Source organism: Roseovarius lutimaris, assembly GCF_900115165.1.
Lineage (GTDB): Bacteria > Pseudomonadota > Alphaproteobacteria > Rhodobacterales > Rhodobacteraceae > Roseovarius > Roseovarius lutimaris.
The window spans coordinates 86895-144565 of sequence record NZ_FOVP01000006.1 but is presented as its reverse complement, the minus strand read 5'-3'; the positions used below and the strand labels follow the sequence as shown (position 1 = coordinate 144565).

Below are 57671 nucleotides of genomic sequence, written 5' to 3'. Positions count from 1 at the left end.
GGCGCGCGCCACTGCCGCTTGCGGGGTGACGCCACAGGCCCAGAAGACCGGGATCTTGCCGACCTCATCCGGTACCGGATCGCCCCAATCGGGCGCGCCGATATCGACGATGCCAATCTCGGCGGGGTCGCCGCAATGCACCGGCGCGCCATGGGCCAGCGGGTAACGGCGGCAGATCGTTTGCACCTCTTCAAGGCGCGCGGGGTCGATCATCCGCATGCTCACCACCATCGGGCCACAGAACGGCCCGGCGGGCGTGGTTTCGATATTGGTGCGATACATCGGCACGGTGGTATTGTTCTGGATATGCCAGAGGCTGATGCCGACCTGTTCAAGCGCATTTTCAAAGGTGAACGAACAGCCAAGCGCGAAGACCACGAAATCATCCTGCCAGAGGGCGGCGATGTCGGTCATGCTCTCGGTGAGCAGGCCGTCGCGGTAGATATTATAGGCGGGCACGTCGTGGCGGATATCAATGTCGCGGCCAAGCGTGACCATCATCGGATTGCCGGTATCGGACACACCTGTCAGCGGGCAAGGCTTGGGGTTTCTCTGGCAAAAGCGCATGAAATCGAGCGCATGGCGTTCTGGCATGATCGCAAGGTTGGCCTGCAACAGGCCCGCGCCAAGCCCGGCGGTATGCGAGGTATAATCCCCGGCGCGGATGGTGGCGCGCAGGGCCTCAATGGGCATGGCCCGCAAGGATTGATAGTTAGCGTTCAAATCTGGTTCTCCTCGTTGGGAACAGGCTGACGGGTTGTGGGCATAAACGCAAATCGAAAAAACTTGCCCATATGCATCATCTATTTTTATGCATGCGGATAAGCCCGCGCCACGCCAAGCGCGATTTTAGCGGCGGATTCAACGACATGGCTTTTGGGATCACCGAGATAAGACAGCGAAAAGCGCAGCGGTCCGGGGGTCCAGCCGGGATCGAACTCGCGCAGGGTGCCGCCTTTGAGATAGGGCGCGCCGAGGGCACGCGGCAGGGCGGCCACGCCAAGCCCGGCCTCAACAAGCCGGAAACCGGCCGATAGGGACGACGAGGGAAATAGCGACACGCCGGGGCCAACGCGTTCAAACAAAACGGTTTTCAGCTCGCGGTAGGGGCGGGTGTTGCGGGCATAGGTTATGATCGGCTTATCTGCCAGAAGCGTGGCGTCGTCGCCATCCACCCCCCGCATATCGGCGGCGGCGTACCAGGCGAGGTCAAAGCCCGGCAGCTCGATATTATTGACCGAATATTCCGAGACCGGCCCAAGAAGAATGGCGAGATCAATCTCGCGGTTGAGCAACCCGTCGCGCAGATTGGTCGAGATATCGACGTTGATCTCAATCTCGACCTTGGGAAATTCGCGGTGCAGCGCCGAGACAAATTCGGGCAGCCAGCATTGCGCGATGGTTTCCGAAACACCAAGGCGCAGAATGAAATCAATGCCTTGCGGGTCGGTGATATTGGCCTCGACCAATTGCGTCAGGTGCTCGAACTGTTCGGCATAGCTGACCAGCCGTTCGCCACGCTTGGTCAGGCGCAGGCCGCTTGCGGTGCGATCAAACAGCGGGGCGGCCAGCGAGTGCTCAAGGTTCTTGATCCGCGCGGTTACGGCGGGTTGGGTGATATTGAGGCCAAGCGCGGCCTTGCGGACACTGCCAAGCCGGACGGTTGTCAGAAAAGTGCGAAGCTGTTCGATGTTGATTCTGGCCATCGCGCGATGATTGCCTGCGCCGTGGCAAAAGGAAAGGCCCGGTTCAGAGGCTGAGCGCGGCGGCGAACAGCGCGATATAGGTCAGTTGATGCGCGCCTTGATCGAGGCCCAGATAACGCCAGAAGGCGGGTTGGGTTTCATCAAGATGGTGCCGCCGAACCGTGCGCGCCTTGGACCAGTCGATGTGGTAATGTAGCACCGCCTCGGCGAGGGCGAGCATGAGGGTCGCGGCGATCGGCACCCCGGCCCAGATCAGGATCGGGGCACTTAGCGTGCCATGCAGCCCCGCATGCGCAAGCCCCCCCGGGTGGCCATAACGCCCGTTGTTGGCGAGCATCCAGCCGGTTTGCCAGAGGTAATCGCCGATGAAATGCTTGATCTGGAACAGGATCAGAACAGCGATCAGGTCAAGGTTCGTGGTCATGCCTCCCCCCCTTTCGGCGCCCCGGAAAGGCGTTGGTTGGCGGCGACAAGCTTGGCCCTGGTATCACGCGACATGGCGTTTTCCACCATCAGGCGCAGATCGCTGTCGTGCCGGATCAGTCAAAAACCCAAGGCGACAGGGTGGGTAACATCCTGGGAAAAATCCTTTAATCGCGGGGCAATCCCATCGAAACGAGGGTTTCAAGCTGCGGGGCGACACCCTCCACAAGCGCGGGCCATTTGGGAAAGTGAAAGGCGTGCTGAATGGTGTGCAGCGAGAGGTTCGGTCGCACCGTCAGAGCGTTTTCAAGCGCGCGCCGCGCGGCCACCTTATCGTCACGCTTGAGCGCGGTGACCGCGACGGCGATATACACAAAGGTTTCCGCCCCCGGCATGCGCGCGGCGGGATCGAGATAGTGACGCACGTTTTCGCCCAATTCCATATCGCGCAGCCAGATCGACATCACCAGCATCCAGTGAAACGACCAGGCCAGCGGATCCTGCGGGCTAAGGCGCACCGCCTCAAGGCCGGCGGCCTCCATCTCGTAGGTGTCGGGCTCTGGCTGAAACAGGTTGATATAGGTCTGGACGCTATAGGCGAGGGCGTCATTGTCGTTGAGCGCCTTGGCGCGGGCAAGGGCATCGCGGGCGTCGGCCTCGCGGCCCTGAATGGTCATAAGCTGGGCCAGGGTGGCATGGCCAAGTTCCAGCCGGTCATCGAGCTCCACCGCGAGGGTGGCGTGCTTCATGCCTGCGGCCACGTCTTTCTGAGGATCGGTGCTTCGGCCGGAATAAATCCGAACGGCATGAACCCGTCCCAAAAGCGCATGCGGCAGGGCATAGGTGGTATCGGCCTTGGCGGCGGCCTGAAACAGACCGGTGGCGTTGCGAACGCTGCCGGCGGTGCGCATGTCGATTTCGGCCAGCCCCTTTTGGCACAATTCCCAGGCCGAGAGGCTATCGGTGGGTTTGCCGCGCGAGATGATGCGTTCATGGGCGCCGATTTCAGGCGTCAGGCCGGTGACAAGACAACGGGTTATGTCATCCTGCAACTCAAAGATATCTTCGATGTCGCGGTCATATTTGTCCGACCAGATTTGATGGCCGGTGGCGGCCTCGATCAGTTGGGCCGAGACCCGCAGGCGTTGCCCGGCGCGCCGCACCGCCCCCTTGACCACATAGCGCGCGCCGGTGTCCTGCGCGATCTGGCGCACATCATGGGCGCGGTCCTTGTAGACAAAGCTTGATCCGCGCGCGATCACGAAGAGCGAGCGGAACCGCGACAGCGCGTTGATCACATCATCGGCAATCCCGTCGGCCAGAAACCCGTCCTCGATCGAGGGCGACATATTGTCGAACGGCAGCACGATCACCGAAGGGCGGTCGCTTCGGCGGTGTTCTTGGTCGGGGCTGTCGCCTTCGACGCCGGTATTGACCTGCCAGACCTCGACCGGGGTGGGGATGTTGCGGACGTATTGCATGCCCTGGCCGGTGATACTAAGCGTTTCGTCATTGGCCAGCATGTCGCGCACGCTGCGCGAGACACAGATGCCGCCGGGCGGTGACAGGGTTTCAAGGCGCGCGGCAATGTTGACGACATCGCCAAGCACATCATCGCCATCAATCAGAACGCTGCCGTGATTGATGCCGACGCGAAAGCGGATGCGGGTCTCTTCGGGGCGGTCGGCCTCATGGGCGGTGACGGCACGTTGCACTTTGGTCGAGGCGCGAATGGCGGCATCGGGTTGGGGAAATTCGACCAACAGGCCATCGCCCATGGTCTTGACCACGCGCCCGCCCTCGGCGGTGACAGCGGGATCAATGACGCTCTGGCGCAGATCATGTAGGCGGGTGAAGACCTCTTCTTCAGCCTGCGCAACCAGTCGCGAAAACCCCACCACATCGGCGGCCACGATTGTCGTCGCCTTTCGTTCCATCGTTTTCACAGGTCTCTCCCTTGCCTGTTTATGTCGGCGCGCGCCGCCCGCGACCCCCAAATCGCGGGCGGGCATCTTTATGTCACCCGGTCAATGGCCGAGACCTTGGCGTTGAGCGTAATATTCAGGGTTGGGGCCATCTGCGTCCAGATATCGAGCCAGCCTTTTGACAAGACGGTCACCGCCGGCTTGTCACTAAAGATCATGCCAAGGGTCAGCGGCAGCGAAATCCAGATCATGCCGTAATAGGCCGGAATCTGTTTCAACGGCCCGTAGCCCTGTACCGAATAGGCATATTCCAGCATGCCGGTCAGCAACAACAGATCGTTCTGCTTGAGGAAATCATAGAAGCTGTCGTATTGCAGCAATTCTGCCGGGGCCGTCAGCGGCATCGGCAGGGTCAGCCCGCGATAAAGCGCCAGAAGCGCGTCGTATTCCATGATCTTGAGCAGCATCTCGATCTTGAGTTCGTCGGCATCAAACCCATCCAGCCATTTCGCAGGTTCGGCAAAGGGTTGGTTGGCCTCGTAATAACCCTTGAGCAAGGTGTAATCGGTATAGTCGATCAGCGGCTCGGTCATCGGGACGCCTTCAAACTGACCGGCGGTGGTCATGCCGCGGATGGTTTCGCCCTTCGGATCCTTGTGATCAGGGGTAAGGTACATGCCCTCGCGGATATTGCCCTGCATGAAATCGCAGGCGGCAAAATGCTTGGCCATCGCGTCATAAGCGGGCGAAAGATAACAGGTGCCCAATTCACAGGCGGTCGTGTCGCCATTGGGCGAGGGCGTGTCATAGGTGACGGTATGGGTCTTGCCGCCAAAGCGATCGGTGCTTTCAAGGATTTCAACATTGCTATAGCCCAGCTCTTTCAGGCGATGCGCAAACATCATCCCCGACGGCCCGGCCCCCAGCACGATGATCGAGGCGGCCTTGTCATCTGGCAAAGACCAGCCAAGTCGCGCCTGATTTTCAATCAGCATGCCGCCATATTGCCAGCATTGCAGCACTGATTCAAAGCAGGTCGAGCCATGCACATAGATCGTGTTGTTCTGGCCCTGAAGGTCAAGATAGCTCCACGGCCCGCCGGCCCGAAGCCCGGCATTGTCGAAGTGGTCAAAATAGGGCGTGCGCAGATCGACCGGCAGGTTGGCGGTATCGGTGACGATCTCATAATCGGGATAGGGCCACCATGACAGGGTCGGCAGCGTGGCATTCAGGTTGTCCAGAAACTCCTGCTCGGTCATCGGCGTGGTTTCAGGGCCCTGAAGCTGATAGACGGTGACCAGATTTTCGGTCATGCCATTGGCGGTTTCCAGCGAGAACTGCTTGGCCGTTTCATTGCGATAGCCGCTGACGTGGCCTGCCATGTTTTCAATTTCCTGCGGCGACAGGACGATACCATATCTTGGCGCGGTGCTGGGCACCTTTACCTTCAGCAGAGTGGTATGAAAGGTGTAGTTCTTGAATTGTGAAAACACGTCAAGTTCGGCCTGCGTATAGTCGCATGTGCCGATCAGGTTGCGCGGCTCGCAGGCCACGACCAGAAGATCGCAGGTTTTGACAACTGGGGCGCCGCGGTCGATGGACACGGTGAGAGAAACGGGATTGCTCGTGGTTGGAATATTCAAATCAATGGTCCTTCAATATCTGTTGAAAACCGCGTGGCACATGCAAAAAATGAACAAAAGGGTTCTGTAGCTCCAAGGCTCTGGCAATGGATGGGTTATTTATAACACAGCCAGAGAGTGCGATCAGCAAATAACTGAAAGCTTTGATGTGATTACCCGCGCGTAAGCAACGCGTTTGTCTGGGTGACCTTGAGGGCAACAGAGCGCGCCAGAAGCCGCCATAAAAGCGCGGCCAAATCACGGTCGTCGCGTTCAAGCCGCGCGATTGTGTCGGCTGATAGCCGGTACACGCGCGCCGTGGTTTCGCAGATCACATTTGCATTGCGCGGGGTGTCAAGCAGGCTTGCCAATTCGCCCACAACCGCGCCAGGACCCATGGAGCGGACCCGGATCGCAGGGCCGGTGCCTTGCGGCAAAAGTACACCCAACCGGCCCGAGGACAGGAAATAGATATCCGCCTGGCTGTCATTGGCGGCAATCAGGGTGTCGCCGGGGCTCAGATCAAGCGCGGTCATCTGATCCATGAGATCGGGCAACCGGGGATGGTGTTGGCCCATCTGGCGCAGCAGGTCCGTAAAATCGGGGGTCTCGCCGGGGGCGTCAAGTGAGGCCAGAAGCACAGTTTCGCAGGCTTCAAGCGCGGCGTCAAGCGAGGGCCAGAGCCGAAACCCGCCAGGGATCGGATCATCCGCCGCAAGGCTGATCGGAAGACCCCATCGGGTGAAGGCCTCCTGCAATGCCGGGGATAGCCCGGTCAGATGGGTGGAGATGCCCTGTGCCTGCATCAGATATGCGAGCTTTTCAAGCGCCGCGCAGGCCGAGCTGTCAAAGGTGTTCACGGCGCTGAAATCGAGAATGACCGCACGCGGGCTCTGGGCCGGGTCGGGGGTATGGCGCAGGCTGTCGATAAGCTGCTCGACCGAGCCAAAGAACAAGGCACCCTGCAATTCCAACACGCGGATTGCAGCGCCGTTTTCGGCCAGATGAGCGTTTTCGGCGGCGTTGCGGTCAAGGGTGCTGCGGTGCGCACGCGCGTCAGAGCTTTGCCGGATCACCGGCAGGCGCATATAGCCAAAGGTAAAGCCAAGCACCGCAAGCCCAAGCCCGACCCCGACAGCCGGCAGGATGCCAAAGGCGGTAGTGACCGCGACGATCCCCAGAACGATCAGCCAATCCATCAGCAAGAGGCGACGGCGTGCCGCGATAAGCCAATCTTCGATCATCGTAAGGCCGATGAACATCAACAGGCCCGCCGCCACGAAGGTCGGCACCGCAGCCACGATCGCCTCGGCGAACACAGAGGCGACAAGCAGCACCGCCACATGCCCGAGCACCAGGCCACCGCTATGCACGCCAAGCCGCGCGGCAATGATCGAGGCGCCGCCCTGTAAATAGCTTGTGATTCCGCCGAGGGCGCCGATCACGATATTGCCAAGGCCGGTCACCCGCAATTCGCGGTTCTCATTGGCATCCTGTCGCGTGGCCAGTTCCACCCCCGAGGTATTGAGCAGCACGCCGATCAGGTTGAGCAGGATCACGGCGGCAAAGGTCGGCGCGATGCTCAGCAAAAGCGGCCAGTCGACCAGCCGGATCATCCATAATCCCGGCCCAAGCCCGCCGCCTTCGCCAAGATGCGGCAAAAGACCCATTTCGGCCGCCTCGGCCCGGCTTAACCCGAGCCAGAACAGAACCCCGTAAAATCCGGCCAGAAACAGCAGGATGATCACCAGAACCAGGGTTGATCCTTGCCAGATGCGCAGCGCGCCGACCAGCGCAAGCGCCATGGCAACGGCGGGCAGGACGCCCCAGAGAATTTGTGGTGTGGCAAGGCTTGCGACAATAGCGCCATAGCCCTGTGCGCCGGTCAGGATCGACAGGGCGGCCATGACAAGCAACACCCCCGACGAGGCCAGAAACCCCGCCGCCACCGGATAGGGGAACATCCGCAACAGCCGCCCCAACCCCAGTCGGCCGACAAGCCAGAACGCCAGCCCCGAAAGAAATGCCGAGGCCCCGATGGCCGCGATGGCGGTGGCAACCTGCGCCTCTGGCGGCCCGCTTGCGGCGGCGGCGACAAGCGCCACGGCGGGGGCGAGAATGGCCACGGTGGTATCCTGGGTGATGCCAAGCGCGACGCGAAATCCGCCAAAGCGTGACAGCACCAGAGTGATCAGGGCGGTCGAGAGCAAAAAGATCGCCGTTGCCAGCCCAAGCCCTGCCGCCAGCCCACCGGCGAAAAACACCGTCGCAAGCGCCAGGCAATGCCCCGCCGCATCAATGCCCAGAACAGCACCGACAAGCGCGGATTGCGCGGGGCCTGTCTGGGGTGCGGGCTTTACCCTGACCATCGGAAGAATCCTGTTTGGGCCGCACGGTGAATGGGGTCTGTAATGTCTTAAGGCCTAGTGCCAAATCGGCGATTTGACAAGCGGCGGGCTAGTTTCGGTCCGACATCCGGCTTGAGAGCAGATCGCCGGTTTCGGTCAGGATCGGATAGGCGACCATCGAAAACGAGGTATTGACCTGTTTGAGCGCGCGCAGGGTTTCCTGGTGGATATTGCTGGTCTCGATGCTTTCGGTCAGCCCCTCGCGCAGGCGACCCAGATGCAGGCGCTGGAGCTTTTGTTCAAGCGCGCGAATGCTGTCCTTTTCGGCGACAAGTTCGCGGGCGTCATCGGGGTTTTGCGTCATCATCACGCTGAGCGCCAGTTGCGCATTGGCCAGCACCCGGTCGTGAAAATCACAGATTTCACTCCAGCCGGGTTTTGAGAATTGCACGCCTTCGGTATGCAACCGCTTGGCCAGCGTGAGCATCTTGCGCGCGATCATGTCGCCTGCGGCCTCAAGATTGGCGGCAATTGTCGCAAGGTCCATCGAACGGCGGCTGTTGTCCTGATCAAGCCCGCTGCGGTTAAGCTGCGCCAGATAAAGCTTGGTTTCGAAATGGCGCTTACGCAGGGTCTTTTCATTGGCGGCAATGGCCTCGGCGCTTGCGTCATCCCAGGTGGCATAAAGCGTCGGGATCGGGCGCAGCATCGCCTCGACTGTCTCGCCGATACGCATCACTTCGCGCGCGGCGCACGATAGCGCGCGGTCAGCGTCACCAAGGGCCGCCGGATCAAGTGCCGTGAAATGCTCATGCGCGGCGGGGGTGGCCGGGGTCTTTAGCATCGCCGAGGCCATGCGCGCGGCCAGCCCGGTGAACGGCAGCACCACAATCACCACCGCGAGGTTGAAGACGATATGCAGATGGATCGCCTGTTGCGCAGGCGTGGCACCAAGCCAGTCAAGCGGCGGCTCGGACATGCGGAACGCAACCAGGGTCAGCGCCGCACCCCCGCCGCGCAGCACCAGATTGGCAATGATCATCCGGCGCGCCTCGATCGGGGCGGCGAGGGTCAGCACGAAGGCGATGAACGCCCCGCCAAGGTTGGCTCCAAGGATAAGCGCCACCGCCGCCGACAAGGGCAGCACGCCCTGCAAGACCAGCGTCACGAACAGCAGAACCGCCGCCACGCTTGAATGCACCACCCAAGCAAACAGCGCACCGATGACAAAGGCCGTCAGCGTGTCGCGGCCAAGGTATTGCATCGCCATGATCGCGCCGGTGCTATCGGTCAGCGGCGCCGTGGCCGCGCGCAGCATGTCGAGCGACACGAAGATAAGCGCCAGCCCGATCAGAATGCGCCCGCCCTGGCGCACACGTTTCTGATCGCCGCGCAGGAACATGGCGACGCCGACAAGAAGAAGGATCGGAATTAGCCACGTCTGGCGCACCAGCAAAAGCTTGGCCACCAGAGCCGAGCCAAGATCGGCCCCAAGCAGGATCGCAAGACCGGCCGCAACCGCAATCCCGCCGGCGGCGACAAAATTGGCCGCCAGGATCGCCACAGCGGTCGAGCTTTGCAAGGCCATCGCCGAGGCGGTGCCGGTCATCGCCGCCCAAAGCCGGCTCTTGCCGGAGCGGCGCAACCAGAGCCGCAACTGGACGGAAAACGCGCGCTCAACCCCGGTGCGCACCAGCCGCACCGCCCAGATCAACAGCGCGGCGGCGCCAGCGATGTGCAAAAAGAACAGGGTCAGGTTGGGTGTTTCCAAGGGGAGTGATCCAAATCTCTAGAACGGATGCGGCCCGGTGCCAGAGGCCAGCGACACGCAGGTGCTTTGAAATCCACCCCGCCAGTCATGCAGCATGTAGCCACCGGGGGCCGTAGAAAAGCCAACCGGGGCAGTCGGGCGAAAGTCGACGGGAAAGCTGCTTGATGTTGCCGCACTGGTAAGGGCGATGCAAGGGCCGACTTGACCGATAAAGGTATTGTGCACATGGCCCGCGATCAGCCGGACCTCGGAGGGTGCGGCATCAAGGATCGCGGCCAGTTGGGGGATACACTCAAGCCCGATCCTGTCCATGAAGCGGATGCCACAGGCGAACGGCGGGTGATGCAGGGCAACAAGGGCGGGCACATCCGCGCGCGCCTGCAACGCGTCTTGCAAAAAACCCAGCGTGTCAGCGTCAAGCGTGCCGCCGGCCTGTCCCTCGATCAGGGTATCAAGCCCGATCAGCCGCAGATCGGCAAAATCATGCACCCAGTTCAGCCGCCCCTCGGCGGGCAGGTATTCAAGGTCGGCAAGTGCGGCGCGCATCGGATCGCGCAGGTCGTGATTGCCGGGAATGGCAAACCATGGCAGGCCAAGCCGCTCGATCTGACGGCGCAACAGGCGATAGCTTTCGGCGTCACCCTGATCGGTCAGATCGCCGGTGACGACGACCGCATCAATCGGGCCAATCCGGTCGAGATCGGCCAATATCCGGGTGATCGCCGAGCCCAGAAGCGCGAAGGTATCGAGGACACCCGAGACGCGATGCGGCGGCACGGTGACATGGGTATCGGTGAGATGCAGAATGCGGGTCATTTGATACCTGCGCGCAGGAAGGCCTGAACGAACTGGCGCTGGAACACCAGAAAGGCGATCAAAAGCGGCGCAATCGACATCAGCGTGGCCGCCGAAATAACCGAAATATCGACGCCATTCTCTGGCGCGCCAAAGATCGACAGGCCGACGGTCAGGGGCCGGGTGTCGGGCGAATTGGTGACGATCAGCGGCCACAAAAAGTTGTTCCAATGGGTCGAGACCGACACAAGCGCATAGGCAAGATAGGTCGGCTTGGCCAAGGGCACATAGACCCGGATCAGGATGCCAAACCAGCTACAGCCCTCGATGCGCGCCGCCTCGTGCAATTCAATCGGCACCGATTTGAACGCTTGCCGCATCAGGAAAATGCCAAAGGCGCTTGCCATATAGGGCATGCCGATCCCAAGGATCGTATCGAAAAGCCCCAGCCGCGAGATCATGGCATAGTTTTCGACGATCAAGACCTCGGGCAGGATAAAGAGCTGTAGCAACACCAGGATGAACACGACATCCTTGCCGGGAAAATGCATTTGCGCAAAGGCAAACCCGGCCAGGGTGGTCAGGATGAACTGACCGATCAGGACCACGGTGACCAGCAGGAAGGTGTTGAGGAAATAGCGCATCCAGGGCGCCCCCTCCCATGCGGTGCGGAAATTATCAAGCGTCCAGGGCGCGGCGATGTTGAAATTCACCGCATCCGAGGTCGAATGAAACGCCGCCCAAAAGGCAAACAGCAGCGGAGATATCCAGATCACGGCCAGCAGAATGGCACCGGCGGCATCGAGCGTGGGCGTCAGGCGCTTCATTGGTAATGTGTCCTGCGGTCGATCAGGAAAAACTGGATGGCGGCGACGATCCCGAGCACCAGAAGCACCAGCATTGTCATCGCGGCGGCATGCGGCGCGTCAAAAAAGGCAAAGGCCATTTCCCAGATGTAATAGAGGATCAGCTTTGAGGCATCCGACGGCCCGCCCTTGGTCAGGATAAACAGGTGGTCGATCAGTTTGACCGAGTTGATCATCGCATTGACCATGATGAAAAGCGTGGTCGGCATCAACAGCGGCAGAACGATCCGGCGCGTATAGGTCCACCGGCTTGCCCCTTCGATATCGGCGGCCTCTTTCAGGTCTTCGGGGATGGTCTGAAGCGCGGCGAGGTAGAAGATCATGAAAAACCCGGCCTCCTTCCAGATCGTGACGATGATGATCGCCCAAAGCGCGGTTTCCGGCTGACCCAGCCAGTTGACCGACGGCAGATCAAAGAGCGCGCCGATTTGATCAAGAACGCCAAGGCCGGGGGTGTAGAAAAACAGCCACAGATTGGCGGCGGCGATCATCGGCAAAACGGTCGGCGTGAAATAGGCGGTGCGCACAAAGCCGCGCGCGGGGATCCTGGAATTGGCCCAAAGCGCCATCGACAGGGCGATGAAAATCGACACCGGGATGGTGACACCAGCGTAAAACAGGTTGTTGCGCACCACCAGCCAGAAGGTCGGATCGGCAAACAGATCGGCGTAGTTTTCAAGCCCGATATATTCCGACGGATTGCGCCGGTTGCCGCGTGAAAACGTGCTTGACCAGAACGTCGCAAGCGAAGGGTAAAAGGCAAAGACCGACAACAGCAACGCCGCCGGGCTAAGCAAAAGCCAGCCATAGATCGCCTGTCGGCGCCGTTCCAGATTGGCATGTGGGTTTGACACTTGCGCGGCCCTTTCAGGATCGAGAAACACCGGCCCTGCGGGTTGGGGCCGGTGTCTGGCGTTTGGTTACTGATAGTCTGCAAGCAGACGTTTGGCGCTTGCCTGGGCCTCGGCCAGGGCATCGGCCGGGGTCTTGGCACCGGTCAGGGCCGATTGGATCGCATTGTTGAGCCCGTCACGCACACGCGCGGTTTCGAACGTTGAAAACTCGGCGACCGCATGTTCAAGCTGATTGCGCGCCACAAGGGCAGGCGGGAAGTCAGCGGTGTAGGATTTCAGCGCCTCGGTCTCATAGGCCGCGGGCGATACCCCCATATAGCCGGTTGCGATTGACCAGGCGGCGGCCTGATCGGGCGAGGTCATGAACTGGATCAGCTTCATCGCCGCCTCGCGCTCGGCGTCGGTGGTGTCTTTGAACAGGTAAAAATTGCCGCCGCCGGTGGGCGAGCCAAGCCGTTTGTTGCCCGGAAGCATCGCGACGCCAAAGTCAAATTCCGCCGCGTTCTTGACCGCCGTTAGATTGCCGGTCGAGTGCCACATCATCGCGGTCTGGCCCTCAAGAAACGCCTGTCGCAGGGTGCCCCATTCGACCGTACCGGTGGGCATGATGCCATGCTCGGCCGAAAGCGATTTCCAGAATTCCAGCGTCTCGATGACCTCGGGATCGTCGAAATAGGTGGTCAGCCCGTCGCTTGCCATCAATTCCTTGCCGTTCTGGATCGCAAGCGCCTGGAACATCCAATAGGGATAACCGGTCGAGGGGATCATCACGCCGTAAGTATCATCCTTGGTCAGCGCCTTGCCCATGCTGACCATTTCATCCCAGGTGGCGGGGGCCTTTTCGGGGTCAAGTCCGGCGGCGCGGAACATATCCTTGTTGTAATAAGCAACGATGGTCGAACGCTGGAACGGAATGCCCCATGTCTTGCCCTCGATCTGGCCATTGGCCATCAGCGCCGGGTAAAACCCGTCGAGCCAGGCGCGATCCGCGTCGGTCTTGAGCACATCATCAAACGGCTGGATCAGATCCTGTTCGATCAGGTCATAGGCGTCGATCGAGAACATCACCGCCAGTTGCGCCGGTTCGCCGGAATTGAGCGCCGAGAGGGCGCGCACGCGGGTGTCATCATAATTGCCCGAATAGATCGCATTGACCTTGATATCGGGGTTTTCGGCCTCAAAATCGGCCACGATACCATCGACCACCTCGGTCAGGGCACCGCCCACGGCAATCGGGTAATACATGGTAAGTTCGGTTTGTGCCTGCGCCTGTGACGCCAGCGAAAGGGCCATGGCGCCGGAAAGCGCGAGGCCGAGGTGCTTGGTGAAATACATTGTATCCTCCTAAAGAATGTCTGTGTGCAGTCTTGGTTGGTGCGCCACTTGTTATGCTTGGTCGTGGCGTTTGGCGGGTGGGGTCAGGGGGCGCGCGCCACCCGTTTGCCCCCGGAATCAAACACGTGCAGGTCATCGTCGGCAAAGCCGATTTCAACAGTGTGCCCACTTGGGTGAAGCGCCATGCCCGGCGCCTTGAGCGTGAGACCGGTGGCATCATCATGCGCGAGGCCGATAAAGGTTTCGGCGCCAAGGAACTCGCATTCGGTCACCTCGCAGATCAGGCGGCCCTTGCCGGTCTCGGCTAGGGTGATGTGCTCGGCGCGCAACCCGATGGTTGTGTCATTGTCGAACCCGGCAAGCGCATGTCCCCTGATCAGGGCCATCGGCGGCGCGCCGACAAATTCGGCCACGAAGGTATTGACCGGCGCATTATATAGCTCTTGCGGCGTGCCGATCTGCTGAATGCGCCCGTCCTTCATCAGCACCACGATATCGGCCATGCTCATCGCCTCGGTCTGGTCATGGGTGACATAGACCACGGTGATGCCCAGATCCTGTTGCAGCTTCTTGATATCCTTGCGCACGGCATTGCGCAGCTTGGCATCAAGGTTTGAGAGCGGTTCATCCATCAGGCACAACCGCTGACCGGCGACAATGGCGCGGGCAAGGGCGACGCGCTGACGCTGACCGCCGGACAATTCGCCGGGTTTGCGATCCTCAAGCCCGGTAAGGCCGGTGATCTCAAGCGCGCGCTTGAGTTTCTCAAGCCGTTCGGCGCGCGGCACGCGGCGCACCTTGAGGCCGAACATGACGTTTTCGGCAACTGAAAGATGCGGGAAAAGCGCGTAGGATTGAAACACCATCGACAAGTTGCGCTCCGAGGCGGCACGTGTGGTGACATCGCGCCCGTCGATGATGATCTTGCCCTCGTCCGGGATCTCAAGCCCGGCCAAAAGCCGCAGCGTGGTCGACTTGCCACAGCCCGACGGCCCAAGCAGCGCCACGAACGCGCCCTCGGGGATATCGAGGCTGACATCTTCAACCCCAAGCTTGCCGTTCCAGCGCTTGCCGATCCCTTCAAGCGATACAAAGGGTTGCGCGGTCATAATGGACCTCTTTCAACAAGGGTAAGACGGTCGGCGACCCGCCCAAGCACCGGGGCAAAGCGGGCGTCGGGCGCGCGATCCATGATGATGCGGTCAACCTCGCCGAGATGGCCGCCCACCACCGGGGCGACGCGGCCGAATTTGGTGTGGTCAAGCACAAGGATCGAGGTCTCACAGGCGATGCGAATCTGTTCGCGCACGCGCACTTCGGAGGCGTGAAAATCCAACAGCGCGCCATCTTCGGCAACGCCGGCAACGCCGCAAATGCCAAAGTCCGCGCGGTAACCCTGAAAGAAACGGGGCACCTCATCGCCAAGGATATCAAGGTCGGGCAGGCGCACCTCGCCCCCCGGCACGATGAGCCGATTGGTCGGTTCGTTCGACAGCGCCATGACCACGTTGAGGTTGTTGGTCACCACCGTCAGGCGTTTGCGCGCGCGCAGCGCCTCGGCGACAAAGGCCGGTGTGGTGCCGATGGAAAAGAACACCGTCACATCGTCCGGGATAAGCGCGGCGGCGGCTTGGGCGATGGCCGCTTTGGCGTCTGAATTGGTGGTCTTGCGCTGTTGATAGGGCTGGTTGAGCTGTTTTTCAAAAAGATCGGCCCCGCCGTGGCGCCGCCGCAACAGGTTCTCCTGGCACAATTGGTTGATATCGCGGCGTACGGTCTGGGCCGAGACGCCAAAGGTGGTTGCAAGCTCATCCACCGAGACGCTTTTATGGGTCTGCATGAGATCCAGTATCCCATCCCTGCGCTTTCGTTTCTTGGATGACATTTTGGGCATATCTCCATTATTGCCATCAGAATGGGCATAACGCTCATAAAAGCAACATTTTTTAAACGGGGTCGCAGGTTTCTTATCGCCTGCTGATACGGGTGTTTTGTGACAGTTCCTTGAATGCTTTCGCGAAAACCGGCGGGAGAGGGGGCGGTTTATTGCAGCGCAGGCGAGCACTTTTTGGTCATTCGCGCTTTTTCGCCCGATCTACCGCGCATAGGGTGGCGAGGGTCGAATCAGGTATCGGCCATCAAGCTAGGGTGACAGATGAACGGCCTGCACGGAATTTTCGACAGATACGAGGCGATCCGCCCCCGGTTGCCCGCTGTTCATGCCCGGCCCGACACCGAAGCTCTCGCCAATCTTGGCGAGATCGCGGAGCGCATTGATGCCTTTGTGTTCGACGCCTTTGGGGTGCTCAATATTGGCGAAACGCCGATCCCCGGTGCGGCAGACCGGGTTGCCGATCTGCGGGCCCGCGGGTGTCAGATCAGGGTGCTGACCAATGCCGCAAGCTATGATCGCGCGGGGGCCGTGGCCAAGTTTGACAAGCTTGGCATCGCTCTTGATCCCGATGAGATCATCACCAGCCGCGACGCAGCCCTTTGCGGTCTGGACAACCGCCTCTGGGGGGTCATTGCCGCGACTGAAGATACCCTGACTGACTTGGATATGCCGGTGATCCGGCTGGGCGATGACCCGGTCGATTATGATCGCGCGGAAGGCTTTTTGTTCCTCTCCAGCGCCGATTGGAATAATGCGCGTCAGGGGATGCTTGAGGTATCATTGTTGAAACATCCACGCCGGGTGATCATCGCCAACGCCGATCTGGTTGCGCCGCGCGATCACGGTTTTTCCATCGAGCCGGGGTTTTACGGCCATCAGCTTGCCGATCTGACGGCGGCTGAGGTGCTGTTCTTTGGCAAGCCGTTTGCGGATGTGCATGCCATGGCCATGGCAAGCCTTGGCGGCATCGACAAGGGCCGGATCGCGATGGTGGGGGACACGCTTCACACCGATATTCTTGGTGGGGCCGCCGCGGGCTGGCGTACGGTTCTGGTCACGCAGGACGGGCTTTTTGCCGGGCATGATGTGGCGCCCTTCATGGCGCAAAGCGGCCTTTACCCCGACTGGCAGGTCGCGCGCATCTAGCGATAGGTGCGCTCTTCCATCGGGGTATCCTCGATGCGTTGCAACAGGCGATCCAACAGCCATTTTTCGGCCCGGTTCAGCACCGCGCGCGGGTTCCAGACGACATGCACGTCAATCGGTGCGGTCTGATCATAGGGCGGCAATTGCCAAAGCTGGCCATCACGCACATCGCGCGCCGCCACATGAAGCGGCAGCGGCCCGACCCCGAGCCCGGCGATGATCAGACGGCGGACTTCTTCAAGGTGGCTTGAGGTGGCGATGATCTGATCGCCAAGTTCGGCCTGTGCGCGCATCAGGGTCACAGGTTTCAGGGCGTCCTGAAGCCGGTCGGTGCCAAAGCTGACCGCCGAATGCCCGGCAAGATCGGCGCGGGTCAGGTTTTTGCGGCCAAACAACGGGTGCGGTGGGCCGCAGAACAGGCCGAAATATTCGCGGAACAGGCGTTTGTATTCCAGCTTGGAATTGCGCTGATGCACAAGGCAGATCGCAAACGAGGCCGAGCGCGCGGTGACCGTGTCAACCGCCAGGGCCGAGGTGAAAACATCAATAGACAGGGTCGCGCGGGGGTTCTCGTCGTGAAACTCGGCCAGCACCTGATTAAAAAGCGGGCAGATGACGTGGCTCGCCAGGGACAGGCGCACATGACCCGTGACCTCATCGGTCATGTCGCGCATCAGCGTCGAGAGGCGCAGGATAGAGCCCTGAATATCCACCGCCTCGCGGTAAAGAACTTCGCCTGCATCGGTCAGTTGAAAGTGCCCCGGACTGCGATCAATAAGCTTTTTGCCAACCCTGTTTTCCAGCCTTTTCAAGGCGGTGGAAACCGACGGCTGGGTCAGGCGAAGCCGGGTGGCGGCATCGGTCACCGAGCGCGCCTGTGCCAGTACGACAAAGGTGCGCAACAGGTTCCAATCCATTTCGCGCATGATGCGTTCGGGGCTGTTTTGATCAATCATTGATTTCATCTATTGTTATAATTCTCATTATCTATTGGATTTATGATTGCCCGGTTTGCATCCTGATCGCAACCCCACATTGGCGGGCCGTTTGGGTAGGGATGCCGTATGTCAGTCGAAGCCCGCGAGGCAAGACAACCCTGGATATTGCTGTCACCGGCGCTTGGCGCGGTGGTGCTGTTGCTGTTCGTGCCGCTGGTGTTCATCGTGGTCTATTCGTTCTGGCTTCGCACCGCGACAGGGGCGGATCAGGTCGGGTTTTACCTCAACAACTGGAAAGAGGTGCTAAGCGACGCGTTTTACCGCGACATCCTTTTCGGCACCCTCAAGATCGCCACGATCACCACGGTGATCTGCGCCCTGATGGGCTATCCGGCGGCCTATTTCATTGCCCGGTCCAGAGGCAACAAGGCGATCCTGCTTTTGCTTTTGATGCTGCCGTTCTGGATCAGCTACATCATCCGCACGATGAGCTGGATCAACATTCTCGGCGTCTCGGGGGCGTTCAACACCTTTCTGCTCTGGATTGGCATCATAGATGAGCCGATCCAGATGCTTTACAATCAGACCACGGTGATCCTCGGGCTGGTGCATTTCCTGTTGCCCTTCATGGTGCTGAATGTTTTCGTCAGCCTTGATGGCATCGACACCACCCTTGAGGATGCCGCGAATTCGCTTGGCGCCACCCGCTGGCAGGCGTTTGTGCAGGTGACCTTGCCGCTGTCGCTTCCGGGTCTGGCGGCGGGGGGATTGCTGTGTTTCGTGCTTGGCGCGGGCACCTATATCACGCCTCTGGTGCTTGGCGGTCCGAGGGATGCGATGTTTGCCAATCTGGTGTTCGAGGCGATCATCACCCAGCTCAACTGGCCGCTTGGCAGCGCGCTTAGCCTGATGCTTTTGGCGGTGCTCGGGGCGCTCGTTCTCATCTACAACCGCTATCTTGGCATGGCGCAGTTGATGAAGGGGCTTGGTTGATGGCGGGTAAGAGCAACCGCGGCTGGCACCTTATTCGCGGATGGGCGATGGCGGTTTACGTCTTCATGTTCCTGCCGGTCGCCGTGGTGGTCCTGCTTAGCTTTAACGCAAGCCAGTTCGGCAGTTTTCCGATGACCGGGTTTTCGTTTCGCTGGTTCGTCGAGCTGGCGCAGAACGAGGCGATCTTGCGCGCCTTTCGCACCTCGGTCATCCTTGGCGCGCTGACGGCGGTGTTTTCCACCACTCTGGGCGTTTTGGCCTCTTTGGCACTGGTGCGCTACGACGTGCCGGGGCGCAATATGATCACCACCATGCTGATCGCGCCGATTCTGGTGCCCGAGGTAGTGCTTGCGGTGGCCTTGCTGTTGTTTCTCAACTTTCTCGGCCTGCCGAAAAGCTTTCCGCTTTTGCTGGCCGGGCATGTGATCTTTACGCTGCCCTTCGTGATACTGGTTGTGCAGGCGCGCCTTGTCAGCATCAAGCGCGATATCGAAGAGGCCGCGCTTAGTCTCGGCGCAAGCCCGCGCCAGACGTTCTTTGAGATCACCCTGCCGCTGATGATGCCGGCGGTGCTGGCGGGGGGGCTGTTTGCCTTCACGATCAGCTTTGATGACATCACCGGTACGCTGTTCTGGAAGCCCGGCGGGGTGGAGACCGTACCGACACAGATTTTCGCCATGCTGCGCAATTCCATCAGCCCCGAGATCAATGCCCTCGGGACGGTTATGATTCTCATGACCGTGGGCCTGCCCCTTATCGGGTTGGCGATTGCGCGCAAGGTGGCAAGCAAGGGCGGCAGTTAGAACCGTCCGAACAGATAAAGAACCCAGTCAACAAGGAGATGAAAATGACCAGGAAAATGGACAACACCACCCGTTATGAGCGGATGCGCGAACGGTACATGAACGGCGATCTGGACCGGCGCAGCTTTCTCGGGCTGATCGGTGCGGCGGGCCTTGCTTACGGCGTGCAGACGCCCTTTGCCAAATACGCCAATGCCCAGAGTGTATCGCAGGTGCGCTTTGACGGCTGGGGCGGGGTTGTGTCCGAGGCGTTCCGCGAGCACGCCTTTGATCCCTATACCGCCGCGACCGGCATCAATGTGGTCGATGGGACCTTTGGCGGCCCCGATGAATATATCAGCCGCATCAAGGCAAGCCAGGAAGGCGAATACAACATCGCCCACCTGTCGGGCGTGTTCGATTATGCGCGTTATCACAACCTTGGCTTTTCCAGCGAGTTGAATGAGGACAACATCCCGAACCTGAAATATGTCATCCCCAAGCTGGTTGATGTGTTCCGCAAGGTGACGGATGGCAAGCTGTCCTGTGTGCCCTATGACTATGGCACCACCGGTCTTGCCTATAACCGCAAGTATATCTCGGATGATGAGATGAAGGAAAAGGGCGCCAAGATCCTGATCGACGAGACCCACAAGGGCAAGATTGCCGGCTGGGGCGACTGGCGCACGCGGATCTGGTTTGCTTCGCTGCAAACCGGGCAGGACCCGAACGGCGCGACGGATATGGAGGCGGTCTGGGATGCGATCCGCGCGCATCGTGACCTCTCGTTGAAATACTGGGGGTCGGGCGCCGAATTGATGAGCCTGCTTGCCGAAGAGGAAATCCATGTGACCGAGGCCTGGTCGGGCCGGATCTTCGCGCTTCAGGAACAAGGCCATGACATCGGTTATATGGACCCGCCGAATGGCTATGGCTGGCAGGAATGTCTGTTCGTGATCAAAGGCAGCCCGATGGAGGCCTGTGAAGAGCTGTTGAACTTCATGCTTGATCCGGCAACCTCGATCGCGGTGGCGGAAGGCCAGAACTATCCGCCTGCGCTTGACCCGACCAAGGTTGATCTTGGCGCCAAGATTCCGACCCTGCCGGCCTTTGATCCGACCGGCACATTGGAAAATCTGACCTTTGCCGATCCGGCCTACTGGAACAAGAACGAACAAGAATGGACCAAAACCTTTGGTCGCGTTCAAAAGGGCTACTAGACCCACCCAAGCCTTGCCTGTCCCGGTGATTGCCGGGGCGGGCAACCACTTTTCGCCCGCCCAAGGAGGCCGCCAATGAGCGCCGTCACCCTGAAAAATATTGTCAAACGGTTTGGCGGCTTTACGGCCGTTCATCAGACCTCGCTTGAGATACCCGAAGGCGCGTTCGTCACGCTTTTGGGGCCGTCGGGCTGTGGCAAGACCACGAATTTGCGGATGATCGCGGGGCTTCTCGACCCGACCGAGGGCGAAATCCTGATTGGCGACAAGCGGGTCAACGATGTGCCGATCCACAAGCGCAATCTTGGGCTGGTGTTTCAGAACTATGCTCTGTTTCCGCATAAAACCGTGGCCGAAAACGTCGCCTTTGGCCTAAAATACCGCGATGTGCCAAGCGCCGATATTCCGGCCAAGGTAAAGGCGGCGCTTGAATTGGTGCAGCTTCCGGATGTCGGGCACCGCTATCCCAAGGAATTGTCGGGCGGTCAGCAACAGCGCATCGCGCTTGCCCGTGCCATCGTGATCGAGCCGGATGTCTTGCTGCTCGACGAGCCGCTATCGGCGCTTGATGCCAACCTGCGCGAGGATATGCGCGTTGAACTCAAGCGCATTCAGGAACGCATCGGCGTGACCACCGTATTCGTGACCCATGACCAGTCCGAGGCGCTTGCAATGTCGGATTTCATCGTCGTGATGTCCGAGGGCCGGGTTGAACAGGTCGGCAAGCCGGAAGAGGTGTACAACACCCCGGCCTCTGAATTCGTCGCCAATTTCCTTGGCGCGTCGAACATTTTTGACGCGACATGCACCACCTATGGCGGTGCGTCGGTGGGGATCGAGGCGCCGGTGTTCGGCGGTATGGATATTCCGGCGCAAAAGGCGCCGAACCTGAAATCCAAGGGGCCTGCCAAGCTTGTGGTGCGGGCCGAAAAGGTGATCCTGTCCAAATCAGCCGCGCCCAAGGGGGTTGTTTCGGTGCCCGCAAAGGTCGAAACCGTCGATTATCAGGGGCAGGCCGTGCGCTATTTCGTGAGCGCAGGCGACACCCAGTTGCAGGCTATCAACATGATCGACGAGCGCCCCTTTGCCGTGGGCGATGAGGTAAATCTGCATCTTCGCCCGCAGGATTGCGCGGCGCTTCCGGGATAAGACCATGAGTGCAAAACCAAGCCACCTTTTTTATCAGGGCAGAGAGCGCAAGCCGGTTCTTGATCAGGCGCGTGGCGTTTACATGTGGGATGTCGATGGCAAGCGCTATCTTGATGGCTCATCCGGCGCGATGGTCTGTAACATCGGTCATTCGAATGAAAATGTGCTAGAGGCGATGCGCCGCCAGATGGAGAAATCGACCTTTGGCTATCGGCTTCATTTTGAGACCGAGGCGTCGGAAAAGCTGGCTTCGAAAGCAGCCGCGTTGACGCCAGAGGGGTTGAACCGGGTGTTTTTCGTCTCGGGCGGCTCCGAGGCGGTGGAAAGCGCGATCAAGCTGGCCCGGCAATATGCGTTGGCCGTCGGTGAGGGCAGCCGCTGGAAGGTGATTTCGCGCAGTCCAAGCTATCATGGCTGCACCCTTGGGGCATTGGCGATCACCGGCTATGCGCCGCTGACCAAACCGTTCGAGCCGATGATGCAGATGATGCCGAAAGTGCCCGCGCCGCGCGCCTATCTTGACGGGCTTGACCCTGACGCCATCGCGACCGGGCATCACTATGCCAATATGCTTGAGGCGCAGATCCTGGCCGAAGGGCCGGATTCTGTGCTTGCCTTTATCGTCGAGCCGGTCGGCGGTGCCTCGACCGGCGCGCTTGTGCCGCCGCGCGGATATATGGAGCGCGTGCAGGAGATTTGCCGTCAATACGGTGTGCTGTTGATCCTCGACGAGGTGATGACCGGCGCCGGGCGCACCGGCAAATTCCTGGCCTCGGAGCATTGGAATCTTGAGCCCGATATCATGGTCATGTCGAAAGGCTTTGCCGCCGGATACATGCCGCTTGGCGGGATGGTCGCGCATGAGCGTCTGGTCGAGCCGGTGCTTGATGCGGGTGGTTTCCTGCACGGGTTCACCTATGCCGGAAATCCGCTGGCCTGCGCCGCCGGCCTAGCGGTGATCGACGAGATCGAGCGTCTTGGTCTGGTGCGGAACGCGGCGCTGATGGGGGGTAAGCTCCTGACTCGGTTGCGCGGATTGATGGATCGCTTTCCGATCATCGGCGATGTGCGTGGCATGGGTCTTTTGACGGCGTTCGAGTTCATGTCGGACCGGGCCACCAAGGCGCCCTTGCCCAAAGAGTTGCGCGCCTTTGACCGCTTTGTGCAGATCGCCTATGACAAAGGCCTTATCGTCTATTCGCGCCGTACCCGCGATGGCGTTGAGGGCGATCATATCCTAGTCTGCCCGCCGATGATCGTGAACGAGACCCATCTGGATGAGATCATCGAAATGCTGGAGGCCGCTCTGGTGCAATTCACCGCCGAAATCCGCCCCAGCCTTGACAAGATCGCGTAAGGGGTGGGCATGCGCGAGATCATCATCACCTGTGCGCTGACCGGCTCTATCCATACCCCAAGCATGTCGCCGCATCTTCCGGTCACGGCGGATGAAATTACCGCCGCCGGCCTTGGCGCGGCCGAGGCGGGGGCCGCGATCCTGCACCTGCATGCGCGCGATCCGGAAACCGGCAAACCCTCGGCCGAGCCCGGTCATTTCATGGGCTTCCTGCCGCGTCTGAAACAGGCGAGCGATGCGGTGCTTAATATCTCGACTGGCGGCAGCGCGGTGATGACCCTTGACCAGAGGCTGGCGGCGCCAAAACTGGCCGAACCAGAAATGGCCTCGCTCAACATGGGGACGATGAATTTCGCGCTCTACCCGATGGCCGAGCGGATTTCGGACTGGAAACACGATTGGGAAAAGCCGTTTCTTGAGGGGTCCGACGATCTTGTGTTCAAGAACACGCCGCGCGATATCGCCCGTATCCTGACCGAGCTTGGCCAGGAGCGTGGTGCACGGTTCGAGTTTGAATGCTATGATCTCAGCCACCTTTACATGCTGCGCCATTTTGCCGACCGGGGCCTGATCAAACCGCCGTTTTTCATTCAGTTCGTGTTTGGCGTCTTGGGCGGCATGGGGCCGGACCCGGAAAACCTGACGCATATGGTGCGCATCGCGGACAAGCTTTTTGGCGAGGAGTATATGTTCTCGGTTCTGGCGGCGGGGCGGCATCAGATGCCGCTGATCACCATGTCGGCGGCGATGGGCGGGCATGTGCGTGTCGGGCTGGAAGACAGCCTTACGATTGCGCGCGGCACACTTGCGCAAAGCAACGCTGAACAGGTTTCCAAGATCCGCGATATTGTCGAAGCCCTGGGCCGCAGCGTTGCCACCGCCGATCAGGCGCGTGCAATTCTGGGCCTCAAGGGCGCAGATAAGACAGCGATCTGAGCGATGGCTGATATTGATTTCCGCCCGGTGCAAAACGCCGATGATCTGGCCCTTTTGGATCAGGCATTATGCGCGCTCAGCGTTGATTTGGGCGATGCGCATCTGGCCGGGGCCGATGTCTTGCGGGTGGGGTTATTCGGACGGGTGCCTGCCGCCTATGGCCTCTTGGCGCTGCGCGATCGCGCGCTCATGGGGGCGGCCTTGTTCAGCCCGGTGTTTTCCACTGCGCGCGGCGCGGCGGGGGTCTATGTTTCTGACCTCTGGGTCGCAGAGGCGGCGCGCGGCGGCGGATTGGGCCAGAAAATACTGGCGCGGGTGGCGACGCGTGCGAACCTTCTTTGGGGGGCCGAGTGGATGACTTTGGCGGTTTATGCCCATAGCATCGCCTCGCGCCGCTTTTACACGCGGCTCGGCTTTGAGCCACAAGGCAACATGACAACGATGCGCCTATCGCAGGACGCGGTGCAACGACTGATAAGGAATGCGCAATGAAGGCCATTTTCGACGACCGCCAGTGGCACCATGACCCGAAACATTTCATGGCCAATGGCAAGGTCCTGCCTAGCCCCGAACAACCCGAGCGGATCGCCCGCCTGCGCAGCGGCGCAGAGGCGGCAGGCTGCGATTTTATCGCGCCAAAGGATGCCGGGCTTGGCCCGATCGCGGCGCTGCACTCGCCGGAATATGTGACGTTCCTCAAGAATATCTACATCCGCTGGCAGCGGATCGAGGGGGCGGGCGAAGAGGTGATCCCGAATATCCATCCCGCCAACCGATCCGACAATTATCCCAAATCCGCCGTCGGGCAGGCGGGCTATCATCAGGTCGATACGGCCTGTCCCATCGGCAAGGGCACCTGGGAGGCGGCCTATTGGTCGGCGCAATCGGCGGTGACCGGCGCGGATCTGCTGGCGGATGGCGCGCGGGCGGGCTATGCGCTCTGCCGCCCGCCGGGGCATCATGCTTACGGCGATCTGGCGGGGGGGTTTTGCTTTCTCAACAATGCCGGCATCGCCGCAGAGAGGTTGCGCACGCGCGGCCTGCGCGCCGCCATTCTGGATGTCGATGTGCATCACGGCAATGGCACGCAGGGCATTTTCTATGACCGCGACGATGTGCTGACCCTGTCGATCCATGCCGATCCGGCGCGGTTTTACCCGTTCTTCTGGGGCCATGCAGAGGAACGCGGCGCGGGGCGCGGAATTGGCTATAACCTGAACCTGCCGCTGGCGCGGGGCACCGGCGATGAGGCCTATCTCAAGGTGCTTGATACCGCGCTAGAGCGCATCATCGCCTTTGGCGCCGATGTGGTTGTGGTGGCGCTTGGGCTTGACGCTTACGAGGGCGACCCGTTCAAGGGGCTGGCGATCACCACACCGGGGTTCGGCCGTATCGGCGCGGCGATCGCGGGCCTTGGCCTGCCCACGCTTTTCGTGCAGGAAGGCGGCTATCTGTGCGACGAGCTGGGTGAGAACCTGACCGCTGCTCTGACAGGATTTGAAACCGCATGAGCCAGGCAGATGTGATCGTGATCGGCGGCGGGATCGCCGGGGCAAGTGCCGCCGCAGAGCTTGCGCGTGGCGGCGCGCGCGTGATCCTTCTTGAGGGTGAGGTGCAGCTTGGCTATCACTCGACCGGGCGCTCGGCGGCGATTTTCATCCGCAACTATGGCAATGCCACGCTGCGCGCGCTCAATGGCGCCGCTGAGCCGATATTTGAAAATCCCGGTGACATTTGCGAGGGCCCCCTGCTTAGCCCGCGCGGCGAATTGATGATCGCGCGCGAGGACGAATTGCCGGTGCTTGAGGCCTATCTTGATGGCGCGACCGGGATCGAGCGGCTTACGGGCGCGCAAGCGGGCGAGATCGTGCCGATCCTGCGCACCGATTGCATCGCGGGCGCGATGATCGAACATGGCGCACAGGGCATTGATGTGGACCGGATGTTGCAGGGGTATGCCCGGTTTCTGCGCGGCCATGGAGGCCAGATCATCACGGGCGCGCAGGTCGGTGACATTCGCGATGATGACGCGCTTTGGCAGGTCGAAACCACGCAAGGCAGATTTGCGGCGCCCATACTTATCAATGCTGCCGGGGCCTGGGCCGATCAGGTGGCATTGCGCGCGGGCGTGGTGCAGATCGGGCTTCAGCCGATGCGCCGTTCGGCCGCGATCATCCCCGCGCCTGCCGGTCATGATTGCGAAAAATGGCCGGTGTTCGGCCCGATTTCGGAAACCTGGTACGCCAAGCCGGAGGCTGGCAAACTTATGGTCTCGCCCGCCGATGAAGACCCGGTCGATCCGCATGATGCCTGGGCCGATGACATGGTTCTGGCCGAAGGCTTGCACCGGTTCGAACAGGCGGTAACCGTGCCGGTGACACGGGTCGAACATAGCTGGGCGGGATTGCGTAGCTTTGTTTCGGACCGCACGCCGGTGGCGGGTTTTGCCCCCGAGGCGCGCGGATTTTTCTGGCTTGCGGGGCAGGGCGGTTACGGCGTTCAGACAGCGCCGGCATTGTCGCGCCTGACGGCGGCGCTTGTCCTTGGACAAAAGCCCGAGCTTACCCCAGAGGTGATCGCGGCCCTCGCGCCAGATCGTTTCGTCCAGTGATGCTGACCTAACCTTTGGCCGAGATCGAGGCGAGCTTTCTCAGAAGGTGCTCTTTCATCCGCTCTGCCGTGGTTGCGGCGTCACGGGCACAAAGCGCCTCGGCAATCGCCTCGTGTTCCTCGACCGCCGCGCGCCAACGCTCTGGCGTCAGGTTGGCCTGATAGCGCGCGCGCTGGACCCGATAGGCCAAAAGCTCGTGCGAGCGCAGCAGGGTTTCATTGTCCGCCGCCTGCAAAATCGCCTTGTGAATGGCCTGATTGATGCGGAAATAGGTCGGGCGGTCGGTTTCTTCATAAGAGCGGCGCAGCTGTTGTGTCATCTCCCTGATCTGGCTCAGGGTTTCATCGCTGGCGGCCGCCGTTGCCAATTCGCCGGCCAGCCCCTCTAGCGAGGCCAGAACGCGAAACACCTCGGCCAATTCGCTCTCGCTCTGGCGGGTGATGACGGCGCCGCGATGCGGAATGAGGTCAAGCAGGCCCTCGGCCGCCAGCACCTTGAGCGCCTCGCGCAAGGGCGTGCGCGACACGCCGAATTGTTCGGTCAAAAGCTTTTCATTGATCTTTCCGCCGGGCTCCAACTGACCCTCAAGGATCATCTGGCGCAGCCGGTTGGTGATCTCGACAGCCAAGGCCGTGCGTCCGATCGGGTCTGGTTTCAACTCGGACATCACCGGGGCCTCTTGGGGGTCATTGCGCATGGTCTTGGCCCTTTTCTAGAGTATTTTGCGAGGCTCTGTCGAAAACTTCCGCAATATGCAAGGCCCTGCGCCCGGTTCCGTCGGCAATCTGGTGGCGGCAAGAGGTGCCATTGGCGACCACAAGATCATCCGGCGCGGCGGCGCGCACGGCGGGCAAGAGCGATAGCTCACCCATGCGGATCGACACATCGTAGGTGTCCGCGCCATAGCCAAAGGCGCCGGCCATGCCACAGCAACTGCTTTCAATGTTCTGAGCTGCAAGCCCCGGCACAAGATCGAGCGCAGCCGCCATATCGCCCATGATCCCGGCGGATTTTTGATGGCAATGGCCATGCACATGCGCGCCCTGGCCGGTGTCTTGCATCGGCAGATCAAAGCGCCCGGCCTTTGCCTCTCGCGCCACGAATTCCTCAAACAGAAACGCGTTTTGCGACAAGGCGCGGGCGTCTTCGCCGGGCAAAAGCGTGAGGAACTCGTCGCGCAGCGTCAACAGGCAAGAGGGTTCCAGCCCGACAATCGGCGTGCCCGCGCGCACATGCGGCATCAGGGCGTCAAGCGTGCGCCGCGCCTCGGCGCGGGCTTGATCAATCATACCCGCCGCCAGATAGGTGCGCCCGCAACAGAGCGGGCGACCGGGGGCCGTGGCGGTGATCACGTCGTATCCCGCGCGGCTTAGAACCCGCAGGGCGGCGCGCGGAATGCCTGGCTCCATCCAGCGATTGAACGTGTCGGTGAACAGGATCACCTTACCGGCCTTGCCGCTTGTCGGGGTCTGTTTCACCTCGCTGTCACGAAAGAAATCACCACGAAACAAGGGCAGGCTTCGCGCCGCCGCAAGCCCAAGCAGCTTTTCCCCCAAGCGTGCCAGAACCGGCACACGGTTGCGCAGGGCAATCAGGCCACGCAAGGCCACCGCAAGGCGCGCATAGCGGGGCATTTCAGCGATCAGACGTTCGCGGGTGCCATAGCCAAGTTTCTGGCCGCGTTGATAGAGAACCTCGGTTTTCATCTTGGCCATATCCACCCCGGTGGGGCATTCGCGCTTGCAGGCCTTGCAACCCACGCACAGCTTTAGCGTTTCGGCCATATCTTGCGAAAACAACGCGTCCTTGCCCAACCGCCCCGAAAGCGCAAGGCGCAGGGTGTTGGCGCGCCCGCGGGTCACGTCACGCTCGTCGCGGGTCACGCGATAGCTCGGGCACATGGCGCCCCCGGCCAGTTTGCGACAGGCGCCGTTGTTGTTGCACATCTCGACCGCGCCCTGAAAACCACCGCCTGCGCCGGTCCAGTCGGACCAGTCATGCCCGGTCTTGAGGTCGTCGAACGCATAGCCCGGCGGGTAGCGCATCAGGCTTCGGTCATCCATTTTCGGCGCATGCACGATCTTGCCGGGGTTGAGGCGCGCGCCCGGATCGAACGCCGCCTTCACCTCTTCAAAGGCACCTAGAATGCGCGGCCCAAACATGGGCCCGTGAAATTCGGATCGCACGATGCCATCACCATGCTCGCCGGAATGCGAGCCCTTGTAGTCGCGCACCATCTCGAACGCCGCCTCGGCGATCTCGCGCATGGCGCGCACGTCTTTTTCAAGCTTGAGGTTCAGGACCGGGCGGACATGCAAACAGCCCTCGGAGGCATGGGCATACCACGTGCCGGTCGTGTCATGTTCATGGAACACCTCGGTCAGGCGGTCGGTGTAATCGGCCAGATGATCGAGCGGCACGGCGCAGTCCTCAACAAAGGACACCGGCTTGCCCGCCTCTTTCATCGACATCATGATATTGAGGCCGGCCTTGCGCAGCTCGCCGATATCGGCGGCAAGACCCATATCCCAGACCTCGACAACGCCGCCCTCATGCGGGCCGCCCTTGCCAAAGCAAAACCCGAGATCGGCCATGGTATCGGCAAGGCGGCGCATGTTTTCTTCGTTCTCACCGGGGCTATCGGCAAACTCTATGAACAGCATCGCGGCGGGGGTGCCGCGTACGAAAGCCTCTAGCGTTTTGGCATAGATCGGGATCGAGCGGGCAAGGTCGATCATCGTCGAATCGACAAGCTCGACCGAGGTCGGCCCAAGTGCCACAAGCGGTTTCGCGGCCTCCATCGCGGCGCGGAACGTCGGGAAATGGCAAACGCCCATGACGCGGGTTTTAGAGGGCAGGGGCGACAGCTTGATTTCGATCGCGGTTGAAATCGCAAGCGTTCCCTCGGAGCCGATCAACAGATGCGCAAGATTGATAGGAGCATCGCCGGGCACAAGCGCGTCGATGTTATAGCCACCAACCCGGCGCTGTACCTTGGGGAAGCGCGCGGCGATTTCGCCCGCCTCGCGCGCGCCAAGATCAAGCATTTGCCGCAACAAAGGCTCGGGTACGCGATTGCCCGAACCGGGGCCAAAATCAAACGCGGTGCCATCGGCCAAAAGCCCCTCGATGCGCGCCACATTATCACGCGTGGTGCCATAACGAAGCGAGCGAGAGCCGCAGGAATTATTGCCCACCATCCCGCCAATCGTGGCGCGCGAGGCGGTTGATACATCGACCGGAAACCATAACCCATGCGGCTTGAGCGCGCGATTGAGATCATCGAGAACGATCCCCGGTTCGACCACGGCACGCCGCCCTGCGACATCAAGCTCGATGATCCGGTTGAGGTATTTCGAGCAATCCACGATCAGCCCGGAATTCACCGTTTGCCCGCATTGCGAGGTGCCCCCGCCGCGCATGGTCAGCGGTATATCGGCCTCGCGTGCGGCTTCTAATGCGGCGGCGACATCGCCCGCGCTTTTGGCGATGACTACGCCGGCGGGCATGATCTGATAGATCGAGGCATCGGTCGCATAGCGCCCGGTCGTGAAGGCATCGAACCGGGTTTCGCCCTCGATATCGCGCGACAATCGAGAGCGTATGTTTTCATCCAGCATGCGGCGCGACCCTTCAAAAATTTTTTCGATACTTCTTGACATAATATTGAATTCAGAATTCAATTCAACAAAATTCCCTCGCTTTTTATCGCGAGGTGTTCCGTATCGGGGAGAGGAAAACCATGACTGCCGGACGCCACTTTTTGCAAATTCCAGGGCCTTCCAATGTGCCCGACCGTATTCTGCGCGCGATGGATTACCCAACCATGGACCATCGCGGCCCTGCCTTTGCCGATGTCGGCCGCAAGGCGCTTGAAGGGATGAAGACGATCTTCAAGACCGAGGCAAGGGTGGTGATTTACCCGGCATCGGGCACCGGCGCCTGGGAGGCCGCCTTGGTCAACACCCTTTCGCCGGGTGATACGGTCTTGATGTATGAAACCGGTCATTTCGCGACGCTGTGGAAATCGCTGGCGCAAAAACTTGACCTCAACCCGGTCTTTATCGAAAGCGACTGGCGCGCCGGGGCCGACGCGGCGGCGATTGAAGAGCGCCTGCGCGCGGACAAGGGCCATGAGATCAAGGCGGTCTGCGTGGTGCACAATGAAACCTCGACCGGCTCTGTCACGCAGGTAGATCAGGTGCGCCGCGCGATGGATGCGGCGGGCCATCCGGCGCTGCTTATGGCCGATACGATTTCGTCACTGGCCTCGATTGACTTCAGGCATGATGAATGGGGTGTCGATGTTACGGTTGCGGGATCGCAAAAGGGGCTGATGCTGCCGCCTGGATTGTCATTCAACGCCATCAGCGACAAGGCGATGAAGGCCTCTGAATCCGCGCGGCTTACACGCTCGTACTGGAGCTGGGCGGACATGGCGGGGCCGAATGACAACGGGTATTTCCCCTTCACCCCGGCGACCAACCTGCTTTACGGTCTCAACGAGGCGCTTGATATGCTGCATGAAGAGGGGCTGGAAAATGTCTTTGCGCGCCATCAACGCCACGCCGCCGCGACCCGCGCCGCAGTGGAGACTTGGGGGCTTGAGATCCTATGTAACGTCCCCGAGCACCACTCGCCTGTTCTTACGGCGGTCTTGATGCCCGAGGGGCATTCGGCCGATAATTTCCGCGCCGTTACCCTGCGCAATTATGACATGTCCCTGGGCAGTGGCCTGTCAAAGGTTGCCGACCGGGTATTTCGCATCGGGCATCTTGGGGATTTCAACGATCTTACGTTGTGTGGCACACTGTCGGGCGTCGAGATGGGTTTGCGCGACGCGGGCGTTCCGTACAAAGCCGGCGGCGTACAGGCCGCGCTTGAAGTTCTGGGGCAGAAATTCAACGGTGCCCGTGCCGCGGCCTGAGCCCGTAACAAACGGCCAACGCGGGAGGAGGAGCCCGCGTTGGCCAAAGTCGGTAAAACCTAACGAGATTCAAGACCACCATCGCGCGGCACGATTGATAAGAAGGTAAAGCGCCCAACCGCATCAGCCGCGCATCATTCAGATATCCAGGGAGGATCAAAATGAAAAAGACACTTATTGCAACCGCTGTGGCCTCGATGATTGCCATGCCGGCGATGGCCGCTGATGTCACCATGAAATTTGGCCATGTCGGCGCGCCCGGTTCACTGTTCGAGGCGACGGCCAATAATTTCGCCGCCTGTGTCGGCGACAAATCCGGCGGCAAGATCGAGGTTCAGACCTTTGGCTCGTCACAGCTTGGCAAGGACAAGGAGCTGTTGCAAAAGCTCAAACTGGGGCAGGTCGATTTTGCCCTGCCGTCTTCGGTGATGTCCTCGGTCAGCGATGTGTTCGGCGTCTTCGAGATGCCCTATATCATCAAGGATCGTGACCATATGCGCCGCGTGCAAGGCGCGATGATGGACAAATTCCAAGGCGCGGCAAACGACAATGGCTATCACATTGTCGGCTTGGCCGAGAACGGGTTTCGCCACATCACCAATAACACCCGCCCGATCAACAAACCCGAGGATCTGCAAGGCATCAAGCTGCGCACCCCGAACGGCGCATGGCGCGTGAAGATGTTCCAGCAATACGGTGCAAACCCCACGCCGATGTCGTTTTCCGATGTGTTCACCGCGCTGCAAACCGGCGTGATCGACGGCCAGGAAAACCCCTATGCGCAAATCGCCTCGGCCAAGTTTCAGGAGGTGCAAAAATACCTCTCGATCACCGGTCATGTCTATACGCCAGCGTATGTTTTGAGCTCTGCCAAGACATTCGGCAAGCAATCCCCCGAGGTGCAGGCGATGCTGACCGAGTGTGGCAACGACACCCAGACGTTTACCTATGAAAAGGCGGCGCAGCTCGAAACCGAGCTTTTGGCCGTGATCAAGGATGCCGGTGTCGAGGTGAACGAGGCCGACAAGGCCGCCTTCATCGAAGCCTCCAAGCCGATCTATGAAGGCTTTGCCGCCGAGGTCGAGGGTGGTCAGGACTTGATCGACACCGTCATGGGCCTTGCTCAGTCGAGCTAAGCCCCGGTGATTGTCGGCGGCCCCGCTGCGGGCCGCCGATCCTCTGTTTCCAAAGATCAGACACCCCGGAGCATCCTGTCGCCCGCCTTGGGCAGGCGCTGTTCCAATGCATGTAAAAGAAGGCCCCCATGACTGCTCTGTCACGCGCCAATCGTTTCCTAAGCCGCATTCTTGAAAGCATCACGATCCTGTTGATGATCGGTCTGACCGTCATCGTGATCTTCGCCGTTCTGGCCCGTCTTATGGGGCAGAGTTTTTCTTGGTACGATGAGGTTGCCGCGATCATGCTGGCGTGGATCACCTATTATGGTTCGGCGCTTGCGGCGCTGCATCGTCGCCACATCGGGTTTGATACGGTGTTGCTTGCCATGCCCCCGAACCTGCGGCTTGCCGCGATGTTGCTCGCCGAAGCGTCTGTGCTGGTGTTCTTTGTGCTGATGGCGCGGGCGGGGCTTCAGGTGCTTGAGGTGCTTGAGGGCGACATGCTTGTGTCGCTCACCTGGGTGCCGGTGCAATTCACCCAATCGGTGATCCCCATCGGGGCCAGCCTGTTTATCGTCTGCCAATTGCTGAGCCTGCCGGAGTACTGGGCGAAAACGGCGCAGGGCATTTCGCTTGAACATGCCGAAATCGAAGAAGAGGTCGAGACCGAACTTCACAAGAACAAGGATCGCGTCTGATGCTTATGCTGGCTATTTTTATTGCCCTCGTGGTGATGATCTGCATCAATGTGCCGATCGCCGTGGCCCTGGCCATGTCTGGGGTGCTGGGCCTGTTGGTAACTGAAGGGCCCGATAGCCTGGTGACCATCGCTCTTGACATGTATGACGGATCGACCAAGTTTTCGCTGATTGCAATTCCGATGTTCGTGCTCGCCGGGGCGATCATGAATGCCGGCGGCATCACCGACCGGCTTATCAATTTCGTTTCGGCGATCGTCGGCTTTGTGCGCGGCGGCCTGGCGATGGTGAATATCGGTGTCTCGCTGTTCTTTGCGGAAATCTCCGGCTCTGCGGTGGCCGATGTGGCGGCGATGGGCTCAATCCTGATCCCGCAGATGAAAAAGCGCGGCTATTCCAAGGAACTTTCGGCGGCGGTCACATCGTCCTCGGCGTCGCTGGCGATCATCATCCCGCCGTCGATCCCGATGATCCTTTACGCGGCCTCGGCCAATACCTCGGTCGAACAGCTTTTCGTGGCCGGCGTGGTGCCGGGCCTGTTGGGGGCGGCGGGATTGATGCTGGTCGCCTATATCTTTGCGCGCCGCTACAACCTGCCGACCGAAGAGGCGTTCAACATGCCGCGCCTGCGCGAGACTTTCGTTGACGCCCTGCCGGCCTTTAGTCTTCCGGTGATCATCCTTGGCGGCATCTTTGGCGGCTTTGTCACCGCGACCGAAGGCGCGGGCCTTGCCGTGATCGCCGCGCTAGTGGTGTCGGCCTGGTATCGCAACCTTGACATTGGCCACCTGCGCCGCGCGATGCTTGATGGCGGCATGCAGACCGCCGTTGTGATGCTTCTGGTGGCGGCCTCGGTTCTGATGGGCGGCTTTCTGACCCGTGCGCAGATCCCGCAGGAGCTTGCCAATGGCATTCTGTCGATCACCGACAAGCAATGGGCGATCCTGTTGATCCTCAACTTTTTCTTTCTGATCATCGGGTTTTTCCTGCACTCAGCGGCGGCGATCATCCTTGTGGTGCCGATTGTCATTCCGCTGATCACCGCCGCAGGCATTGATCCGGTGCATTTCGGGCTTGTGGTCACGCTGAACCTTGCCATCGGTCAACAGACCCCGCCGGTGGCCTCGGTTCTGATCACGTCATGTGCGGTGGCGCGGGCCAATATCTGGGAGGTGTCCAAGGTCAATATCTGGTTCGTGATGGTGCTCTTGGCGGTTCTGATGCTCTGCACCTATGTGCCCTCTGTGCCGCTCTTCCTGGTTGAATATTTCTACAGATAAGGCAGCAATATGACCGACCTGACGCATGAAATCCGCGACGCGACGCTGTGGATCACCTTTAACCGACCACAGGCGCGCAATGCGCTGACCTTTGAGATGTACGAAGGGCTGGCCGATCTCTGTCGTGGCGTGCCGACAGACGGAAGCCTGCGTGCCGTGGTCATCTCGGGGGCCGGCGGGCGCGCCTTTGCGGCGGGCACCGACATGACCCAGTTTCGGGCCTTTGATAAGGCGCAGGATGCGCTGGATTACGAGGCAAAGATTGGCGCGGTGCTTGAGGCGGTTGAACGCTGCCCGCTGCCGACGGTGGCGGCGCTGAACGGCGCCTGTACCGGGGGCGGGGCGGCGATTGCGGCGGCCTGCGATATCCGCATCGCAAGTGCCAGCCTCAAGTTTGGCTTTCCGATCGCGCGCACTCTTGGCAATTGCCTTGCGGCCGCCAATCTTGCGCGGCTCTCGGCGCTGATGGGGGCGGGCCGTGTGCGCGAGATGATCTTTACCGCGCGGCTATTGGGCGCCGATGAGGCGCAGGCCTGTGGCCTTGTCACCGAAGTGCTTGAGGATGAGGCCGCCCTTATGGCGCGGGCCGAAGAGCTTGCGCAGACACTAGGCCGGATGGCGCCGCTGACCCTGCGCGCCACCAAAGAGGCGATGCGCCGTGTCGGTATTGCTGCCACCGTTGAAGACGCCGACCTGATCGAGATGTGTTACATGAGCGACGATTTCCGCCACGGAATGGAGGCGTTCCTAGCCAAGGAGGCCCCGAAATGGACGGGCAAATAACCCCCGAAACCACCGGCCCGCTGGCGGGCATGAAGGTGGTCGAACTCGCGCATATCATGGCCGGGCCGGTCTGTGGCCTGATGCTGGCCGATATGGGGGCCGATGTGATCAAGGTCGAAAAACCCGACGGCGATGACAGCCGCCGCTTTGTACCCCCCGCCATCGAGGGGGAATCGGCGGCCTATATGATGATGAACCGCAACAAGCGCGGCATTGCCCTCAACCTCAAACAACCGGATGGGGTGGCGGCGCTGCATCGGCTGCTGAAAGAGGCCGACGTGGTGATCGAAAATTATCGCATGGGCACGATGGAGCGATTGGGCCTTGGCTACGCTGACCTGCGCGCGATCAATCCACGGCTGATTTATTGCGAGATTTCCGGCTTTGGCCGTACGGGCCCGTATGCGAATCGCGGCGGTTTTGATCTTATCGCGCAGGGCATGTCAGGCCTGATGTCGATCACCGGCGAGGGGCCGGGCCGCCCGCCGGTCAAACCCGGCGCGCCGATTTCCGATATCACGGCGGGGATCATCGCCGCCATGGGCGTCTCGGCGGCCTATGCGCGGATGTTGCAAACCGGCGAGGGCCAAAAGGTCGATACCTCGCTGTTCGAGGCGGCAATTACCCAGACCTATTGGCAATCGGCCATCGCCTTTGCCACCGGCACGGCGCCCGGCCCGCTTGGCTCGGCGCATCCGCTGAATGCGCCCTATCAGTCGTTTCGCACCTCTGACGGCTGGGTCAATGTGGGCGCCGCCAATCAACGCAACTGGGAACGGTTTCTTGAGGTGATCGGCGCGTCAGAGCTTGGCCATGACCCGCGCTTTGCCACCAATCAGGACCGGATGCAAAACCTGCACGCCCTCGAAGGCATCCTGAACGACAGGCTTGGCCATGAAACAACCCAGGTCTGGCTTGACCGGATGGAGGCGGCGGGCCTGCCCGCCGGGCCGGTGCTGGATATTCTGCAAATGCACGATGATCCGCAAACCCGCGCCCGTGACATGATTGTCGACGTGGCGCACCCCAAAGCGGGGAGCGTTGAGACCCTCGGCCACCCGATCAAGTTCAGCGACACCCCCGCCAGCATCCGCCGCGCCGCGCCGGTTCTGGGTCAGCACAGCCGCGAGGTTCTGGCCGAGGCAGGCTATGACAGTGCCGCTATTGACGCGATGATTGCGGCTGGTGCGGTGATCGCCGCATGAGCGATCCGCTGATCGCCCTGTTGCACGCCGCACGGGCCGGTGGCCCGAGACTGCCTGACAGGGCAGGTGAGGGGCTGACCCGCGCGCGTGTCTTTGCCGTGCAAGAGGCGCTTGCCGCAGATCTCGGCCCGGTCGGTGGTTTCAAGGTGGCCTGCCCGCCGGATGCCCCCATCGTGATCGCGCCGATCTATGCCAGCGATATCCATGCAAGCCCCGCAACCCTGACCTTGCCCCCCGCGGAAGAGGTCGGGGTCGAGCTTGAATATGGCTTTCGGGTGATCGCGCCGCTGCCGGATCGCGACGCACCGGATTTTGCCGGGCAAATGCGCGCCTCTGTCGAATTGCTGCCGGTGTTCGAACTGGTGCAAAGCCGTCTGGAAAACCCCAAAGGTGCCGACCCGCTGTTGAAGATGCTCGACAATCAGCTGAACGGTGCGGTGGTCTTTGGCCCGCCCATTCGCGACTGGCAGAGCATTGATGTGACGCAGGCCGCGGCGGATCTGAGCATTGGTGACAAGGTGCATCTGAGCGGGGCGGCGCGGGTGCCGGGCGGCGATGCCTTTGCCACCCTGTGCAAGCTTGCCCATGCAATCGGCAATCATTGTGGCGGCTTGCAGCCCGGTCAACTCGTTATAACCGGATCGCTGAACGGTCTGCCCTGGGTCACGCCGGGATGTGTCGCCAAGGGCGAGATTGCCGGGCTCGGGGCTGTTGAGATGACCCTTCGCGCCGGATCAGAATGACGGCGGCGTACAGGCGCTGATGATCTTGCAGACCTCGCTGCCGGTGTTGCGAAACCGATGCGGCAGGCGGCTGTCGAAGAGATAGCCATCGCCGGGATGTAGCACCCTGACCTGATCCTCGACGGTGATTTCAATCTGGCCTTGGGTGACGATGCCCGCCTCTTCGCCAATATGGCTGATCAGTTCCGGCCCGGTGTCGGCATTGGGCGGATAGGTCTCATCCAGGATTTGCAGGGCATGGGTGCTGGCATTGCCAAGCTGGCGCAACGAAACTGCCGTCTGGCCCGATTGCGGCGCGATCTCGGTGAATTCATCGGGGCGGTAGAAATATTTGCTGTCTCTGGTTTCTTCAATCGTGGCAAAAAATTCCGCGATACTCATGGGAATCGCATCCAGAAGACTTTTGAGAGATGCCACAGAGGGGCTGGTCTTGTTCTGCTCGATCAGGGAAATTGTACCATTGGTCAGGCCCGCACGTGCGGCAAGTTCCCGCTGAGACAGACCGCGTGCTTTGCGGATTTCCTGAAGCCTGTTGCCGATGTCCACGTTTATTTCCTTTTGTGCTTTCGGAATAATCTATTGCGAGAACAATGTAGTACACGCAACCCTGCGCCGTAAGCCAGTTTAGACCCAAACGCGATGATTTACTCCTATTTGTCGCAGAGTGATAATGGCTTGGTGAAAACGGGATTGACAGGTAAATTAAACGTATTATGAGAATTTTAAACACAGCCCGGATGGGACAGGTGTTCGTCTGAACAAGGAGACATTGATATGTCCAATACCGTAAAGAAAAAGCCCCGCAAGGCGGCGGCCAAGCCCAAGACCAACATTTCGGTCGTGCCGGATGTTGCGGTTGACGTGGTGGCCTCGGTTGGCGCGCAAAACAATGCCGCGCTGCTCAAGCGTCGCGAGGCGGCTGTGGCACGTGGTGTGGTGTCTGCCGCGCCGGTCTTTGCGAGCCATGCCGAAAACGCCGAGCTGTGGGATGTCGAGGGCAACCGCTATGTCGATTTCGCCGGCGGGATTGCCGTGCTCAACACCGGGCATCGTCACCCCAAGGTGATCGCCGCCGCCAAGGCGCAGGAAGATCACTATACCCATACCAGCTTTCAGGTTGTGCCCTACGAACCCTATGTCGCCCTGGCCGAGAAACTGAACGATCTGGCCCCCGGCGATCACGCGAAGAAATCGCTATTGGTCACCACCGGCGCCGAAGCGGTTGAAAACGCGGTCAAGATTGCCCGCGCCGCCACCGGGCGCCCGGGCGTTATCGCCTTTACCGGCGGCTATCATGGTCGCACCTTGCTGACGCTTGGCATGACAGGCAAGATCTCTCCCTACAAGAAAGATGTGGGCCCGTTCCCCTCGGATATCTTCCGCGCGCCGTTCCCGAGCGTTCGCGATGGCATCACCGTGCAGGATGCCCTGACCGGGTTGCAGAACCTGTTCCTGACCGATGCACAGCCCGAGCGGATTGCCGCGATCATCATCGAGCCGGTGTTGGGCGAGGGTGGCTATACGCCGGTGCCGTTTGAAATGATGCAGGCCCTGCGCGAGATCTGTGACACCCATGGCATCATGCTGATCGCTGACGAAATTCAGGCAGGGTTCGGGCGTACCGGCACCTGGTTCGCGGTTGAACATTCGGGCGTTGTGCCGGATCTGATTACCGTCGCCAAATCCATGGCTGGCGGCTATCCGATTGCCGGCGTGATTGGCCGCGCCGAGGTGATGGATGCGGTCATCCCCGGTGGCCTGGGTGGCACATATGGCGGCAACCCTGTCGCCTGTGCAGCAGCACTCGCCGCGATTGAAGCCATCGAAGAAGAAGGCCTTCTGGCGCGCTCGACCGAGCTTGGCGAGCATTTCCGCGCCCGCTTTGCCGAGATCGGCGCCCGCGTCGCGCCCTATCGCATGTGGGATATTCGCGGCCTTGGCGCCATGCTGGCGGTCGAATTCGTGACCGATTTCGACAGTGCAACGCCCGATGCCGCGCTGACCAAGGCGGTGGTCGCGCATGCGCTCAAACGCGGGCTGATCCTGCTGGCTTGCGGCATGCACGGCAACGCGCTCCGGATCATGGTGCCGCTGACCGCCTCGGATGCGATCATCGAAGAGGGCCTCGCGATTTTCGAAGCCGCCCTGATCGACGCGATGGCCGAACTGCAAGGCTAAGCCAGATTACAATGTCAAAAAGGGGCGGGCGGTTGCCTGCCCCTTTTTTATGCCTGTGCATCGGCGCTGGATCAGTCGATTGGTGCGAACTGCTCTGCCTGGGCGCGGTCCCACCGGGTGCGATAGCCGCCCGGATCCGCCTTGCCCTCTTTGAGCAAGAACCCGTTAGGCAGTAGCGCAAAGGCTTCATCGCCGGTGACCATCTGCGCATCGCTTTGCCGGATCATCAGGTGACGCGGCAGAAATTCGCCGGGACTGGACAGGCCGGCCGCGCCGGTCATTTCACCCAGGGCCGCCAGCGTATTACGGTGAAAGCTTGCGACCCGCTTGCTTTTGCCGACCGGATCCAGCGCGCGTTGGCGCATCGGGTCTTGTGTCGCGACCCCGACAGGACAGTGGTTGGTGTGACAGGCCTGCGCCTGAATACAGCCGATGGCAAACATGTAACCGCGCGCCGAATTGCACCAATCGGCCCCAAGCGCGAGGGCGCGGGCGATGTCGAAGGCCGAAACGATCTTGCCCGCCGCCCCAATCTTGACCTGATCGCGCAGACCCGCACCGCGCAAAGTGTTGTGCACAAAGGTAAGCCCCTCGACCATCGGCATGCCGATGTGATTGGCAAATTCCAGCGGTGCGGCGCCGGTGCCCCCTTCGGTGCCGTCAACAACAATGAAATCCGGGGTGAACCTGGTTTCGATCATCGCCTTGACCATGCACATGAATTCGCGCCGGTGACCGATGCAAAGCTTGAACCCCACCGGCTTGCCGCCCGAGCGATCGCGCAGAAGCTTGAGGAACTGCATCATCTCGATCGGCGTGGAAAAGGCGGAATGCGAAGCCGGTGATACGCAATCCTGGCCCATCGGTACGCCGCGCGCCTCGGCGATCTCGGGGCTGATCTTGGAGGCGGGCAACATGCCGCCATGGCCGGGCTTGGCGCCCTGGCTCAGTTTCAGCTCGATCATCTTGATCTGTGGGCTGGCCGATTGTTCGGCGAACCTGTCCGCGTTGAAGCTGCCATCGTCGTTGCGACAGCCGAAATAACCCGAGCCGACCTCGTAGATCAGATCGCCGCCGCCCTCGCGGTGATAACGACTTACCCCGCCCTCACCGGTGTCATGGGCAAAACCGCCGATCCTGGCGCCGGTGTTCAGCGCAAGAATCGCATTGGCCGAGAGCGCGCCAAAACTCATCGCCGAGATGTTGTAGATCGAGGCATCATAAGGCTGGGCACAGTCATCGCCGCCAATGCGCACGCGAAAATCGGTATCCGCAAGATGCTTTGGCATCACCGAATGCGTGACCCAGGAATAACCCGCATCATAGACCCGCATCCGCGTGCCAAACGGGCGCTTGTCCTCCATCCCCTTGGCGCGCTGATAGACAAGCGAGCGGGCATCGCGGCTAAAGGGTTCTTCGTCCTGATCGCTTTCGATCAGGTACTGGCGAATTTCGGGGCGGATGCCCTCGAACAAAAACCGCATATGCCCGATCACCGGATAATTGCGCAGGATCGAATGGCTGTTCTGGGTCACATCCAGGATACCAAGCGCCGTCAGCCCGGCGAAAAACGCCAGCGGGATCAGCATCCAGACCGACCAGAAAAGGCCAATGAGGGACACGACCGCCAATAACCCTGACAGCGCAAAAGCTGCAAAGCGCCCCATTTCATTCAACTTCTGCATATGGTTGTCCTTTCACGTTCTGCGAATCTTTACGACGGCACGTCTGAATTTTTGCCTCATTGCACCAACAAGGGCATCATGAGCGACGCGAGGCTGAGAACCAAAAAGAATCCGGCCATATCGGTGATTATTCTCAAAAGCGGGCCGCTGGAGACCGCCGGGTCTTGTCACACACGCTTGAGACGCAGCGGCACCACGCCAACTGTCTGGTTTGGACGAAACTGAAAGGCATTCGCCAGCATCAGACCACCGGCGGTTCCGGCGTCATATTCGGCCAGACGGCGCACCCGAGCGGCGTCTTTCGGAACAAGCCCGGCCAGAATCGCATCGGCCTGAGCGTCAGAATCAAGGTCGTCGAAAATTTCAACCGCTTTGGCCGTTTCCTGGCTTACGATCATTTCACCGGCAAGTTCGGGCGGGGCTTCGTCAATCAGCTGCGAGGTCAGTTCAGGCGAGAGCAAGGCGATCGGCGCATCGCGCCCTGCGGGCGAAAACGACAAGACCTCGTGCAGGGCTTCGCTTAAGGCTACACTGTCAAGAAGCGTATCAAGCCGGGCACCGTCAGCGGCATCAAGGGCGGCTCTAACGTCTTATTAAATGTCCTTAATTTCAATGGCGCCGCCGTCAATCTGGGGCGCGTTCATGGTGCGGCTTCCTTATTGGTGCGCGCCAAGGACATCCGTCTGGCGGCCTGTTGAAAACGGGCGTTTCTGCAATCTTTTTTCGCAATTCCACGTCATGGTTTTGCGCCACTTAAATGAGCCGTTGTTAAATGCCGACAACGCGGTCCTGTTTTCTCTACATATACAACTTGCTCAAAATATTAAACACTACTAGCCTCTTGATAAGAAGTGAAAACAATGCAGACTGGTACTGTGGGACAGAGATGAGGCGCTGAAAGGTCGCATGTTCGGGCAGTCTGTCCAAATGCCGTTTTACGCTCGCGGGCTGTGATGTGCGACAGAGTGCACGCAAGTTCTCGGTGTAAGAAGAAACTGAACGAGACCATCCTTGAAGGGTGGCGATTCTAATCAAGATAACCGGGAGAACACTATGAAGCTTTTCAAATCACTTGCCTTTGCCGGGGCCATGTTGGCCGGCACGGCGAGTTTCGCCCAAGAAAAATTCATCACCATCGGAACCGGCGGCCAGACCGGCGTTTACTTTGTGGTTGGCCAGTCGATTTGCCGTCTGGTGAACCGTGGCACTGCAGAGCACAATCTCAAATGCACGGCGCCGTCGACCGGCGGCTCGATTGCCAATATCAACGCCATCATGGCGGGTGACATGGATATGGGCGTGGCCCAGTCCGACTGGCAGTACCACGCCTATAACGGTACGTCCGAGTTTGAAGGCAATGCGTTCAAGGACGAACGCGCCGTGTTCTCGGTTCATGGCGAGCCGTTCACGGTTATTGCACGCGCCGATGCCGGGATTACAAGCTTTGCCGATCTCAAGGGCAAGCGCGTGAATATCGGCAACCCCGGCTCGGGTCAGTATGCCACCATGCAGGTCGTGATGAAAGCGCTTGGCTGGACGATGGATGATTTCGCACTTGCCTCGGAGCTTAAGCCCGCCGAACAGGCCGCAGCGCTTGGCGACAACAAGGTTGACGCGATCATTTATACGGTCGGTCATCCCAATGGGTCGATCCAAGAGGCCGTATCGACCGTTGACGCGGTTCTTGTGCCGGTGGAAGGCCCCGAGATTGACAAGCTTATCGCCGACAATCCGTTTTATGCCAAGGCCACCGTGCCGGGCGGCATGTATGATGGTTCGCCCAATGACACCACGACCTTTGGCGTAAAGGCCACTTTCGTGACCTCGGCCAAGGTGGATGACGACGTCGTTTATCAGGTTGTGAAGGCGGTTTTCGACAATTTTGACCGCTTCAAGCGCCTGCACCCGGCGTTCGAGAACCTGACCGAAGAGGGCATGATCAATGACGGCCTGTCGGCGCCTTTGCATGATGGCGCCGTGCGCTATTACAAAGAGCGTAGCTGGAAATAAGGCCAGAGGCCTGTTCAGCACGTGAAAAACGGTGCGGCAACACGGGTTTGCCGCACCGGACTTTGAGACACATCAATCAAGCGCCCGGATCACGGGCCGCGGGGGACTGACATGTCGGACAATCCAAACCAGCAGCAAACCAAAGACCGTGGCGGGCTTTCACAGGAAGAACTCGACGCGCTGGTCGCCTCGTCCGATACGGGCGGGCGCGGGTCCACCGGGACCGTCGGCATCTTTCTGACCTGCGTCGCGCTTGCCTGGTCGCTGTTTCAGCTCTGGATTGCCTCGCCGATCCCGTTCATCGTCGGCTGGGGAGTGTTCAACGACACCGAAAGCCGCTCGATTCATCTGGCCTTTGCGATGTTCCTGGCCTTCGCCGCCTTTCCGGCGGCGCGCACCAAATTTCAGCTTGGGCTTGGCGTTGTTGTGCCGGTGGTTCTGGCGTTCCTGTTCATGGTCGGGGCAAAGGAAGGCACGACCACATGGTGGATCCCGCTGATCGCGATCGCGCTTGTCGCGGCGGTGCTGCTTGGCTCGCCAAAGGACAAGGTGCCGGTCTGGGAATGGGCCATGGCCGTCGTCGGCGCCCTGGCGGCGCTTTATCTCTATGTCTATTACCGCGATATCTCGGGCCGCGTTGGCGCGCCGATTTTGCAGGATTTCGTGGTTGCCGTGATTGGCCTGATGCTCTTGCTTGAGGCGACGCGCCGCGCGCTTGGCCCGGCCTTGATGATCGTGGCATCGGTCTTTTTGGTCTATACGGTGCTTGGCCCCTATATGCCCAGCATCATTGCCCACAAGGGCAATAGCCTGTCGGAAATCGTGAACCACCAATGGATCACCACCGAGGGCGTCTTTGGCATCGCTTTGGGGGTCTCGACCTCTTTCGTCTTCCTGTTCGTCCTGTTCGGCTCACTGCTCGACAGGGCAGGGGCAGGCAATTATTTCATTCAGGTCGCCTTTAGCCTGATGGGTCACATGAAGGGCGGCCCCGCCAAGGCGGCGGTTGTCTCTTCGGCGATGACCGGGCTTATCTCTGGCTCATCCATCGCCAATGTCGTGACCACAGGCACCTTTACCATCCCGCTGATGAAGAAGGTCGGCTTTAGCTCTGAAAAGGCCGGCGCAGTCGAGGTTGCAAGCTCGGTCAACGGCCAGATCATGCCACCCGTGATGGGGGCTGCGGCCTTCCTTATGGTGGAATATGTTGGCATTCCCTATTTCGACGTGGTCAAACACGCCTTTCTGCCCGCCGTGATCAGCTATATCGCGCTTGTCTATATCGTGCATCTTGAGGCTCTCAAAGCCGGCATGGAGGGCTTGCCGCGCGCCTATACGCCCAAACCGATTGTGCAACGCCTGATTGGCATCGCCTTTACCATCGCCGCGATCTGCGCGATTTCCTTTGCGGTCTACTATGGCATGGGCTGGATTCGCCCGGCGTTTCCGGCGACGGCGGGCTATATCATCTTTGTCTTTCTGACACTGGTTTACATGGGCCTGCTTTATATCGCCTCCAAGGAAGAACCGCTTGAGCTTGATGACCCCAATTCACCGGTCACCTCGCTGCCGCTTCCGGGGCCAACGGTGCGCTCGGGCCTGCATTTTGTCCTGCCGGTTGTGGTCCTGGTCTGGGCACTGATGGTGGATCGCCTTTCGCCGGGTCTGTCGGCCTTTTGGGCGACCACCTACATGGTGTTCATCCTGCTGACCCAACGGCCGCTGACCGCGATCATGCGCGGTGAGGGCAGGCTTGGCGGCGCTCTCAAGGCCGGCGTCACGGATCTTATCGACGGCTTGGAAACCGGCGCGCGCAACATGATCGGCATCGGCATTGCTACTGCAACCGCCGGTATCATCGTCGGCGCCGTGAGCCAGACCGGTGTCGGCTCGGCGCTTGCCGATGTGGTCGAGGTTCTGTCCGGGGGCAATATCCTTGCCATCCTGTTCCTGACCGCGATCTTGTCGCTTATCCTTGGTATGGGCCTGCCGACCACGGCGAACTATATCGTTGTCTCGGCCCTTCTGGCGCCGGTCATCGTGACCCTGGGCCAGCAGAACGGGTTGATCGTGCCGCTGATCGCGGTGCATCTCTTTGTGTTCTACTTCGGGATCATGGCCGACGTGACGCCCCCGGTGGGCCTTGCAAGCTTTGCCGCCGCCGCCGTATCGGGCGGTGATCCGATCAAGACCGGGGTTGTGGCGTTCTTTTACTCGCTGCGCACGGCCGCCTTGCCGTTCCTGTTCATCTTCAACACCGAGTTGTTGCTGATAGATGTGACGTGGATTCAGGGGGTCTTTGTCTTCATTGTCGCGACGATTGCCATGCTGTTGTTTGCGGCGGCGACCCAAGGCTGGTTCATTGCCAGAAACCGCATTTACGAAACCCTGGCCCTGTTGTTGATTGCCTTTACTCTGTTCCGTCCGGGGTTCTGGATGGATATGGTTTCGCCGCCCTATAGCGAGGAAAACCCGACCGAGATTGCCGAGGCGGCGATGGCGACGCCCGTGGGCGAGGATCTGCGCCTGCGCGTGGCCGGCATGAACGATCTTGGCGATCCGATCGAGTTTGTGGCGATCCTGCCGATCAAGGAGGGGGCCACCGGCGAAGAGCGATTGCAAAACGCCGGTCTTGCGTTCCGCAACGAGGGCGACACCCTGTTGATCGACGATGTCGCCTTTGGCAGCGCCGGGGCAGCGGCCGGTCTTGACTGGGATCAGGAAGTGTTGCGGGTGCTGCGCCCGGTGGGTCAGCCCAGCAAATACCTGATGTTCATTCCGGCGCTCCTGCTTCTTGGATTTGTCGTGTTCCTTCAGCGGGGCCGCAACGCACGCGCCCCGCGCAAAGCCGCAGCCGCCTGAGGAGAGAGATAATGTTCAATACAGTCCTGCTCACGATTGATCTGAATGCACCCGCATCCTGGGAAAAGGCCCTGCCACAGGCGATAGAGCTTGTGCGCACCTCAAAGGGCAAATTGCACATCATATCGGTGGTGCCCGATATGGGCACGCCGCTGGTCGAAGGCTTTTTCCCCGAGGATTTCGAAACCAGGGCCGTTGCCGCCGCAAGCGAGGCGCTGAACAAGCTCGTTGTTGCCGAAATACCCGATGATGTTGCCGTGAAGCAGCACCTTGCCTTTGGCAAGATCCATCGCAAAGTTCTCAAGATTATCGAAGAAATTGAATGTGATCTGGTGGTTATGGCCTCCCACAGGCCCGACCGTCTGCGCGAATTCCTTGTCGGCTCGAATGCTGACAGGATTGTGCGCAGATCGCCTGTTTCCGTTCTGGTGGTTAGGGCGTAAGAGGTGCGCAAAGCAGAGACACCATGTGCCCAATCCGGGCCGCTCTGCTGCCACGGAGACCTTACACTATGACCCCTTTCGCAATTGCCGGCGTACAGATGTACGTCAACGCCCTGCAACCCAATGTGGATGGCATGCTGCACCGTCTGGACGTGCTGATGGCGCGCTTTCCCTGGACGCAGATGGTGATGTTCAGCGAACTTTCGCCCTTTGGCCCGCTCGACGAGTATGCCCTGCCGCGAGAAAATGACGTTATCGACAAGTTCTGTGATGCGGCGCGGCGACACAAGGTCTGGCTTATTCCCGGCTCGATGTTCCTGACGTCGCCGGTGGATGGCAAGATTTACAACACTGCGCTTGTGATCAACCCCGACGGCGAAGTGATTCGCCGCTATGCCAAGATGTTCCCATTCCTTCCCTACGAGTCAGGGATCGCGGCGGGCACCGATTTCTGTGTCTTTGATGTGCCGGATGTTGGCCGCTTTGGTCTGTCGATCTGTTACGACATGTGGTTCCCGGAAACCACCCGCGAACTGACCAGTCAGGGGGTGGAAGTGCTGCTTCACCCGGTTCTGACCGGCACCACGGATCGCGACGCCGAGCTTGCCATCGCCCGCGCCACGGCGGCGCAGTTTCAGTGCTATGTGTTTGATGTAAATGGCCTCGGCGCCGGTGGCGTCGGTAAATCCCTGGTGGTTGATCCGACCTCTCTGGTGCTGCATCAATCGGCGGGACAAGAGGATATGTTCCCGATTGAGGTGGACATGTCGATGGTGCGCCGTCAGCGCGAAACCGGGATGAAGGGGCTTGGTCAGGTTCTCAAGAGCTTTCGTGACCGGTCGGTTGATTTTTCGGTCTATGATCGCCACAGCGGCACCGACAGCTACCTGAAAACACTTGGGCCGCTGGAAATTCCCCAGCAGGGATCGCGTGCCGGGCTGCATGTGGATGTGCCGGCCGACGCCAAGGCCGAAGAACGCAATCACAAACGTGCCCTTGGGTACGGAACGACCCCTTTCGAGGGCCGAACAACAGTCGGCTAGGGTGCAGGAGTGCGGGCGCCTTGCGTCCGCGACCCATTGATCGCACCCTGGCTTCAAAGCGGGAGAAAGATCAGTGGATTCTGTAAGCGACTATTATTCCGCAACGCAGCTTCGCTCCGACCGGTGGAGCGCGTTGCGCGAGGCGGCAACCTCAATTTGCCGTGAGAGGGACGCGAAAAAGATCGCCGCCCTGAAAATTCGGGTGGCCGATCTGTTTGACGCGCTCGCCGTGATCGAGCCTTATTGGGCCTTTCCCGGCATGGCGGCCTTTGATCACATGCGCCGCCAGTTCGAGCATGGCAATTTCGACGATCTGTCCTTTGGCGTGAACCGGATCACCCGCGCCTTAACCACCGGGGCTTATCGGCGCCGCACGATCCCGCTGGATCGTGACAGTCTGGACGAAGAAGAACATAACGACGAGGCAATGCTGTCCCCCGAAGCGCGCGCCATGGCACGGCCCTATTTCGAGGTGCTGATCGTCGACAATGTCAGCGAACAGCAAGAACGCTGGCTGAAATCCAACGTGACCAAGATGCGCCGCGCCGAGGACCCGTTTCACTATGAAGCGGTTGTCGTGCCCAGTCTGGAAGACGCGCTGATCGCGGTGCTGTTCAACCACAACATTCAGGCGATTGTCGTGCGTCCCGGTCTTGTTTTGAAATCAAAGAACGACAATGAAATTCTGGCCAAGTACCTCGCCAGTTCCAGTGAGTTTGGCGAAATTGATACGATGCTGCCGGAAAACTATGGGCCAGAGCTGTGTCGTCTGATTGACCGGGTCCGGCCTGAGCTGGATGCCTATCTTGTCACTGAACGCTCGGTCGAGGATATCGCCGGGCTTGATCTTGGGATCTGTCGGCGGGTTTTCTACAATCAGGAAGACTTTATGGAGCTTCACCTCAATATCCTGCGTGGGGTTGAGGCGCGCAACAAGACGCCGTTCTTTACGGCGCTTGTGAACTATTCCAAGCAGCCGACCGGCGTATTTCACGCGATGCCGATCAGCCGCGGCAAATCCATCAGCCGCAGCCACTGGATTCAGGATATGGGCGCGTTTTACGGCCCCAATATCTTTCTGGCGGAAACCTCGGCCACCTCGGGCGGGCTTGATAGCCTTTTGGAGCCGCACGGCCCGATCAAGGAAGCACAGGAACTTGCCAGCCGGGCGTTTGGATCAAAACAGACCTTCTTTGCCACCAACGGCACCTCGACCTGCAACAAGATCGTGGTGCAGGCGCTTGTGCGTCCCGGTGACATCGTGCTTGTGGACCGTGATTGCCACAAATCGCACCATTATGGCATGGTTCTGGCCGGGGCCGAGGTGGTCTATCTCGATAGCTATCCGCTCAATGAATACTCGATGTATGGCGCGGTCCCGCTGCGCGAGATCAAGCATCAGCTTCTGGCGCTCAAGGCGGCGGGCAAGCTTGATCGCGTGCGTATGCTCTTGCTGACCAACTGTACCTTTGACGGGCTGGTCTATAATGTCGAGCGGGTGATGGAAGAATGTCTGGCGATCAAGCCCGACCTTGTGTTTCTCTGGGATGAGGCATGGTTTGCCTTTGCCCGTTTCAATCCGACCTATCGGCAACGCACCGGCATGCGGACAGCCAACAACCTGCGCCGCCGGTTGCGCACCGAGGCGCACCGCCGCACCTATGAGGCCCAGCAGGAAGAGTTGGCCGATGCCCCGGATGACGTATGGCTTGAAACCCGGCTTGTTGCGCCGCCCAATGCGCGCATAAGGGTCTATGCCACCCAATCGACGCATAAAACGCTGACCTCGCTAAGGCAGGGGTCGATGATCCACGTCAACGATCAGGATTTCAAAGGCGAGGTCGAACAGAGCTTTCACGAAGCCTATATGACCCACACGTCAACCTCGCCCAACTATCAAATCATCGCCTCGCTTGATGTCGGGCGCCGTCAGGTGGAACTTGAGGGCTTTGAATTCGTGCAGCGCCAGATCGAAGCGGCAATGTCGATGCGCAAGGCGGTCAGCACACACCCCCTGTTACAAAAGTATTTCAAGGTCCTGACCGCCGGGGACATGATCCCCGAGCATCATCGGCAAAGTGGCGTCACCAGCTATTTTCACAATGATCAGGGCTGGACCGACATGTGGGATTGCTGGGAGCAGGATGATTTCGTGCTTGATGCCACCCGCGTGACCCTTGCCGTTGGCGGAACGGGTTGGGATGGCGACACCTTCAAGACCGATATCCTGATGGACAAATACGGCATTCAGATCAACAAGACCTCGCGCAATACCGTGCTGTTCATGACAAATATCGGCACCACGCGGTCGTCGGTGGCCTATCTGATCGAGGTGCTTGTCGAGATAGCCAAAGACCTTGACGATCTGCTGGACGATGCATCGAACATGGAGCGGCTTTCGTTTGACAGGCGGGTCAAGAACCTGACCGAAAATTATCCGCCCCTGCCGGATTTCAGCCGCTTTCACGATGCGTTCCGGCCGGATAACCTGACGCCTGAGGGCGATATCAGGACCGCCTATTACCTGAGCTATGACCTCAAGAACTGCGATTATCTTGAACTCGATGGATCGCTGAAAGACGCGCTTGAGGCCGGTCAAGAGGTGGTCTCGGCCAGCTTTATTATCCCCTATCCGCCAGGCTTTCCGATCCTGGTGCCGGGGCAGGTGATCAGCAAGGAAATCCTTGCTTTCATGCGCGCGCTCGACGTCAATGAAATTCATGGCTACCGCGCCGACCTTGGGTTGCGGGTTTTCACACCAGAGGCCCTGGCCGCCTTGCCCAAGGCCAAACCCATCAAGACTGCAGCCGAATAGGGAAGGAAAACAACATGGCAACTGTGCTTAAGAATATCTCGGAGATCCGCCGGTTCTTTCACCGCAATGAGGATCCGATTTACTTTATCTCGGCCACCAACTTTAACCTTCTCGGCCTTGATGAGTGGGTGAAGAACTTCAAATACATCTGTTACATCGACTGTTACGGCGGCAAGCACCCGAACGTGTTCTGCCCCTCGGAACAGCCCCATGCCGAGTTTCAGTCAATCGAGGATATCAACAACTATCTGCTACAGCACAAGGAGGTGATTGATTTCATCAAGCGGCGCGGTGGCAAGCCCAAGTTCGTGTTTTTGATGTTTGACGAAGAAACCGAGCGTCTGTCGAAAGAATTGGGCGCCGATGTCTGGTTTCCCAAGGCCAAGCTGCGCACCAAGATGGACAACAAGATCGAAACCGTCCGCATCGGCAATAAGGCCGGTGTTCCCTCGGTGCCCAACGTTCTGGCCGAAGTCACGTCCTATGAGGATCTGCGCGCAACCTGTGAAAAGGCCGGGATCGGGCATGATCTGGTCCTGCAATCGGCCTTTGGCGATAGTGGCCACACCACGTTTTTCATCAAATCCGAGGCTGACTTTCGCCGTCACGAGCATGAGATCATCGGCGAGGGCGAGATCAAGATCATGAAGCGGATTGATTGCCGGGGTTCGGCAATCGAGGCCTGTGCCACCAAAGAGGGCACCATCGTTGGCCCGCTGATGACCGAGCTTGTCGGGTTCAAGGATTTGACGCCCTATCGCGGCGGCTGGTGTGGCAACGAAATTCTGTCCACTGCCTTTCCGCCCAAGGTGCGCCAGAAAGCGCGCGAGCTAACCTTTAAGTTCGGCGAGCAACTGCGCAAAGAGGGTTATCGCGGGTATTTCGAGCTTGATTTCCTGATCGACAAAAAGACCGGCGATCTGTGGCTGGGTGAATTGAACCCGCGCATCACCGGGGCGTCGTCGATGACCAACCACGCCGCCTTTGCCCATGCGGATGCGCCGTTGTTTCTGTTCCATCTGCTGGAATTCTCGAAGAAGAAGTTCGACCTTGATGTCGACGAGCTGAATAACCGGTGGGCTAACCCCGACATGATCGACAGCTGGTCGCAGATGGTGATCAAACACACCGAGGATAGCGTTGATATCTGCACCGACGCGCCCGAAACCGGCATCTACAAGATGCTCGAAGATGGCCGTGTGGTCTTTGACCGGTTCGATTATCACCGCCGTGCGGTTGAATCGGAAAACGAGGCGTTTTTCCTGCGGATTCTGCAACCCGGTGATTACCGCTATGAGGGTGCCGATATCGGCATTCTCGTGACGCGTGGCCGCTCGATGACCAAAAGTTTTCAGTTGAATGAGCGCGCGAAAAAGTGGATTCACGGCATCAAGCAGACCGTGGCCGGTAAGCCCTTGCCGGTTGCCAGTGCGGAGCCTGCCCTGGCCGATCCGGCGTTCAAGATCATGTAAGGAAGTTGCGATGCTCTGGCGCGCATTAAGTGAAGATTCGCCCGGCCCGAAATGGGCCGGGCTTTTCGCCGAATATTGGCCCGACTACAAGCGCTGGTGGCTCAAAGAGGGCGAAGCGGCGCGGCCCAAATACCTTGAAAGCCGTCGCGCCCTTGAGCATCACATGCCCGAGATCGTACCGCTTTACGATACCCTGTGCGAATTGGCTGGCGGCGGCGATCAGGCCGCGCGCTTTCTTAGCTTCTATTGCCCGCCACCCTATCTTTCGGGCTGTAGCCAGGCGATCTGGACCGGCGAAGAACCGGTTCTTGTGCGCAATTACGATTATAACCCAAACGCTTTTGATAGCCTGATTCTCAGGACCGGCTGGCAGGGGCGGCATGTGATCGGCACTTCGGATGGTCTCTGGGGTCTGGTTGACGGGATGAATGACGCGGGCCTTGCGATCTCGCTTACCTTTGGCGGCAGGCGGGTGGTCGGCGAGGGGTTTGGCGTGCCGCTTATCCTGCGCTATGTGTTGCAGACCTGCGAGACCGCCAAAGAGGCCGGCGCCGTGCTGGCCCGCGTGCCGACACATATGAGCTATAATGTCACCGTTCTGGATGCCAAACGGCAGTATCTGACCGCGATGATGGCGCCCGACCGCCCGGCTGTGATCACCCATGCCGCCGTTGCAACCAACCATCAGGAAAACGTCGAATGGGTCAGCCATGCCCGCTTTACCGCCACGGTCGAGCGTGAGCGGTATCTGCTGCAACGCCTGACGCTGCACCGCGATCCCGAGGATAAGTTCATCAACGCCTTTTTGCGCCCGCCGCTCTATTCAACGGCCTTTTCCGCCGGGTTTGGCACGCTTTACACCGCCGTTTATCGCCCACGTCTGCAACAGATGGAGGTCCGCTGGCCGGGCACCGTCTGGTCGCAAACGATGGATCATTTTCAGGAAGGCGGCCGCCGGGTGCAAATACCGGGCGCCGCATAGGAGGCACCCATGTCGCATATTTTCCCACGCCATACCAAGCAGTTACCCCCGGTCGCCGCGCGCGGTGAGGGATGTTACCTCTATGACACCAGCGGCAAGCAATATCTTGATGCCTCGGGCGGTGCGGCAGTGTCGTGCCTTGGGCACGGCGACCAGAGCATCATCGACGCGGTCAAGGCACAGTTGGATAGCTTGGCCTATGCCCATACCGGGTTTTTCACCTCTGAACCCGCCGAGACGCTGGCCGATCTTCTGATCGCGCATGCGCCGGGCGATCTGGACCGGGTCTATCTGGTGTCCGGCGGGTCCGAGGCGATGGAGGCCGCACTTAAACTGGCGCGCCAGTATTTTGTTGAAAAGGGCGAGCCCAAGCGCGGCCGCCTGATCGCACGCAAGCAAAGCTATCATGGCAATACCATGGGCGCGCTTTCGGCGGGGGGCAATGAATGGCGCCGCGCCCAGTTTGGCCCGCTCCTGATCGACATGAGCCATATTGACCCCTGCTATGAATATCGTCTCAAGCGCGATGACGAGACGCTGGAGGAGTACGGGTTGCGCGCCGCAAACCTGCTGGAAGAAGAGCTTTTGCGGGTCGGGCCGGAAAACGTCATGGCCTTCGCCGCCGAGCCGGTTGTTGGCGCCACCGCCGGGGCGCTGACCGCCGCGCCGGGCTATTTCAAACGTATCCGCGAGATTTGCGATCAATACGGTATCCTGTTGATCCTTGATGAGGTGATGTGTGGCATGGGCCGCACCGGAAGCCTGTTTGCCTGCGAACAGGACGGCGTCTCCCCCGATATCCTCTGTATCGCCAAGGGGTTGGGGGCGGGCTATCAACCCATCGGCGCGATGCTGTGCAGCCGTCAAATCTATCAGACGATCGAGAACGGCAGCGGGTTTTTTCAGCACGGCCATACCTATCTTGGTCACCCCACCGCCGCCGCCGCCGGGGTTGCCGTGGTCAGCGCCTTGCTGGATCGTAACCTTATTCCACGCGTGAAAACCCAGGGCGCGCGCCTTATGGCGGCCCTAGAGGCGCAATTTGGCCAGCATCCCAATATTGGCGATCTTCGCGGCAGGGGGTTGTTTCAGGGGGTCGAGATTGTGGCCGATCGCGACTCCAAGGCGCCGTTTGATCCCGCGCGCAAAATTGCCGGCAAGATCAAGAAAGCCGCGTTTGAGGCCGGGCTGATCTGTTACCCGATGAGCGGCACGATTGATGGGCAAAACGGCGATCACGTGCTTCTGGCGCCGCCCTTTATCATCAGCGACGATCAGATCGACGAATTGGTGCAAAAACTAAGCGGGGCCATCGACACCGCCCTTCACGCCTGACGCCCGACCTAGGGCCTTCTGCGGTCTGCATTTTCCAGAAAATGCGGAAATAAGGTGATTTTGATATGAATCTTGCATAAAAGCCGAAGTTATACCAACATGAGAAATCACTTTCATTAACGACTCGTTCACTTTTTTGTGAGCGTTCGGGTTCTAGGGGGGATCTATCATGGCTTTGAATTCATTTTTTACATTCTTCGGCAACGGCAATTGGTCTTTGGACGGCACATCAGGGAGCTTTACCAATGGCGGCGATATCGAAGCTGTCGTTCCTGAGGGTTCCGAGGTCATCGCCGCTTTCCTGCATGCAACGACGTTTTCAAGTTTTACCGATCCGACGGTGACGTTTTCAAGCGGAGATCAGGCGATCACTGTCGTGAACGACAATGGCGACGGGATCACGGCGCAGAACGAGTTTATTCCACTTGGCGTGACAGATGGGTTTACGCTTGAGGCACATCGTGCCGATGTGACCGGCTTTGTAAGCGATGTGGTCGGCGATGGGGATCCAAACCCGATCGTCTTCAGTGTCGAGAACATGGGCAGCAGCATCGACGGCTACACGCTTGAAGTGGTCTATGGCAATCCGAATGAAGCAGAACGCACCATCGTGCTGTTTGACGGTTTCACCAATCAGTCCGGCGACGATTTCAGCCTCAGCCTCGCGAATCCGCTATTGGTCGATGGCAATCTGGAAGTGCTGATGTCGCTCGGCATCGGTTTTGGCTTTCAATCCGGCGGTGGGTTCTTTGATCAGCAGTCAAATATCGACGTCAATGGCCAGCTTCTGACATCGTCGGCGGGCGGATATGACGACGGCGCCGGAAGCAATGGCGGCCTGGTCACCATCGGCGGGGTCGGCGACGATCCGGCCAACCCTGTCGATCCGGCGGCGCTGCCCAGTGGTGACACGCCGGAAGACATTCAGCGTTCGGATGACGAGCTTTATGATCTGGCACAGGATGGCTTTTTGGTGACAGGTGACCGTCTGATCCTTGTCGAGACGCTGAACCCGTCGAATGACGACAATATTTTCTTTGCCGGTTTCAATTTGACAACCGAAGCCTCTATCGTCTCCGAAGGCAATGATGCGCCGGTGGCGATCAACGACGGCGGCAACATGGCTCCGGGGTTCACCACCGACCGCAGCAGTTTGATCCTGACACCTAGCGTTCTGGCCAACGACAACGATCCAGACCCCTTCGACGTGATCACAGTATCAGGGGCTGCGGGTAACAGCCCGATCAGTGTCGGCGACAGTGTGATTCTGCCTTCCGGGGCCGAGATCACGCTCGCGGCGGATGGATCGTTCTTTTATGATCCAAACGGGGCCTTTGACGCACTTGCGGCGGGGTTGGATACCACCGACAGCTTTAGCTATACGATCAGTGACGGAATTTTGACCGACTCGGCGACGGTGACGATTGACGTAAAAGATCCCGATCCCGCGCCAGTTTATCTTACCATCAGTGACGCCAGCGTGCTTGAGGGCGATACCGGGACGGTCGACATCTCTTTTGATGTGAACCGGTTCGGCAATATGGATGTCGATGTTGATGTCGATGTAGAGGCCTTCTTTGACTTTTTCGATACGGCCAACAATGCTGATATGGGGGTCAACCTTCCGACCGTGGACATGGGCACCATCGCGGCGGGCGCCACAAGCGGCACGGTGACCTTTACGATTCAGGGCGATACGATCCCGGAATTCGATGAAACCTTCAGTGTCGAGATCATTGATGCGGTGGCATCGGACCCGAACGTGCCTGTGGATGTGCTGTTTGCCGGGGCGGAATTCGCCACCGGAACGATCATCGACGACGATATCGTCCGTGCGCCGCCGCCGCCGCCGGTCGAGGCCGATATCTTTGGCGACCCGCACCTCACTACGCTGGACGGGCTTGGCTATGATTTCCAGGCGGTTGGGGAATTCACTCTGCTTGAATCGACTTCGGGCGATCCAATCAACGTGCAGGTTCGCACAGAGCCGATCAACGATGCCGTGTCGATCATCACCGTAATGGCGATGGATGTGGATGGCACCCGGATTCAGATCGACGCGACCGGCGATCCGGCGCTGACCATTGACGGTGTGCCGACCGAGATCGACACTCTGGCAGGGCCAGTGGATGTGGGCGGCGGCCAAGTATTCTTTGACTCTGAAAGCAATGAATACACAGTGGTGACGGCGTCAGGCGAGCAGGTCAAGGCCGGCCTCTTTGACGGCTACATGAACGTCTGTGCCTTCCTCAACGACACCCGCGCAGGCGGGTCGGTGCATGGTCTGCTGGGCAATGCCGATGGCGACACGACCAACGATCTGGCGACACGCGATGGCACAGTGTTGTCGCAGCCGATTGATTTCGATGTGCTCTATGGGGAATACGCCGATAGCTGGCGGATTACTGAGGATATCGCGCTGTTTGATCGTGCCGCGGGTGAAACCACGGCGGACTTCCAGGATGACAGCTTCCCGCGCGTTGTGCTCACCCTTGACGATCTGCCGCCACAGGTGGTGGCGAATGCCACGGCCATCGTCGATGCAGCGGGTCTAACCGATCCAATTCTGCGCGACGCTGCGATCCTCGACGTGGCGCTGACTTCCAACCCAAGCTTTGCCGATAGCGCAACGCAACTTGCAGCGACCCCAACGGTCGAGACTGCACCACAGAATACACCCACTCTCGGGCCATCTATTGGCGTGAGCGCGTCCTCGGTGGCGCTTGATGAGGGGAATACCGGCGAAACGACGGCACTGTTCCGGATCTATCGGATCGGCGACACCTCCGGTGCGCTGGATGTCGATGTCACCTTTGGCGGGACTGCGGATGCCGACGATGTGTCCTCCTCGCTGGATCCGGTGACGGTATCCTTCGCCGACGGTGAGACATTCCGCAATGTCTCGGTCGTGGTCACCGGGGATAACGTCTTGGAGGCGGATGAAACCGTATCGGTCAACATCGGTCTCGATGCGGCCGTGCGCGACACGGTTTCTATCGTGGCATCGAGTGCGAGCACGATCATCACCAACGACGATTCCGGCGGCGTCAACCTGACGGGTGATGACACGGCGAACACCCTTACCGGTACGACAGGTGACGATACCCTGTCGGGCGAAGGTGGCAACGATGGCGTCTTTGGTCTGGGCGGAAACGACGTTCTCAATGGTGGCGATGGAGATGACAACCTCGCGGGTTCCGACGGGAACGACGTGGTCAACGGCGATGCCGGCAATGACAACATGGGTGGTGGCCTCGGTGACGACACGATGGATGGCGGCGACGGCAACGACTTCATGGGCGGTGGTCAGGACAATGACCTCATGGATGGCGGCCTTGGCAATGACGTCGTCAATGGTGGCGCGGGCGATGACACGATTGATGGCGGCGCCGGGAATGACACCATGGGGGCAAGTCTTGGC

Annotated in this window: 46 protein-coding genes (1 of these 46 only partly in view); 27 read left to right on the top strand and 19 right to left on the bottom strand. The window is 59.9% G+C overall.

Annotation, left to right across the window (positions count from 1 at the left end; all coding sequences use genetic code 11):
* The 13 genes from BMZ91_RS07025 to BMZ91_RS06965 all read right to left on the bottom strand — a co-directional run.
* Positions 1–723, bottom strand: partial view of a putative hydro-lyase gene (locus BMZ91_RS07025; RefSeq protein WP_281243332.1) — the 5' portion only. 90 nt of this gene lie to the left of the window's left edge; only the first 723 of its 813 coding nucleotides appear in the window; the start codon lies at positions 721–723; its stop codon lies off the left edge, out of view.
* 86 nt (positions 724–809) lie between these two features.
* Positions 810–1706 (bottom strand): LysR family transcriptional regulator, encoded by an 897-nt coding sequence (locus tag BMZ91_RS07020; protein ID WP_092836155.1) that lies wholly within the window; start codon positions 1704–1706, stop codon positions 810–812.
* A 43-nt stretch (positions 1707–1749) separates the two neighbouring features.
* Positions 1750–2130: a DUF3307 domain-containing protein gene (locus BMZ91_RS07015; protein WP_092836153.1), complete on the bottom strand. Its 381-nt coding sequence runs from the start codon at positions 2128–2130 to the stop codon at positions 1750–1752.
* Positions 2131–2296: 166 nt separating this feature from the next.
* A complete protein-coding gene (locus BMZ91_RS07010; protein WP_245736243.1) occupies positions 2297–4066 on the bottom strand; it encodes an adenylate/guanylate cyclase domain-containing protein in 1770 nt (589 codons plus the stop codon).
* Between the two features lie 77 nt (positions 4067–4143).
* On the bottom strand, positions 4144–5697 hold the full coding sequence (locus BMZ91_RS07005; protein ID WP_245736235.1) for an NAD(P)-binding protein: 1554 nt from the start codon (positions 5695–5697) through the stop codon (positions 4144–4146).
* Positions 5698–5849: 152 nt separating this feature from the next.
* Entirely contained in the window at positions 5850–8045 is a 2196-nt protein-coding gene (locus BMZ91_RS07000) for an SLC26A/SulP transporter family protein (RefSeq protein WP_092836151.1), read from the bottom strand.
* Between the two features lie 88 nt (positions 8046–8133).
* Complete coding sequence (locus BMZ91_RS06995) at positions 8134–9795, bottom strand: Na/Pi cotransporter family protein (protein ID WP_177193808.1); 1662 nt, start codon at positions 9793–9795, stop codon at positions 8134–8136.
* 18 nt (positions 9796–9813) lie between these two features.
* A complete protein-coding gene (locus BMZ91_RS06990) occupies positions 9814–10611 on the bottom strand; it encodes a phosphodiesterase (protein WP_092836142.1) in 798 nt (265 codons plus the stop codon).
* A complete protein-coding gene (locus BMZ91_RS06985; RefSeq protein WP_092836140.1) occupies positions 10608–11417 on the bottom strand; it encodes a carbohydrate ABC transporter permease in 810 nt (269 codons plus the stop codon). Before BMZ91_RS06985 ends, BMZ91_RS06990 begins: the two co-directional genes overlap by 4 nt.
* Positions 11414–12310 carry a carbohydrate ABC transporter permease gene (locus BMZ91_RS06980; protein ID WP_092836138.1) on the bottom strand — a complete coding sequence of 299 codons (897 nt, stop codon included), beginning with the start codon at positions 12308–12310 and terminating at the stop codon, positions 11414–11416. Before BMZ91_RS06980 ends, BMZ91_RS06985 begins: the two co-directional genes overlap by 4 nt.
* 66 nt (positions 12311–12376) lie before the next feature.
* On the bottom strand, positions 12377–13603 hold the full coding sequence (locus BMZ91_RS06975; protein ID WP_218145652.1) for an ABC transporter substrate-binding protein: 1227 nt from the start codon (positions 13601–13603) through the stop codon (positions 12377–12379).
* Positions 13604–13728: 125 nt separating this feature from the next.
* Entirely contained in the window at positions 13729–14754 is a 1026-nt protein-coding gene (locus tag BMZ91_RS06970) for an ABC transporter ATP-binding protein (RefSeq protein ID WP_092836134.1), read from the bottom strand.
* Entirely contained in the window at positions 14751–15530 is a 780-nt protein-coding gene (locus BMZ91_RS06965; protein ID WP_092836323.1) for a DeoR/GlpR family DNA-binding transcription regulator, read from the bottom strand. Before BMZ91_RS06965 ends, BMZ91_RS06970 begins: the two co-directional genes overlap by 4 nt.
* A gap of 270 nt (positions 15531–15800) precedes the next feature.
* Between BMZ91_RS06965 and BMZ91_RS06960 the strand changes: the two genes are divergently transcribed.
* Positions 15801–16685 carry an HAD-IIA family hydrolase gene (locus BMZ91_RS06960; RefSeq protein ID WP_092836132.1) on the top strand — a complete coding sequence of 295 codons (885 nt, stop codon included), beginning with the start codon at positions 15801–15803 and terminating at the stop codon, positions 16683–16685.
* Here the strand turns inward: BMZ91_RS06960 and BMZ91_RS06955 are convergent.
* Positions 16682–17641 carry a LysR family transcriptional regulator gene (locus tag BMZ91_RS06955; protein ID WP_092836320.1) on the bottom strand — a complete coding sequence of 320 codons (960 nt, stop codon included), beginning with the start codon at positions 17639–17641 and terminating at the stop codon, positions 16682–16684. The two genes, BMZ91_RS06960 and BMZ91_RS06955, sit on opposite strands and share 4 nt — an antisense overlap.
* 108 nt (positions 17642–17749) lie before the next feature.
* On the opposite strand from BMZ91_RS06955, the gene BMZ91_RS06950 reads away from it, so the two are divergent.
* From BMZ91_RS06950 to BMZ91_RS06910, 9 genes are all read left to right on the top strand, one after another.
* Positions 17750–18616 carry an ABC transporter permease gene (locus BMZ91_RS06950; protein ID WP_092836130.1) on the top strand — a complete coding sequence of 289 codons (867 nt, stop codon included), beginning with the start codon at positions 17750–17752 and terminating at the stop codon, positions 18614–18616.
* Positions 18616–19419, top strand: coding sequence for an ABC transporter permease (locus BMZ91_RS06945; protein WP_092836128.1), 804 nt, complete (start codon positions 18616–18618; stop codon positions 19417–19419). Before BMZ91_RS06950 ends, BMZ91_RS06945 begins: the two co-directional genes overlap by 1 nt.
* A gap of 56 nt (positions 19420–19475) precedes the next feature.
* Positions 19476–20618 carry an extracellular solute-binding protein gene (locus tag BMZ91_RS06940; RefSeq protein ID WP_092836126.1) on the top strand — a complete coding sequence of 381 codons (1143 nt, stop codon included), beginning with the start codon at positions 19476–19478 and terminating at the stop codon, positions 20616–20618.
* Positions 20619–20693: 75 nt separating this feature from the next.
* Positions 20694–21767 (top strand): ABC transporter ATP-binding protein, encoded by a 1074-nt coding sequence (locus tag BMZ91_RS06935; protein WP_092836124.1) that lies wholly within the window; start codon positions 20694–20696, stop codon positions 21765–21767.
* A gap of 4 nt (positions 21768–21771) precedes the next feature.
* Positions 21772–23124: an aminotransferase family protein gene (locus BMZ91_RS06930; protein WP_092836122.1), complete on the top strand. Its 1353-nt coding sequence runs from the start codon at positions 21772–21774 to the stop codon at positions 23122–23124.
* 9 nt (positions 23125–23133) lie between these two features.
* Positions 23134–24060, top strand: a complete 927-nt coding sequence (gene kce, locus BMZ91_RS06925; RefSeq protein WP_092836120.1) for a 3,5-dioxohexanoate:acetyl-CoA acetone transferase — start codon at positions 23134–23136, stop codon at positions 24058–24060.
* Between the two features lie 3 nt (positions 24061–24063).
* On the top strand, positions 24064–24552 hold the full coding sequence (locus BMZ91_RS06920; protein ID WP_092836118.1) for a GNAT family N-acetyltransferase: 489 nt from the start codon (positions 24064–24066) through the stop codon (positions 24550–24552).
* Complete coding sequence (locus BMZ91_RS06915; RefSeq protein WP_092836116.1) at positions 24549–25571, top strand: histone deacetylase family protein; 1023 nt, start codon at positions 24549–24551, stop codon at positions 25569–25571. The genes BMZ91_RS06920 and BMZ91_RS06915 overlap by 4 nt, the downstream gene beginning before the upstream one ends.
* Positions 25568–26671 (top strand): NAD(P)/FAD-dependent oxidoreductase, encoded by a 1104-nt coding sequence (locus BMZ91_RS06910; protein ID WP_092836114.1) that lies wholly within the window; start codon positions 25568–25570, stop codon positions 26669–26671. Before BMZ91_RS06915 ends, BMZ91_RS06910 begins: the two co-directional genes overlap by 4 nt.
* A gap of 7 nt (positions 26672–26678) precedes the next feature.
* Here the strand turns inward: BMZ91_RS06910 and BMZ91_RS06905 are convergent, their stop codons facing one another.
* Both BMZ91_RS06905 and BMZ91_RS06900 read right to left on the bottom strand, forming a co-directional pair.
* Positions 26679–27368, bottom strand: a complete 690-nt coding sequence (locus tag BMZ91_RS06905; protein WP_245736232.1) for a GntR family transcriptional regulator — start codon at positions 27366–27368, stop codon at positions 26679–26681.
* Positions 27358–30291 (bottom strand): FAD-binding and (Fe-S)-binding domain-containing protein, encoded by a 2934-nt coding sequence (locus tag BMZ91_RS06900; RefSeq protein WP_092836308.1) that lies wholly within the window; start codon positions 30289–30291, stop codon positions 27358–27360. Before BMZ91_RS06900 ends, BMZ91_RS06905 begins: the two co-directional genes overlap by 11 nt.
* Before the next feature lie 122 nt (positions 30292–30413).
* On the opposite strand from BMZ91_RS06900, the gene BMZ91_RS06895 reads away from it, so the two are divergent.
* From BMZ91_RS06895 to BMZ91_RS06865, 7 genes are all read left to right on the top strand, one after another.
* Positions 30414–31598 (top strand): pyridoxal-phosphate-dependent aminotransferase family protein, encoded by a 1185-nt coding sequence (locus tag BMZ91_RS06895; RefSeq protein ID WP_092836112.1) that lies wholly within the window; start codon positions 30414–30416, stop codon positions 31596–31598.
* Positions 31599–31759: 161 nt separating this feature from the next.
* Complete coding sequence (locus tag BMZ91_RS06890; RefSeq protein WP_092836110.1) at positions 31760–32734, top strand: TRAP transporter substrate-binding protein; 975 nt, start codon at positions 31760–31762, stop codon at positions 32732–32734.
* Positions 32735–32862: 128 nt separating this feature from the next.
* Complete coding sequence (locus BMZ91_RS06885) at positions 32863–33414, top strand: TRAP transporter small permease (RefSeq protein ID WP_092836108.1); 552 nt, start codon at positions 32863–32865, stop codon at positions 33412–33414.
* The gene (locus BMZ91_RS06880) at positions 33414–34694 is read left to right on the top strand and encodes a TRAP transporter large permease (protein WP_092836106.1); all 1281 of its coding nucleotides are present in this window, start codon (positions 33414–33416) and stop codon (positions 34692–34694) included. Before BMZ91_RS06885 ends, BMZ91_RS06880 begins: the two co-directional genes overlap by 1 nt.
* 9 nt (positions 34695–34703) lie before the next feature.
* Positions 34704–35477 carry an enoyl-CoA hydratase gene (locus tag BMZ91_RS06875; RefSeq protein ID WP_092836104.1) on the top strand — a complete coding sequence of 258 codons (774 nt, stop codon included), beginning with the start codon at positions 34704–34706 and terminating at the stop codon, positions 35475–35477.
* Positions 35462–36682: a CaiB/BaiF CoA transferase family protein gene (locus BMZ91_RS06870; RefSeq protein ID WP_092836102.1), complete on the top strand. Its 1221-nt coding sequence runs from the start codon at positions 35462–35464 to the stop codon at positions 36680–36682. The genes BMZ91_RS06875 and BMZ91_RS06870 overlap by 16 nt, the downstream gene beginning before the upstream one ends.
* Positions 36679–37425 carry a 2-keto-4-pentenoate hydratase gene (locus tag BMZ91_RS06865; RefSeq protein ID WP_092836100.1) on the top strand — a complete coding sequence of 249 codons (747 nt, stop codon included), beginning with the start codon at positions 36679–36681 and terminating at the stop codon, positions 37423–37425. The genes BMZ91_RS06870 and BMZ91_RS06865 overlap by 4 nt, the downstream gene beginning before the upstream one ends.
* Here the strand turns inward: BMZ91_RS06865 and BMZ91_RS06860 are convergent.
* Positions 37417–37971: a cupin domain-containing protein gene (locus BMZ91_RS06860; RefSeq protein WP_092836098.1), complete on the bottom strand. Its 555-nt coding sequence runs from the start codon at positions 37969–37971 to the stop codon at positions 37417–37419. The genes BMZ91_RS06865 and BMZ91_RS06860 overlap by 9 nt on opposite strands.
* A gap of 228 nt (positions 37972–38199) precedes the next feature.
* Here BMZ91_RS06860 and gabT point away from each other — a divergent pair, with 228 nt between their 5' ends.
* Positions 38200–39603 (top strand): 4-aminobutyrate--2-oxoglutarate transaminase, encoded by a 1404-nt coding sequence (gene gabT, locus BMZ91_RS06855; protein WP_177193806.1) that lies wholly within the window; start codon positions 38200–38202, stop codon positions 39601–39603.
* Between the two features lie 71 nt (positions 39604–39674).
* Here gabT and BMZ91_RS06850 read toward each other — a convergent pair whose 3' ends face one another.
* Positions 39675–41288 carry an FMN-binding glutamate synthase family protein gene (locus BMZ91_RS06850; protein ID WP_092836096.1) on the bottom strand — a complete coding sequence of 538 codons (1614 nt, stop codon included), beginning with the start codon at positions 41286–41288 and terminating at the stop codon, positions 39675–39677.
* Positions 41289–41455: 167 nt separating this feature from the next.
* Positions 41456–41788 (bottom strand): magnesium transporter MgtE N-terminal domain-containing protein, encoded by a 333-nt coding sequence (locus BMZ91_RS21410; RefSeq protein ID WP_177193805.1) that lies wholly within the window; start codon positions 41786–41788, stop codon positions 41456–41458.
* Between the two features lie 553 nt (positions 41789–42341).
* Here BMZ91_RS21410 and BMZ91_RS06840 point away from each other — a divergent pair.
* The 9 genes from BMZ91_RS06840 to BMZ91_RS21610 form a co-directional block, all read left to right on the top strand.
* A complete protein-coding gene (locus BMZ91_RS06840) occupies positions 42342–43298 on the top strand; it encodes a TAXI family TRAP transporter solute-binding subunit (RefSeq protein ID WP_092836094.1) in 957 nt (318 codons plus the stop codon).
* A gap of 111 nt (positions 43299–43409) precedes the next feature.
* Positions 43410–46160 carry a TRAP transporter permease gene (locus BMZ91_RS06835; protein ID WP_092836092.1) on the top strand — a complete coding sequence of 917 codons (2751 nt, stop codon included), beginning with the start codon at positions 43410–43412 and terminating at the stop codon, positions 46158–46160.
* Between the two features lie 11 nt (positions 46161–46171).
* On the top strand, positions 46172–46603 hold the full coding sequence (locus BMZ91_RS06830) for a universal stress protein (RefSeq protein ID WP_092836090.1): 432 nt from the start codon (positions 46172–46174) through the stop codon (positions 46601–46603).
* A 68-nt stretch (positions 46604–46671) separates the two neighbouring features.
* On the top strand, positions 46672–47646 hold the full coding sequence (locus BMZ91_RS06825; protein WP_092836088.1) for a carbon-nitrogen hydrolase family protein: 975 nt from the start codon (positions 46672–46674) through the stop codon (positions 47644–47646).
* 73 nt (positions 47647–47719) lie between these two features.
* A complete protein-coding gene (locus tag BMZ91_RS06820; protein WP_092836086.1) occupies positions 47720–50461 on the top strand; it encodes an aminotransferase class I/II-fold pyridoxal phosphate-dependent enzyme in 2742 nt (913 codons plus the stop codon).
* A 14-nt stretch (positions 50462–50475) separates the two neighbouring features.
* Positions 50476–51933 (top strand): biotin carboxylase, encoded by a 1458-nt coding sequence (locus BMZ91_RS06815; protein ID WP_092836084.1) that lies wholly within the window; start codon positions 50476–50478, stop codon positions 51931–51933.
* A 10-nt stretch (positions 51934–51943) separates the two neighbouring features.
* On the top strand, positions 51944–52915 hold the full coding sequence (locus tag BMZ91_RS06810) for a C45 family autoproteolytic acyltransferase/hydrolase (protein WP_092836082.1): 972 nt from the start codon (positions 51944–51946) through the stop codon (positions 52913–52915).
* A 9-nt stretch (positions 52916–52924) separates the two neighbouring features.
* Complete coding sequence (locus BMZ91_RS06805; protein WP_092836080.1) at positions 52925–54250, top strand: aspartate aminotransferase family protein; 1326 nt, start codon at positions 52925–52927, stop codon at positions 54248–54250.
* A 169-nt stretch (positions 54251–54419) separates the two neighbouring features.
* Positions 54420–57671, top strand: a 3252-nt coding sequence (locus BMZ91_RS21610; RefSeq protein WP_218145649.1) for a VWD domain-containing protein, incomplete at its 3' end; no start/stop codon positions are given.

Excerpts from the sequence above, each read along its gene's own strand:
- BMZ91_RS07020 (WP_092836155.1), bottom strand. The coding sequence starts at position 1,706 with ATGGCCAGAATCAACATCGAACAGCTTCGCACTTTTCTGACAACCGTC.
- BMZ91_RS07015 (WP_092836153.1), bottom strand. The coding sequence starts at position 2,130 with ATGACCACGAACCTTGACCTGATCGCTGTTCTGATCCTGTTCCAGATC.
- BMZ91_RS07010 (WP_245736243.1), bottom strand. The coding sequence starts at position 4,066 with ATGGAACGAAAGGCGACGACAATCGTGGCCGCCGATGTGGTGGGGTTT.
- BMZ91_RS07000 (WP_092836151.1), bottom strand. The coding sequence starts at position 8,045 with ATGGTCAGGGTAAAGCCCGCACCCCAGACAGGCCCCGCGCAATCCGCG.
- BMZ91_RS06990 (WP_092836142.1), bottom strand. The coding sequence starts at position 10,611 with ATGACCCGCATTCTGCATCTCACCGATACCCATGTCACCGTGCCGCCG.
- BMZ91_RS06985 (WP_092836140.1), bottom strand. The coding sequence starts at position 11,417 with ATGAAGCGCCTGACGCCCACGCTCGATGCCGCCGGTGCCATTCTGCTG.
- BMZ91_RS06975 (WP_218145652.1), bottom strand. The coding sequence starts at position 13,603 with ATGGCCCTTTCGCTGGCGTCACAGGCGCAGGCACAAACCGAACTTACC.
- BMZ91_RS06970 (WP_092836134.1), bottom strand. The coding sequence starts at position 14,754 with ATGACCGCGCAACCCTTTGTATCGCTTGAAGGGATCGGCAAGCGCTGG.
- BMZ91_RS06965 (WP_092836323.1), bottom strand. The coding sequence starts at position 15,530 with ATGTCATCCAAGAAACGAAAGCGCAGGGATGGGATACTGGATCTCATG.
- BMZ91_RS06960 (WP_092836132.1), top strand. The coding sequence starts at position 15,801 with ATGAACGGCCTGCACGGAATTTTCGACAGATACGAGGCGATCCGCCCC.
- BMZ91_RS06955 (WP_092836320.1), bottom strand. The coding sequence starts at position 17,641 with ATGATTGATCAAAACAGCCCCGAACGCATCATGCGCGAAATGGATTGG.
- BMZ91_RS06950 (WP_092836130.1), top strand. The coding sequence starts at position 17,750 with ATGTCAGTCGAAGCCCGCGAGGCAAGACAACCCTGGATATTGCTGTCA.
- BMZ91_RS06945 (WP_092836128.1), top strand. The coding sequence starts at position 18,616 with ATGGCGGGTAAGAGCAACCGCGGCTGGCACCTTATTCGCGGATGGGCG.
- BMZ91_RS06940 (WP_092836126.1), top strand. The coding sequence starts at position 19,476 with ATGGACAACACCACCCGTTATGAGCGGATGCGCGAACGGTACATGAAC.
- BMZ91_RS06935 (WP_092836124.1), top strand. The coding sequence starts at position 20,694 with ATGAGCGCCGTCACCCTGAAAAATATTGTCAAACGGTTTGGCGGCTTT.
- BMZ91_RS06930 (WP_092836122.1), top strand. The coding sequence starts at position 21,772 with ATGAGTGCAAAACCAAGCCACCTTTTTTATCAGGGCAGAGAGCGCAAG.
- kce (WP_092836120.1), top strand. The coding sequence starts at position 23,134 with ATGCGCGAGATCATCATCACCTGTGCGCTGACCGGCTCTATCCATACC.
- BMZ91_RS06920 (WP_092836118.1), top strand. The coding sequence starts at position 24,064 with ATGGCTGATATTGATTTCCGCCCGGTGCAAAACGCCGATGATCTGGCC.
- BMZ91_RS06915 (WP_092836116.1), top strand. The coding sequence starts at position 24,549 with ATGAAGGCCATTTTCGACGACCGCCAGTGGCACCATGACCCGAAACAT.
- BMZ91_RS06910 (WP_092836114.1), top strand. The coding sequence starts at position 25,568 with ATGAGCCAGGCAGATGTGATCGTGATCGGCGGCGGGATCGCCGGGGCA.
- BMZ91_RS06905 (WP_245736232.1), bottom strand. The coding sequence starts at position 27,368 with ATGCGCAATGACCCCCAAGAGGCCCCGGTGATGTCCGAGTTGAAACCA.
- BMZ91_RS06900 (WP_092836308.1), bottom strand. The coding sequence starts at position 30,291 with ATGCTGGATGAAAACATACGCTCTCGATTGTCGCGCGATATCGAGGGC.
- BMZ91_RS06895 (WP_092836112.1), top strand. The coding sequence starts at position 30,414 with ATGACTGCCGGACGCCACTTTTTGCAAATTCCAGGGCCTTCCAATGTG.
- BMZ91_RS06890 (WP_092836110.1), top strand. The coding sequence starts at position 31,760 with ATGAAAAAGACACTTATTGCAACCGCTGTGGCCTCGATGATTGCCATG.
- BMZ91_RS06885 (WP_092836108.1), top strand. The coding sequence starts at position 32,863 with ATGACTGCTCTGTCACGCGCCAATCGTTTCCTAAGCCGCATTCTTGAA.
- BMZ91_RS06880 (WP_092836106.1), top strand. The coding sequence starts at position 33,414 with ATGCTTATGCTGGCTATTTTTATTGCCCTCGTGGTGATGATCTGCATC.
- BMZ91_RS06875 (WP_092836104.1), top strand. The coding sequence starts at position 34,704 with ATGACCGACCTGACGCATGAAATCCGCGACGCGACGCTGTGGATCACC.
- BMZ91_RS06870 (WP_092836102.1), top strand. The coding sequence starts at position 35,462 with ATGGACGGGCAAATAACCCCCGAAACCACCGGCCCGCTGGCGGGCATG.
- BMZ91_RS06865 (WP_092836100.1), top strand. The coding sequence starts at position 36,679 with ATGAGCGATCCGCTGATCGCCCTGTTGCACGCCGCACGGGCCGGTGGC.
- gabT (WP_177193806.1), top strand. The coding sequence starts at position 38,200 with ATGTCCAATACCGTAAAGAAAAAGCCCCGCAAGGCGGCGGCCAAGCCC.
- BMZ91_RS06850 (WP_092836096.1), bottom strand. The coding sequence starts at position 41,288 with ATGCAGAAGTTGAATGAAATGGGGCGCTTTGCAGCTTTTGCGCTGTCA.
- BMZ91_RS06840 (WP_092836094.1), top strand. The coding sequence starts at position 42,342 with ATGAAGCTTTTCAAATCACTTGCCTTTGCCGGGGCCATGTTGGCCGGC.
- BMZ91_RS06835 (WP_092836092.1), top strand. The coding sequence starts at position 43,410 with ATGTCGGACAATCCAAACCAGCAGCAAACCAAAGACCGTGGCGGGCTT.
- BMZ91_RS06830 (WP_092836090.1), top strand. The coding sequence starts at position 46,172 with ATGTTCAATACAGTCCTGCTCACGATTGATCTGAATGCACCCGCATCC.
- BMZ91_RS06825 (WP_092836088.1), top strand. The coding sequence starts at position 46,672 with ATGACCCCTTTCGCAATTGCCGGCGTACAGATGTACGTCAACGCCCTG.
- BMZ91_RS06815 (WP_092836084.1), top strand. The coding sequence starts at position 50,476 with ATGGCAACTGTGCTTAAGAATATCTCGGAGATCCGCCGGTTCTTTCAC.
- BMZ91_RS06810 (WP_092836082.1), top strand. The coding sequence starts at position 51,944 with ATGCTCTGGCGCGCATTAAGTGAAGATTCGCCCGGCCCGAAATGGGCC.
- BMZ91_RS06805 (WP_092836080.1), top strand. The coding sequence starts at position 52,925 with ATGTCGCATATTTTCCCACGCCATACCAAGCAGTTACCCCCGGTCGCC.